Origin of the sequence: Pseudomonas sp. CFBP13528 (assembly GCF_005233615.1) — a bacterium.
Lineage (GTDB): Bacteria > Pseudomonadota > Gammaproteobacteria > Pseudomonadales > Pseudomonadaceae > Aquipseudomonas > Aquipseudomonas fluorescens_AM.
In genome coordinates this window covers 1-57,671 of record NZ_QGAJ01000008.1, presented here as the reverse complement: position 1 = coordinate 57,671, position 57,671 = coordinate 1, and the positions used below count along the sequence as shown (strand labels likewise).

The 57,671-nt window shown below is 61.1% G+C and carries 44 protein-coding genes and 1 pseudogene (1 of these 45 running past the window's edge); 21 read left to right on the top strand and 24 right to left on the bottom strand.

Features of this window, described 5'->3' with window-relative positions:
* The 6 genes in view from PspCFBP13528_RS16440 to pepN are tightly spaced (at most 14 nt apart) and all read left to right on the top strand, a layout consistent with a single transcriptional unit that may run on beyond the window.
* Nucleotides 1-165, top strand: the end of a protein-coding gene (locus tag PspCFBP13528_RS16440; protein ID WP_057725186.1) for an NAD(+) kinase. Its footprint begins 726 nt before the window's first position; only the last 165 of its 891 coding nucleotides appear in the window; its start codon lies beyond the left edge, outside the window; its stop codon occupies nt 163-165.
* Nucleotides 165-1,136: a metallophosphoesterase gene (locus PspCFBP13528_RS16435; protein WP_065949649.1), complete on the top strand. Its 972-nt coding sequence runs from the start codon at nt 165-167 to the stop codon at nt 1,134-1,136. Before PspCFBP13528_RS16440 ends, PspCFBP13528_RS16435 begins: the two co-directional genes overlap by 1 nt.
* Nucleotides 1,133-2,002 (top strand): rhomboid family intramembrane serine protease, encoded by an 870-nt coding sequence (locus PspCFBP13528_RS16430; protein ID WP_101220724.1) that lies wholly within the window; start codon nt 1,133-1,135, stop codon nt 2,000-2,002. Before PspCFBP13528_RS16435 ends, PspCFBP13528_RS16430 begins: the two co-directional genes overlap by 4 nt.
* Nucleotides 2,003-2,016: 14 nt before the next feature.
* Nucleotides 2,017-2,277, top strand: a complete 261-nt coding sequence (locus PspCFBP13528_RS16425; RefSeq protein ID WP_065895393.1) for a DUF1315 family protein — start codon at nt 2,017-2,019, stop codon at nt 2,275-2,277.
* Nucleotides 2,274-3,104 (top strand): DUF2797 domain-containing protein, encoded by an 831-nt coding sequence (locus PspCFBP13528_RS16420; RefSeq protein WP_065949651.1) that lies wholly within the window; start codon nt 2,274-2,276, stop codon nt 3,102-3,104. Before PspCFBP13528_RS16425 ends, PspCFBP13528_RS16420 begins: the two co-directional genes overlap by 4 nt.
* Nucleotides 3,105-3,117: 13 nt before the next feature.
* Complete coding sequence (gene pepN / locus PspCFBP13528_RS16415; protein ID WP_137200717.1) at nt 3,118-5,775, top strand: aminopeptidase N; 2,658 nt, start codon at nt 3,118-3,120, stop codon at nt 5,773-5,775.
* Between the two features lie 191 nt (nt 5,776-5,966).
* Here pepN and PspCFBP13528_RS16410 read toward each other — a convergent pair whose 3' ends face one another.
* From PspCFBP13528_RS16410 to PspCFBP13528_RS16390, 5 genes are all read right to left on the bottom strand, one after another.
* Complete coding sequence (locus PspCFBP13528_RS16410) at nt 5,967-6,368, bottom strand: cupin domain-containing protein (RefSeq protein ID WP_065949653.1); 402 nt, start codon at nt 6,366-6,368, stop codon at nt 5,967-5,969.
* An 82-nt stretch (nt 6,369-6,450) separates the two neighbouring features.
* On the bottom strand, nt 6,451-7,884 hold the full coding sequence (locus PspCFBP13528_RS16405) for a PLP-dependent aminotransferase family protein (RefSeq protein ID WP_137200715.1): 1,434 nt from the start codon (nt 7,882-7,884) through the stop codon (nt 6,451-6,453).
* 69 nt (nt 7,885-7,953) lie between these two features.
* Nucleotides 7,954-8,721: an SDR family oxidoreductase gene (locus tag PspCFBP13528_RS16400; protein WP_065949655.1), complete on the bottom strand. Its 768-nt coding sequence runs from the start codon at nt 8,719-8,721 to the stop codon at nt 7,954-7,956.
* 22 nt (nt 8,722-8,743) lie between these two features.
* On the bottom strand, nt 8,744-9,811 hold the full coding sequence (locus PspCFBP13528_RS16395; RefSeq protein WP_065949656.1) for a phosphotransferase family protein: 1,068 nt from the start codon (nt 9,809-9,811) through the stop codon (nt 8,744-8,746).
* 129 nt (nt 9,812-9,940) lie between these two features.
* Nucleotides 9,941-10,894, bottom strand: a complete 954-nt coding sequence (locus tag PspCFBP13528_RS16390) for a 2-hydroxyacid dehydrogenase (RefSeq protein ID WP_137200713.1) — start codon at nt 10,892-10,894, stop codon at nt 9,941-9,943.
* Nucleotides 10,895-11,135: 241 nt separating this feature from the next.
* Here PspCFBP13528_RS16390 and PspCFBP13528_RS16385 point away from each other — a divergent pair, with 241 nt between their 5' ends.
* Nucleotides 11,136-12,413, top strand: coding sequence for a serine/threonine transporter (locus tag PspCFBP13528_RS16385; RefSeq protein WP_065949659.1), 1,278 nt, complete (start codon nt 11,136-11,138; stop codon nt 12,411-12,413).
* 213 nt (nt 12,414-12,626) lie between these two features.
* Here the strand turns inward: PspCFBP13528_RS16385 and acnB are convergent, their stop codons facing one another.
* Nucleotides 12,627-15,236, bottom strand: coding sequence for a bifunctional aconitate hydratase 2/2-methylisocitrate dehydratase (gene acnB, locus PspCFBP13528_RS16380; protein ID WP_065950188.1), 2,610 nt, complete (start codon nt 15,234-15,236; stop codon nt 12,627-12,629).
* Between the two features lie 395 nt (nt 15,237-15,631).
* On the opposite strand from acnB, the gene PspCFBP13528_RS16375 reads away from it, so the two are divergent.
* Complete coding sequence (locus PspCFBP13528_RS16375; RefSeq protein ID WP_065950187.1) at nt 15,632-16,102, top strand: DUF1289 domain-containing protein; 471 nt, start codon at nt 15,632-15,634, stop codon at nt 16,100-16,102.
* Nucleotides 16,103-16,236: 134 nt separating this feature from the next.
* Here the strand turns inward: PspCFBP13528_RS16375 and PspCFBP13528_RS16370 are convergent, their stop codons facing one another.
* Complete coding sequence (locus PspCFBP13528_RS16370; RefSeq protein WP_137200711.1) at nt 16,237-17,100, bottom strand: universal stress protein; 864 nt, start codon at nt 17,098-17,100, stop codon at nt 16,237-16,239.
* A 146-nt stretch (nt 17,101-17,246) separates the two neighbouring features.
* Here PspCFBP13528_RS16370 and miaE point away from each other — a divergent pair, with 146 nt between their 5' ends.
* Nucleotides 17,247-17,849, top strand: coding sequence for a tRNA isopentenyl-2-thiomethyl-A-37 hydroxylase MiaE (miaE, locus tag PspCFBP13528_RS16365; protein WP_065950359.1), 603 nt, complete (start codon nt 17,247-17,249; stop codon nt 17,847-17,849).
* Here miaE and PspCFBP13528_RS16360 read toward each other — a convergent pair.
* Nucleotides 17,805-19,004, bottom strand: a complete 1,200-nt coding sequence (locus PspCFBP13528_RS16360) for an MFS transporter (protein ID WP_137200709.1) — start codon at nt 19,002-19,004, stop codon at nt 17,805-17,807. The two genes, miaE and PspCFBP13528_RS16360, sit on opposite strands and share 45 nt — an antisense overlap.
* A gap of 157 nt (nt 19,005-19,161) precedes the next feature.
* Between PspCFBP13528_RS16360 and PspCFBP13528_RS16355 the strand changes: the two genes are divergently transcribed.
* Nucleotides 19,162-19,869 (top strand): winged helix-turn-helix domain-containing protein, encoded by a 708-nt coding sequence (locus tag PspCFBP13528_RS16355; protein WP_065950361.1) that lies wholly within the window; start codon nt 19,162-19,164, stop codon nt 19,867-19,869.
* Complete coding sequence (locus PspCFBP13528_RS16350; protein ID WP_137200707.1) at nt 19,870-21,156, top strand: ATP-binding protein; 1,287 nt, start codon at nt 19,870-19,872, stop codon at nt 21,154-21,156.
* A gap of 31 nt (nt 21,157-21,187) precedes the next feature.
* On the opposite strand, the gene PspCFBP13528_RS16345 is transcribed toward PspCFBP13528_RS16350, so the two are convergent.
* Both PspCFBP13528_RS16345 and ampC read right to left on the bottom strand, forming a co-directional pair.
* Nucleotides 21,188-25,090: a hypothetical protein gene (locus tag PspCFBP13528_RS16345; RefSeq protein ID WP_137200705.1), complete on the bottom strand. Its 3,903-nt coding sequence runs from the start codon at nt 25,088-25,090 to the stop codon at nt 21,188-21,190.
* Nucleotides 25,091-25,399: 309 nt separating this feature from the next.
* Entirely contained in the window at nt 25,400-26,554 is a 1,155-nt protein-coding gene (ampC, locus tag PspCFBP13528_RS16340; RefSeq protein WP_101221258.1) for a class C beta-lactamase, read from the bottom strand.
* 127 nt (nt 26,555-26,681) lie between these two features.
* On the opposite strand from ampC, the gene PspCFBP13528_RS16335 reads away from it, so the two are divergent.
* The gene (locus PspCFBP13528_RS16335) at nt 26,682-27,554 is read left to right on the top strand and encodes a LysR family transcriptional regulator (protein WP_065950365.1); all 873 of its coding nucleotides are present in this window, start codon (nt 26,682-26,684) and stop codon (nt 27,552-27,554) included.
* A 39-nt stretch (nt 27,555-27,593) separates the two neighbouring features.
* Here the strand turns inward: PspCFBP13528_RS16335 and yghX are convergent, their stop codons facing one another.
* A complete protein-coding gene (gene yghX, locus PspCFBP13528_RS16330) occupies nt 27,594-28,481 on the bottom strand; it encodes a YghX family hydrolase (RefSeq protein WP_137200703.1) in 888 nt (295 codons plus the stop codon).
* A 69-nt stretch (nt 28,482-28,550) separates the two neighbouring features.
* Nucleotides 28,551-29,441, bottom strand: a complete 891-nt coding sequence (locus PspCFBP13528_RS16325) for a DMT family transporter (protein WP_065950367.1) — start codon at nt 29,439-29,441, stop codon at nt 28,551-28,553.
* A gap of 88 nt (nt 29,442-29,529) precedes the next feature.
* Between PspCFBP13528_RS16325 and PspCFBP13528_RS16320 the strand changes: the two genes are divergently transcribed.
* The gene (locus tag PspCFBP13528_RS16320) at nt 29,530-30,855 is read left to right on the top strand and encodes a PLP-dependent aminotransferase family protein (RefSeq protein ID WP_137200701.1); all 1,326 of its coding nucleotides are present in this window, start codon (nt 29,530-29,532) and stop codon (nt 30,853-30,855) included.
* 29 nt (nt 30,856-30,884) lie between these two features.
* On the opposite strand, the gene PspCFBP13528_RS16315 is transcribed toward PspCFBP13528_RS16320, so the two are convergent.
* Complete coding sequence (locus tag PspCFBP13528_RS16315) at nt 30,885-31,316, bottom strand: nuclear transport factor 2 family protein (protein WP_065950369.1); 432 nt, start codon at nt 31,314-31,316, stop codon at nt 30,885-30,887.
* 156 nt (nt 31,317-31,472) lie between these two features.
* Between PspCFBP13528_RS16315 and PspCFBP13528_RS16310 the strand changes: the two genes are divergently transcribed.
* Entirely contained in the window at nt 31,473-31,679 is a 207-nt protein-coding gene (locus PspCFBP13528_RS16310; RefSeq protein ID WP_065950370.1) for a DUF6434 domain-containing protein, read from the top strand.
* Nucleotides 31,680-32,008: 329 nt separating this feature from the next.
* Here the strand turns inward: PspCFBP13528_RS16310 and PspCFBP13528_RS16300 are convergent, their stop codons facing one another.
* Nucleotides 32,009-33,715, bottom strand: a complete 1,707-nt coding sequence (locus tag PspCFBP13528_RS16300; RefSeq protein WP_162515431.1) for an amidase — start codon at nt 33,713-33,715, stop codon at nt 32,009-32,011.
* Nucleotides 33,716-33,967: 252 nt separating this feature from the next.
* Nucleotides 33,968-35,179, bottom strand: a complete 1,212-nt coding sequence (locus tag PspCFBP13528_RS16295) for an MFS transporter (protein ID WP_137200697.1) — start codon at nt 35,177-35,179, stop codon at nt 33,968-33,970.
* A gap of 97 nt (nt 35,180-35,276) precedes the next feature.
* Here PspCFBP13528_RS16295 and PspCFBP13528_RS16290 point away from each other — a divergent pair, with 97 nt between their 5' ends.
* Complete coding sequence (locus tag PspCFBP13528_RS16290; RefSeq protein WP_065950373.1) at nt 35,277-36,098, top strand: helix-turn-helix transcriptional regulator; 822 nt, start codon at nt 35,277-35,279, stop codon at nt 36,096-36,098.
* Here PspCFBP13528_RS16290 and PspCFBP13528_RS16285 read toward each other — a convergent pair.
* Together PspCFBP13528_RS16285 and PspCFBP13528_RS16280 are read right to left on the bottom strand one after the other, a co-directional pair.
* The gene (locus PspCFBP13528_RS16285; RefSeq protein ID WP_137200695.1) at nt 36,091-37,281 is read right to left on the bottom strand and encodes an MFS transporter; all 1,191 of its coding nucleotides are present in this window, start codon (nt 37,279-37,281) and stop codon (nt 36,091-36,093) included. The two genes, PspCFBP13528_RS16290 and PspCFBP13528_RS16285, sit on opposite strands and share 8 nt — an antisense overlap.
* A pseudogene (locus PspCFBP13528_RS16280) lies at nt 37,278-37,747 on the bottom strand (alpha/beta hydrolase). Before PspCFBP13528_RS16280 ends, PspCFBP13528_RS16285 begins: the two are co-directional and overlap by 4 nt.
* A gap of 176 nt (nt 37,748-37,923) precedes the next feature.
* Between PspCFBP13528_RS16280 and PspCFBP13528_RS16275 the strand changes: the two are divergent.
* Complete coding sequence (locus PspCFBP13528_RS16275; protein ID WP_137200693.1) at nt 37,924-38,847, top strand: AraC family transcriptional regulator; 924 nt, start codon at nt 37,924-37,926, stop codon at nt 38,845-38,847.
* On the opposite strand, the gene PspCFBP13528_RS16270 is transcribed toward PspCFBP13528_RS16275, so the two are convergent.
* Together PspCFBP13528_RS16270 and proP are read right to left on the bottom strand one after the other, a co-directional pair.
* Complete coding sequence (locus tag PspCFBP13528_RS16270) at nt 38,822-39,328, bottom strand: GAF domain-containing protein (protein WP_065950378.1); 507 nt, start codon at nt 39,326-39,328, stop codon at nt 38,822-38,824. The genes PspCFBP13528_RS16275 and PspCFBP13528_RS16270 overlap by 26 nt on opposite strands.
* 52 nt (nt 39,329-39,380) lie before the next feature.
* Complete coding sequence (gene proP, locus PspCFBP13528_RS16265; RefSeq protein ID WP_137200691.1) at nt 39,381-40,883, bottom strand: glycine betaine/L-proline transporter ProP; 1,503 nt, start codon at nt 40,881-40,883, stop codon at nt 39,381-39,383.
* Nucleotides 40,884-41,206: 323 nt separating this feature from the next.
* Here proP and PspCFBP13528_RS16260 point away from each other — a divergent pair, with 323 nt between their 5' ends.
* Nucleotides 41,207-43,312: an EAL domain-containing protein gene (locus PspCFBP13528_RS16260; protein ID WP_137200689.1), complete on the top strand. Its 2,106-nt coding sequence runs from the start codon at nt 41,207-41,209 to the stop codon at nt 43,310-43,312.
* Between the two features lie 25 nt (nt 43,313-43,337).
* Here PspCFBP13528_RS16260 and PspCFBP13528_RS16255 read toward each other — a convergent pair whose 3' ends face one another.
* The 4 genes from PspCFBP13528_RS16255 to PspCFBP13528_RS16240 form a co-directional block, all read right to left on the bottom strand.
* Nucleotides 43,338-45,179, bottom strand: a complete 1,842-nt coding sequence (locus tag PspCFBP13528_RS16255; RefSeq protein WP_161594765.1) for an AAA family ATPase — start codon at nt 45,177-45,179, stop codon at nt 43,338-43,340.
* A gap of 113 nt (nt 45,180-45,292) precedes the next feature.
* Nucleotides 45,293-46,702, bottom strand: coding sequence for a GntR family transcriptional regulator MpaR (gene mapR, locus PspCFBP13528_RS16250; protein WP_065950381.1), 1,410 nt, complete (start codon nt 46,700-46,702; stop codon nt 45,293-45,295).
* 95 nt (nt 46,703-46,797) lie between these two features.
* Entirely contained in the window at nt 46,798-48,207 is a 1,410-nt protein-coding gene (ccoG, locus tag PspCFBP13528_RS16245) for a cytochrome c oxidase accessory protein CcoG (protein WP_137200685.1), read from the bottom strand.
* Nucleotides 48,208-48,455: 248 nt separating this feature from the next.
* Nucleotides 48,456-48,695 (bottom strand): DUF3203 family protein, encoded by a 240-nt coding sequence (locus PspCFBP13528_RS16240; RefSeq protein ID WP_065950383.1) that lies wholly within the window; start codon nt 48,693-48,695, stop codon nt 48,456-48,458.
* A 121-nt stretch (nt 48,696-48,816) separates the two neighbouring features.
* Between PspCFBP13528_RS16240 and PspCFBP13528_RS16235 the strand changes: the two genes are divergently transcribed.
* Entirely contained in the window at nt 48,817-49,308 is a 492-nt protein-coding gene (locus PspCFBP13528_RS16235) for an MgtC/SapB family protein (RefSeq protein ID WP_101221240.1), read from the top strand.
* On the opposite strand, the gene PspCFBP13528_RS27605 is transcribed toward PspCFBP13528_RS16235, so the two are convergent.
* Nucleotides 49,286-49,462 carry a hypothetical protein gene (locus PspCFBP13528_RS27605; protein ID WP_163001629.1) on the bottom strand — a complete coding sequence of 59 codons (177 nt, stop codon included), beginning with the start codon at nt 49,460-49,462 and terminating at the stop codon, nt 49,286-49,288. The genes PspCFBP13528_RS16235 and PspCFBP13528_RS27605 overlap by 23 nt on opposite strands.
* 205 nt (nt 49,463-49,667) lie before the next feature.
* On the opposite strand from PspCFBP13528_RS27605, the gene PspCFBP13528_RS16230 reads away from it, so the two are divergent.
* From PspCFBP13528_RS16230 to glgB, 3 genes are all read left to right on the top strand, one after another.
* Nucleotides 49,668-51,656 carry an alpha-1,4-glucan--maltose-1-phosphate maltosyltransferase gene (locus PspCFBP13528_RS16230; protein WP_065950385.1) on the top strand — a complete coding sequence of 663 codons (1,989 nt, stop codon included), beginning with the start codon at nt 49,668-49,670 and terminating at the stop codon, nt 51,654-51,656.
* A gap of 84 nt (nt 51,657-51,740) precedes the next feature.
* Nucleotides 51,741-55,088, top strand: a complete 3,348-nt coding sequence (gene treS, locus PspCFBP13528_RS16225) for a maltose alpha-D-glucosyltransferase (RefSeq protein WP_137200683.1) — start codon at nt 51,741-51,743, stop codon at nt 55,086-55,088.
* The gene (gene glgB, locus PspCFBP13528_RS16220) at nt 55,085-57,322 is read left to right on the top strand and encodes a 1,4-alpha-glucan branching protein GlgB (RefSeq protein ID WP_137200681.1); all 2,238 of its coding nucleotides are present in this window, start codon (nt 55,085-55,087) and stop codon (nt 57,320-57,322) included. Before treS ends, glgB begins: the two co-directional genes overlap by 4 nt.
* Nucleotides 57,323-57,671 lie beyond the last annotated feature (349 nt).

The following is a 57,671-nucleotide window of genomic DNA, read 5'->3' as shown; positions in this document are numbered from 1 at the left end:
TCCTGCGACGGGCAGAACCATTTCACCTGCGCCCCCGGTGACACCATCACCGTGAGCAAAAAGGCACAGAAGTTGCGCTTGATCCATCCGCTGGACCACAACTACTACGAAGTGTGCCGCACCAAGCTGGGCTGGGGCAGCCGCTTGGGGGGTGGAGGCGACTGATGCTCGATCCCGCGCGCAGCTACGACCTGATTGGTGACGTGCACGGTTGCGCCCACACGCTGGAGCACTTGCTCGACCGGATGGGTTACCACAAGCAGGGCGGCACCTGGCGCCATCCGTCGCGCATGGCGGTGTTTCTCGGCGATATCATCGACCGTGGGCCACGCATCCGCGAAGCGCTGCACATCGTCCACGACATGACCGAGGCCGGCCAGGCGCTGTGCATCATGGGCAACCATGAGTTCAATGCGCTGGGTTGGACCACGCCGGCACCGCCGGGCAGCGGCAAGCAGTTCGTGCGCGAGCACAACCCGCGTCATGCGCGGTTGATCCAGGAGACACTGACGCAGTTCGAACAGCACCCGGCCGACTGGCACGACTTCCTCGGCTGGTTCTATGACATGCCGCTGTTTGTCGACGCCGGGCGTTTCCGTGTGGTGCATGCGTGCTGGGACGAGGGCTTTATCCAACCGCTGCGCGCGACCTTCCCGGATGGCTGCATCGATCAGCACTTCCTGCAGGCCGCCGCCGTACCGGGCAGTTTTGCCTGCAACGCATTCGATCGCCTGTTGCGCGGCACCGACATGCGCCTGCCGCACGGCCTCACCCTGACCGGTGGCGATGGCCTGACGCGTTCGTTTTTCCGCACCAAATTCTGGGAAGACGACCCGAAAACCTACGGCGACATCGTGTTCCAGCCCGACGCCTTGCCCGAGCCCGTGGCGCGCACGCCGTTGTCCTCCACGGAAAAGAACACCCTGCTGCGCTATGGCGTCGACGAGCCGTTGTTGTTCGTCGGTCATTACTGGCGCAGCGGCAATCCGGCGCCGATCCGCCCGAACCTGGCCTGCCTGGACTACAGCGCGGTGCTGTACGGCAAGCTGGTGGCGTATCGCCTGGACCAGGAAACCCGACTGGATCCGCATAAATTCGTCTGGGTCGACGTTGAGCGACCTGAGGTTATTCAATGAGTACCGTGGCTGTATTGCGCCTGCCCCTGAGTGTCGATCTGGGCGGTTTCGTCAAATTGCTGCACCGCATGCAGGTGCCCCATCGCGTCAGCGAGGAAGCGGGCGAGCAAGTGCTGTGGGTGCCCGAGAGCATCAGTGACGACGTGCGCGTGTTGTACCAACGCTTTCCCGCCGGCGACCCGGACCAGCAACTGGATATTCCCGAGCAGGCACCGGTTGCGCGCGCCAGCTTTATCCAGCAGGTCCGGCACAGTCCGGTCACGGCACTGGTGCTGCTGGCAAGCCTGATCGTTGGCGCGGTGACGCTGCTCGGCGAAAACCTGCAGACCATGGCCTGGCTGACGTTCCTGCCGTTCCGGGTGCTGGGCGAGTACATCCAGTTCACGCCGTTGGCCGACAGCCTGGCGTCCGGGCAATGGTGGCGGTTGGTCACGCCGATGCTGATTCACTTCGGCATCCTGCACCTGGCCATGAACGGCATGTGGTACTGGGAGCTGGGCCGACGTATTGAAGCGCGCCAGGGCGGCATCAATCTGCTGGGCCTGACTCTGTTGTTCAGCCTGGTTTCCAATTACGCGCAGTACGCTTACGGCGGCCCGGGCCTGTTTGGCGGTTTGTCCGGCGTGTTGTATGGCCTGCTCGGGCATTGCTGGATCTTTCAGTTACTCGCGCCCAACCCGGCGTATCGCCTGCCCCGTGGGGTGCTGGTGATGATGCTGGTGTGGCTGGTGCTCTGCCTGTCGGGGCTGGTCTCGATGATCGGCTTCGGTGAAATCGCCAACGCGGCCCATGTGGGCGGCCTGGTTATCGGTTGCCTGACCGGCTTGCTGGGCGGGTTGTACAACCGCCGCAAATCGCCTATTTGATAAGGAAGAGCCTCATGTCCTCTTTTGCTGAAATGATCGAAAACATCACCCCGGACATCTACGAGAGCCTCAAGCTCGCCGTGGAAATCGGCAAGTGGTCCGACGGCCGCAAGCTCACCGCCGAACAGCGCGAGCTGTCGTTGCAGGCGATGATCGCCTGGGAACTGCAGAACCTGCCCGAAGACCAGCGCACCGGCTACATGGGCCCGCAGGAATGCGCGTCGAAATCGGCACCGGTGCCGAACATCCTGTTCAAGTCGGATGCGATCCATTGATTGAAATCGGTCGCGGTGCAGTCAGCAAAATGTCGGTAAAACTCGGTGAGCCGACCGTTCAGTACGCGTTTCGCCTTGGCGACACCGAGGTGCCGGTCAACCCGTTGATCGGCACCCATATTCGCCTGGAATACCTCGGTGCCATTCATTGCAGCCATTGCGGCCGCAAGACCAAAAACAGCTTCAGCCAGGGGTATTGCTACCCGTGCATGACCAAGCTGGCCCAGTGTGACCTGTGCATCATGAGCCCCGAGCGCTGCCATTACGACGCCGGCACCTGCCGCGATCCGGGCTGGGGTGAAACATTCTGCATGACCGACCATGTGGTGTACCTGGCCAATTCGTCGGGGATCAAGGTCGGCATCACCCGTGCCACGCAGTTGCCGACCCGCTGGCTCGACCAGGGCGCCAGCCAGGCGCTGCCGATCATGCGTGTGGCCACGCGCCAGCAGTCCGGCTTTGTCGAAGATCTGTTTCGCAGCCAGGTGGCCGACAAGACCAACTGGCGTGCGCTGCTCAAGGGCGACGCGCAGTCCGTCGACCTCAAGCAGGTACGCGATGAGCTGTTTGCCGCCTGCGCCGAAGGCTTGCTCGGTTTGCAGGAACGCTTTGGCCTGCAGGCCATCCAAACCATTGCCGACGTCGAGCCGATCGAGATCCGCTACCCGGTGGAGCAGTATCCGGCCAAGATCGTCAGCTTCAACCTGGACAAGAATCCGATTGCCGAAGGCACGCTGCTGGGAATCAAGGGCCAATACCTGATCTTCGACACCGGCGTGATCAATATTCGTAAATACACGGCCTACCAGCTCGCCGTGCATCAGTAGAAGGATGCCACCCATGCGCACCGAACAACCGAAGATGATTTACCTGAAGGACTATCAGGCGCCGGACTACCTGATCGACGAGACGCACCTGACCTTCGAGTTGTTCGAGGACCACAGCCTGGTCCACGCGCAACTGGTGATGCGCCGCAATCCCGAGCGCGGCGTCGGTTTGCCGCCGCTGGTGCTGGATGGTCAGCAACTGGAGCTGCTGAGCGTGAACCTCGCCGATCAGGCGCTGACGGCGGCTGACTACCAGTTGACCGACAGCCACCTGACCGTGCAGCCCAGGAGTGAAACCTTCACCCTCGACACCACGGTCAAGATTCACCCGGAAACCAACACCGCCCTGGAAGGCCTGTACAAGTCCGGCGGCATGTTCTGCACCCAGTGCGAGGCCGAGGGTTTTCGCAAGATCACTTACTACCTTGACCGCCCCGACGTGATGAGTGTGTTCACCACCACGGTGATCGCCGAACAGCACCGCTACCCGGTGCTGTTGTCCAACGGCAACCCGATTGCCAGCGGCCCCGGCGAAGACGGTCGGCACTGGGCGACCTGGGAAGACCCGTTCAAGAAACCCGCCTACCTGTTCGCCCTGGTGGCCGGTGACCTGTGGTGCGTCGAAGACAGCTTCACCACCATGACCGACCGCGAAGTCGCGCTGCGCATCTACGTCGAGCCGGAAAATATCGACAAGTGCCAGCACGCCATGACCAGCCTGAAAAAATCCATGCGCTGGGATGAACAAACCTACGGCCGCGAGTACGACCTCGACATTTTCATGATCGTGGCGGTGAACGACTTCAACATGGGCGCCATGGAGAACAAGGGCCTCAATATCTTCAACTCCAGCGCTGTGCTGGCCCGCGCCGAAACCGCCACCGACGCCGCACACCAGCGCGTCGAGGCCATCGTCGCCCACGAATATTTCCACAACTGGTCGGGTAACCGCGTGACCTGCCGCGACTGGTTCCAGTTGTCGCTCAAGGAAGGTTTCACCGTGTTCCGCGACTCGGGCTTCTCCGCCGACATGAACTCGGCCACGGTCAAGCGCATCCAGGACGTGGCGTACCTGCGTACCCACCAGTTCGCCGAAGACGCCGGCCCCATGGCCCATGCGGTACGCCCGGAGAGCTTTATCGAGATCTCCAACTTCTACACCCTGACGGTTTACGAAAAGGGCTCGGAAGTGGTCGGCATGATCCACACCTTGCTCGGCGCCGAGGGCTTTCGCAAAGGCAGCGACCTGTATTTCGAGCGCCATGACGGCCAAGCCGTGACCTGCGACGACTTCATCAAGGCCATGGAAGATGCCAACGGCGTCGACCTCAGCCAGTTCAAGCGCTGGTACAGTCAGGCCGGCACGCCGCGTTTGGCGGTGAGCGAGTCCTACGATGCGGCGGCCAGGACCTACAGCCTGACCTTCCGCCAGAGCTGCCCGCCAACCCCGGACAAGGTGGAAAAACTGCCCTTCGTGATCCCGGTCGAGCTGGGCCTGCTGGACGGGCAGGGCGCCGCCATCCCCCTGCGCCTGGCCGATGAGCCGACGGTTGGCGCTCCCTCACGAGTGATCTCGGTGACGCAAGCCGAGCAGACGTTCACCTTCGTCGATGTCGCTGAAAAACCGTTGCCTTCCCTGCTGCGCGGTTTCTCGGCGCCGGTGAAACTGAGCTTCGCCTACACCCGCGACCAACTGATGTTCCTGATGCAGCACGACAGCGACGGGTTCAACCGCTGGGATGCCGGCCAGCAACTGTCGGTACAGGTATTGCAGGAACTGATCGGCCAGCATCAGGCAGGGCAACCGCTCAAGCTCGATCAGCGCCTGATCGACGCGTTGCGCACGGTATTGAGCGACGAAAGCCTGGACCAGGCCATGGTCGCCGAAATGCTCTCGTTGCCGAGCGAAGCCTACCTGAGCGAAATCAGCGACGTGGCGGATGTGGAGGCCATTCACGCCGCCCGTGAATACGCCCGCAAGCAACTGGCCGAGAACCTGTTCGAAGGCCTGTGGCTGCGCTACCAGGCCAACCGTGAGCTGTCCAGGCAAACGCCGTACGTGGCCGAGGCCGAGCACTTTGCCCGGCGTGCCCTGCAGAACATCGCGTTGTCGTACTTGATGCTCAGCGGCAAGCCAGAAGTATTGACGGCCACCCTGGATCAGTTCGACACCAGTGATAACATGACCGAGCGCCTGACGGCCCTGGCCGTGCTGGTGAACTCGCCGTTCGAAGCGGAAAAAGCCCAGGCACTGGCGGTGTTCGCCGAGAACTTCAAGGACAACCCGCTGGTCATGGACCAATGGTTCAGCGTGCAGGCCGGCAGCACCCTGCCGGGCGGGCTGGCGCGGGTCAAGGCGCTGATGGAGCACCCGGCGTTCACGATCAAGAACCCGAACAAGGTGCGCGCACTGATCGGCGCATTTGCCGGGCAGAACCTGATCAACTTCCATGCCGCGGATGGTTCGGGCTACCGTTTCCTGGCGGACCTGGTGATCCAGCTCAATACGCTGAACCCGCAGATTGCTTCACGCCAATTGGCACCCTTGACGCGCTGGCGTAAATACGACGCCGCCCGGCAGGCGCTGATGAAGGCGGAGCTGGAGCGCATTCGTGGCTCGGGCGAGCTGTCCAGCGATGTGTTCGAGGTGGTCAGCAAGAGCCTTGCCTGACCATGTGGGAGGGGGCTTGCCCTGATACCAGTCTGTAGGAGCGAGCTTGCTCGCGAAAAACTCACAGTCACCGCGTTCATTCAGAAAGCACGCGTTATCGTTGACGTTTTTCGCGAGCAAGCTCGCTCCTACAAAAAGCCAGGGCAAGCCCCCCTCCCACAGTGATCAGAACGGGATTACTGACGTGCCGCTTATTGGGCAAGCGGCGTGAGCACCTCGGCCTTGTCATCCAGCACCATTACCACCAGCAGTTTGGCGGGCCGGGTCTGGCTGGCGTTGCTCGACTCGAAGTGCCGCGAACCGGCGGGCTCGTAGAACGAATCGCCGGCCTTGTAGGTAATGGCTTTCTCATCGTTGACCCGTGAGGTTATTTCGCCTTCCAGTACATAAGCCACGGCGGTGCCGGTGTGGCTGTGGGGCACGGTGGCCTGGCCGGGAGCGTAGTCCACGGTGAGCATGATGGTTTTCTTGCCGGGCACGTTGGCCAAGGCGTGTTCCTGCAGCACCTTGAGCGTTTCCTGGTGGTACACCGGTTCGTGGGCGTAAGCGTTGAGCGAGGCCAGTATCGCGGCGGTGGCGAGCAATCGTTTCATGAGGCGTTCCATGGAGTTCGAGACCTGTTCACCCTACGCTCTGGAGCTGGGTCGACCAATGACCAATCCTGCGCAAAAGCGCCTAGCCAATCTGCCGCAGAATGTCGCGGACCTTGTCCAGCGCCGGGTCGATATCGAGGGTTTCGATGGCGCCGAAGCCGAGAATCAGCCCGGCGCGTGGCGCAGTCTCGTGAAAAAACACATCCAGGGGGTACAGCCCCACCTGCGCCTTGCGCGCCAGTTGCATCAGCAACGGGATATCCACCGGCACCTTGCACAGCGCGGCCAGATGGAACCCGGCCACCGTCGGCACCGCCTCGAACCAGGGCGACAGGTCTCCCGCCAGGCGTTGCAGAATCCGTTCGCGGCGCCCCGCGTACACGCTGTGACAGCGGCGAATATGTTTGAGCAGGTAGCCCTCGCTGATGAACTTGGCCAGCGCCCATTGCGGCAGGGTAGAGCTGTGCTGGTCGGTCAATTGCTTGGCCTTGAGTACCGCGCCATGGATCGCCGGCGGCAGTACCGCGTAGCCCAGGCGCAACTCGGGCAACAGGGTTTTGGAAAAGGTCCCGACGTAGGTCACCACGCCTCGCGTGTCCATGCTTTGCAGGGAGTCGGTGGGGCGGCCTTCGTAGCGGAACTCACTGTCGTAGTCGTCTTCGATGATGATTGCGCCGAGCGCGATGGCGCGGTCGAGCAGGGCTTCACGCCGCGCCGGGCTCATGGGCATGCCGAGGGGGAACTGGTGCGACGGCGTCACATAGATCAGGCGGGTGCCATCAGGGATCCGGTCGACCTGTATGCCCTGTGCATCGACCGGCACGCTGGCGACCCTGGCCCCCATCGCCACGAACAACTGGCGCGCGGGGCTGTAGCCGGGGTCTTCCATGGCGACGATGCTGCCTGGCTCCAGTACCACGCGGGCGATCAGGTCCAGCGCCTGTTGCGCGCCATTGGTCACCACGATGTCCCCGGCGCGACCTTTCACCCCGCGGGAAAAGGCGATATGCCCGGCGATGGCCTCGCGCAGCGCCGGCAAGCCTTCCGGTTGACTGTAGAAACCACTGTTCTGGGCGATCTTGCGCAAGGCATCGAGCGTGCAGCGTCGCCATTCTTCCTGGGGAAATTGATTGCGCGTGGTTGCCCCGCCGATGAATTCGTAGCGCAGGATCTCGTCGCTGGCGGGATGATGCATGGGCGAGGCCAGTGCGGCCCATCTGCCCAGGTTGGCGGCGCAGGCCAGGTCGGTGGCGGTCTGCACGCGGTCAGGCTGAGGTGCCCACGCATTGACGAAGGTGCCCCGGCCAATCCTGCCGACCAGCAGGCCTTCGTAGGTCAAGGTGGCGTAGGTGTCCGACACGGTTTTGCGCGAGACGCCCAGTTGCTCGGCGAGCAGTCGGCTGGGCGGCAATTGCGCGCCGGCTGAAAGGCGCCCGCAGGTGATGGCTTCGCGCAGTTGCTGGTAAAGCTGGGCAGCCAGGTCCTTGCGGCCGTTGATGACGAGGTGCAGTTCCATGTTTCATCCCGGGACAGATCGATCTGCGCCAAGGTTACGCGCAAATCGATCTGAAGAAACCAGGCGGGGTCAGGACAGGAAACCGCCGTCCACATTCAGCGACACCCCGGTGGTGTAGCTGGACGCATCGCTGGCCAGGAACAACACGGCGCCGGCCATTTCGCTGGGGTCGGCCACGCGCTTGAGCGGGATCTGCGCCAGGGCCATCTTCAGGATCGCGTCGTTCTTGACCAGCGCCGAGGCGAACTTGGTGTCGGTCAGGCCCGGCAGCAACGCGTTGCAACGGATGCCGAACGCGGCGCATTCCTTGGCGAACACCTTGGTCATGTTGATCACGGCGGCCTTGGTCACCGAATAGATGCCCTGGAATACACCTGGGGAAATGCCGTTGATCGAGGCCACGTTGATGATGCTGCCGCCGCCGTTGTCGCGCATCAGCTTGCCGGCTTCCACTGACATGAAGAAGTAGCCGCGGATGTTCACGTCGACGGTCTTCTGGAACGCCCCGAGGTCGGTGTCCAGCACGTTGCAGAACTGGGGGTTGGTCGCGGCGTTGTTGACCAGGATGTCCAGGCGGCCGAACTGTTCACGGATGCCGGCGAACACCTGGGCGATCTGTTCCATTTCACCGATATGGCAGGCAATCGCAGTGGCCTTGCCGCCGTCGGCGATGATCGCGTCGGCAACGTGCTGGCAACCTTCCAGTTTGCGGCTCGAGACAATCACGTGGGCGCCTTGCTGGGCCAGCAACTTGGCGATGGCCTCGCCGATGCCGCGGCTGGCGCCGGAAACGAAAGCAATCTTGCCGTCGAGGTCGAACAGGTGGGTCTTGGACATGAGCGGTTCCTTGTGATTGTTGTCAGAGGGCGGATTTGCCGATGACCGCCAGGCTCATCTGCTCCAGCAGCGTGTTCATGTGGATGAACTGGGCAAAGCGTTTGTCCTGGGTCTGACCGTGGAAGAAACGGTAATAGATCTGCTGCACGATGCCGGCCAGGCGAAACAGCCCGTAGGTGTAGTAGAAGTCGAAATTGTCGATGCGGATGCCCGAACGTTCGGCGTAGTAGTCGACGAACTGGCGGCGGGTGAGCATGCCGGGCGCATTGCTCGGCTGGCGCCGCATGAGTTGCACGGGCGCAGGGTCGGCGGCTTCGATCCAGTAGGCCAGGGTGTTGCCCAGGTCCATCAACGGGTCGCCGAGGGTGGTCAGTTCCCAGTCCAGCACACCGATGATCTGCATCGGGTTGTGCGGGTCGAGGATCACGTTGTCGAAACGATAGTCGTTGTGCACGATGCTGGAGGTCGGGTGGTCGCCCGGCATCTTGTCGTTGAGCCAGGCGCGCACGGCTTCCCAGCGCGGGGCATCGGGGGTCAGGGCTTTTTCGTAGCGCTCGCTCCAGCCACGGATCTGACGCTCCACATAGCCATGCGGTTTGCCCAGGTCGGCCAGGCCGCAGGCGTTGTAATCGACCTGATGCAGTTCGACGAACTTGTCGATAAAGCTTTTGCACAGGGCTTGGGTGCGCGTCGCGTCCAGGCCCAGCTCGGCGGGCAGGTCTGAACGCAGGATGATGCCGTTGACCCGCTCCATCACGTAGAACTCGGCGCCGATCACCGACTCATCGGTGCAATGCACGTAGGCCTTGGGGCAATAGGGAAAGCCGTCTTTGAGCTGATTGAGAATGCGGTATTCGCGGCCCATGTCATGGGCGGATTTGGCCTTGTGGCCGAACGGTGGGCGACGCAACACGAATTCCTGGTCCGGGTATTCCAGCAGATACGTCAGGTTAGAGGCGCCGCCTGGGAACTGGCTGATCTTGACCGTGCCGTGCAGGCCGGGAATATGGGCCTTGAGGTAGGGATCGATCAGGCTGGCATCAAGTTCTTCGCCGGGGCGAATCTGGGTCGATTGGTCATTAAGCGCCATGCTTATCCCTTCTGCTTATTCTTAAGGCCTTGGACTATTGGCTAATCTAATGTGGGTCGCCGCCCAGCGACAAGGTCGGGACGGCTTAATAGGTCTGCGTGTTGAAGCAGGATCAGCGTGCCTGATCGGTCATTTATCGGGCGCCGGCAAGGCTACCGGCGTAAGTACCGGGCGACCGGCAAAGTATTCCACCAGATTGTCCGCGACCCGTTGCACGGTATCGTGGGTCGCTTCCGGCGACAGGCCGGCCACATGGGAGGTCAGCACGGTGTTGCTCAGGCGCTTGAGCGCGTCAGGTACCTTGGGTTCGTCGTCAAATACATCCAGCGCGGCGCCGCCGATGCGCCGCTGTTCCAGCGCAGCTACCAGGTCGGCGGTAACCACGACGCTGCCGCGGCCGATGTTGACCAAAAAGCCATGCGGCCCCAGGGCGTCGAGGGCGTGACGATCAATCAGGTGCCGAGTGCTGGCGCCGCCGGGCGTGGCCAGGATCAGGAAATCCGAGGTGCGCGCCAGTTCCACGGCGGTTGCACAATAGGTGTAGTCCACGTCATCGCGAGGTTGGCGATTGTGGTAACTCACTTCCATGCCAAAGCCCAGCGCCGCGCGCTTGGCGATCTCCAGGCCGACCGCGCCCAGCCCGAGAATGCCCAGCTGCTTGCCGCCCAGGGATGGGCGCATCACCTTCGGCCATTCGTGGCGGCGCACGGCGGCGTCAGTCTGGGTGATACCGCGCACCAGCGACAGCAGCAGCGCCATGGCGTGGTCGGCCACCGACGGCGCGTTCACGCCTGCACCGTTAGTCACCACAATTCCACGGTTGGCCGCTGCCTGCAGGTCAACATGCTCGTAGCCTGCGCCGATCACGCAGATGATCTCCAGCAGCGGCAGCGCGGCGATTTCTTCGGCATACAGCCCCAGTGGCCCACGGGTCAAAACAGCCTTGATCTGCCCGCCGTGAGCCTTGATCGCCTGCGCGCGTTCAGCGGGCGTGGGCGCCAGGATTACATGGAAATCATTGCTCTCGATGATTTGCAGGTATTCGTTGATGGTTTCAACCAGGACCAGAACGGTGTTAGGCATCGCAAGGTTCTTCCCTAAATACTTGAGCGCATGAGTATGCGGGATTTGTCGGAAGGAGCGTAGGGCGCCGTAGGAGCGAGCAAGCTCGCTCCTGGAGCATTCAAAAACCGGCACCATTGCTCAGCCAAGTCTTTGCTTATTCTCAATAATCCCGGACAATCGCGCCCCTGTTGAGGTCGGGGCGCTGCCTGTCAGGTTTTTCTGACTCGTCCCGGCCGTGTGAATGCGGAGATCCGACCGGATGAATGATCAGGCCAATAGCGTCAACGATCGCTATGCAACGACACCTGCAACGCTCACTAGCTGGAGCCGCCAGGACACCACCTGGATGCTTGGGCTGTTCGGCACCGCCATCGGCGCCGGCACTTTGTTCTTGCCGATCAACGCGGGCCTGGGGGGCTTCTGGCCGCTGGTGATCCTGGCGCTGCTGGCCTTCCCGATGACATTCTTTGCCCACCGTGGGCTGACCCGTTTCGTCCTGTCCGGCCGTGAAGGCTCCGACATTACCGACGTGGTCGAAGAACATTTCGGCCTCAAGGCCGGCGCCCTGATCACCTTGCTGTACTTCTTTGCGATCTTCCCGATCCTGCTGATCTACAGCGTGGCCCTGACCAACACCGTCAGCAGTTTCATGGAACATCAATTGCACATCATGCCGCCGCCGCGGGCAGTCCTGGCGTTCGTACTGATCCTGGGCCTGCTGGCGGTGGTGCGTTGCGGTGAACAGGTGATCGTCAAGGCCATGAGCCTGATGGTGTATCCGTTTATCGTTGCCTTGCTGTTCCTCGCCGTTTACCTGGTGCCGCATTGGAATGGCGGCATCCTCAGCACCGCCAGTCAGATCCCGGCGCCGTCGGCGCTGCTCAATACCTTGTGGCTGGCAATTCCGGTGATGGTGTTTTCGTTCAACCATTCGCCAATCATCTCGGCCTTTGCGGTGGACCAGAAGCGCCAGTACGGCGCACATGCCGACGAGCGCAGTTCACAGATCCTGTGCCGCGCGCACCTGTTGATGGTGGCGATGGTGCTGTTCTTTGTGTTCAGTTGCGTGCTGACCCTGTCCCCGGCGCAGTTGGCCGAGGCGAAGGCGCAGAACCTGTCGATCCTGTCGTACCTGGCCAACCATTTCGATAACCCGACCATTGCCTTCGCCGCGCCGTTGATTGCGTTCGTGGCGATTGCCAAGTCGTTCCTGGGCCACTACATCGGGGCCAGCGAGGGCCTCAAGGGTCTGGTGCTCAAGACCGGTCGCCGTCCGGCAGCCAAGTCGCTGGACCGCATGACCGCCGCCTTCATGCTGGTGGTGTGCTGGATCGTCGCCACGCTGAACCCGAGCATTCTCGGCATGATCGAGACCCTGGGTGGGCCGGTGATTGCGTCGATCCTGTTCCTGATGCCGATGTACGCCATCCGCAAGGTGCCGGCCATGGCCAAGTACCGTGGGCAGGCGTCGAATGTGTTTGTCACGGCGGTGGGGTTGGTGGCGATTACGGCGCTGGTGTATTCGCTGATTGCTTAAGGTCTGACACAGTCTTCAAGCACTACAGAGATTCAAATGTGGGAGGGGGCTTGCCCCCGATGCGGTGGTTCAGTCAATTCATAGGTGACTGACATACCGCCATCGGGGGCAAGCCCCCTCCCACATGTGTTTTGCGGTGTTGCTGATACTTTGTTCCAGGCATAAAAAAACGCCGCGTACCTTGCGATACGCGGCGTTTCCTACATCAACATCTTAGGCTTGAATCACCGGGATGTTGGCGCTTGCTGCGATCTTGCGGAACTCGGCGATCTGGTCGAAGTTCAGGTAGCGGTAGACGTCACTGGCCATGGTGTCCAGTTTCGCTGCGTAGCCCATGTACTCTTCGACAGTCGGCAGGCGACCCAGGGTAGAAGCTACTGCCGCCAGCTCAGCCGAAGCCAGGTAGACGTTCGCGCCATCGCCCAGACGGTTCGGGAAGTTACGGGTCGAGGTCGACACTACGGTCGAATTCGGTTCTACGCGTGCCTGGTTACCCATGCACAGCGAGCAGCCCGGCATTTCCATGCGTGCGCCAGCCTTGCCGTAGATGCCGTAGTAGCCTTCTTCGGTCAGCTGGTGAGCGTCCATCTTGGTCGGCGGTGACAGCCACAGACGGGTTGGCAGCTGGCCCTTGACCTGCTCCAGCAGCTTGCCGGCTGCGCGGAAGTGACCGATGTTGGTCATGCACGAGCCGATGAACACTTCGTCGATCTTCTCACCGGCAACGCTGGACAGCAGACGGGCGTCGTCCGGGTCGTTCGGTGCGCAGAGGATCGGCTCGTTGATTTGCGCCAGGTCGATCTCGATGATTTCGGCGTATTCGGCGTCGGCATCGGCTTCCATCAGCTCCGGATTGGCGACCCAGGCTTCCATCGCTTGGGCGCGACGTTCCAGGGTGCGAGCATCGCCGTAGCCTTCGCCGATCATCCAGCGCAGCAGGGTGATGTTGGAGTTCAGGTACTCGGTGACGGAGTCTTTGGACAGCTTGATGGTGCAACCGGCAGCCGAACGTTCAGCCGAAGCGTCGGACAGCTCGAACGCCTGCTCCAGCGTCAGGTCGTTCAGGCCTTCGATTTCCAGGATGCGGCCGGAGAAGGCGTTTTTCTTGCCTTTCTTCTCTACGGTCAGCAGGCCAGCCTGGATCGCGTAGTAAGGAATGGCGTGCACCAGGTCACGCAGGGTGATGCCAGGCTTCATCTTGCCTTTGAAGCGCACCAGGATCGATTCCGGCATGTCCAGTGGCATTACGCCAGTGGCTGCGGCGAACGCCACCAGGCCCGAACCGGCCGGGAACGAGATGCCCATCGGGAAGCGGGTGTGGGAGTCACCACCAGTACCGACAGTGTCCGGCAGCAGCATGCGGTTCAGCCAGCTGTGGATGATGCCGTCGCCTGGACGCAGCGATACACCGCCACGGGTCATGATGAAGTCAGGCAGGGTGTGGTGGGTGGTCACGTCGATCGGCTTTGGATAGGCCGCGGTGTGGCAGAACGACTGCATTACCAGGTCGGTCGAGAAGCCCAGGCACGCCAGGTCCTTGAGTTCATCACGGGTCATTGGACCGGTGGTGTCCTGGGAACCGACGGTGGTCATCTTCGGTTCGCAGTAAGTACCTGGACGAACGCCTTTGCCTTCCGGCAGGCCGCACGCCTTGCCGACCATTTTCTGTGCCAGGGTGAAGCCTTTGCCGGTGTCGACAGGCGCTTCAGGCAGCTTGAACAGGTCGGTAGGGCCCAGGCCCAGTTCGGCACGGGCCTTGTCGGTCAGGCCGCGCCCGATGATCAGCGGGATACGGCCGCCGGCGCGCACTTCGTCCAGCAGCACCGGGGTCTTCATTTCGAAGGTGGTGATGACTTCGTCGGTGCCGTGTTTGCAGACTTTGCCAGCATGCGGGTACAGGTCGATCACGTCGCCCATGTTCATGTTGGTGACGTCGAACTCGATAGGCAGTGCGCCCGCATCTTCCATGGTGTTGTAGAAGATCGGAGCGATCTTGCTGCCAAAGCAGAAGCCGCCGGCGCGCTTGTTCGGCACGTAAGGCACGTCGTCGCCGAAGAACCACAGTACGGAGTTGGTTGCCGATTTACGCGACGAACCGGTACCGACCACGTCACCGACGTAGGCGATCGGGAAGCCCTGGCCGCGCATTTCTTCGATCTGCTTCATCGGGCCGGTCTTGCCTTGCTCGTCCGGCACGATGCCTTCACGGGCCATTTTCAGCATGGCCAGGGCGTGCAGCGGGATGTCAGGGCGGGACCAGGCGTCCGGGGCAGGGGACAGGTCGTCGGTGTTGGTTTCGCCGGTGACCTTGAACACGCGCAGGCTGATCTTGTCGGCCAGGGTTGGGCGGTTGCGGAACCACTCGCCGTCAGCCCAGGACTGGATCACGCCCTTGGCGTGTTCGTTGCCGTTGCGGGCTTTTTCCGCCACGTCGTGGAACGCATCGAACATCAGCAGGGTGTGCTTGAGCTGGGCGGCCGCGACAGGCGCCAATTCGGCGTCGTCCAGCAGCTCGACCAGCGTCACGATGTTGTAGCCGCCTTGCATGGTGCCAAGCAGTTCAACCGCGCGCTTTTTGTCGATCAGGGGGGAGGTGGCTTCGCCTTTGGCCAGGGCGGACAGGAAACCGGCCTTGACATAGGCAGCTTCGTCAACGCCTGGTGGAATGCGGTTGGTGATCAGGTCAACGAGGAATTCTTCTTCGCCAGCCGGAGGATTTTTCAGCAGCTCGACCAGGCCTGCGGTTTGTTCGGCGTTAAGCGGCTGGGGAACGATACCCAGGGCGGCACGCTCTTCGATATGTTTGCGGTAGGCTTCAAGCACAGTTATTACCCTCATCAGTGGTCCCACGGGACGCTCATCCAGGAATGACCGGCACGCGTGCGCTCGGGGGCTTTTTGGGCCGCAAAGCCAGCGCTGCCGGCATTCCTTACAGAAGCTGCTTTCAAAGTTTTACGCCTGCAGAACGGAGCTGATGAGGGTTGGCGCAAGCGTTGACCTACCGGGTCAAACCTGCGCCAACACCGTTCTGAAGGAACGACTGTGCTCGTGACGCTTTGAAAACAGCTTCCAGCGGATTATTGGCGCCTTACAAGGCCGGGTGATTCTACGGCAAAAAAAATCTAAAGGTAAGTTGCGTTGCCAAGTTTGCAGGGTGATCAACCTTAGACAAAGGGCTAACATGGCGCACTGTTTTCACTGATTTGCGTGTTTCGCCCATGCCCAACCAAACCATCAAGACCCCCTGCGTCGGCCTGTGCTCCACGGTCTACGGCGATCTCGTGTGCCGCGGCTGCAAGCGCTTTCACCACGAGGTGATCCAGTGGAATGGCTATAACGAAGAAGAAAAGCGCGCGGTCTGGCTCAGGCTCGAACAGTTGCTGGTGCAGGTGATGGCCGGCAAAGTCGAAGTTTTCGCTCCCAAGACCCTGCGCGGGCAACTGGAACAGCGCAAGATTCGCTTTGTGCCGCACCAGTCCGAATATTGCTGGGCCTACCAATTGATTGCGCGTGGGGCGCGCGTGATCAATAACCTGGAGGCCTACGGCATGGTGCTGCTACCGGAGTTTCGCGATTGGACGCTGCCGCAGTTGCGCGATGCCATTGACCGGGAGTTCTTTATCCTTTCCGAGGCGCATTACCAGCGCTATATCGCGCCGGGCTTCCTGAAGGACGCATTCGCTGACTGATAATACAAATCCAAAGTGTGGGAGGGGGCTTGCCCCCGATGGCGGTGTATCAGCATCACCTAGAGTGACTGACACACTGCAATCGGGGGCAAGCCCCCTCCCACATTGTGTCCTCTGTGCCTGAAGGGTCGATGTCAGGACTTGATGGCGAGTTCTTCCAGGTGATCCATCAGTGCTTGCGGCTTGAGCACCAGCACGTCGCTTTCCACCGCATCGAGCACCACCTCCGCCGTATTGCCGATCAACGCCCCGGACATCCCGGTACGCGCCACGGTGCCGATGATGGTCACGGCCGCTTGCCATTTATGCGCCGCGAAGGGAATCAGCACATCCGCCGGCCCTTCCTCGATATGCAGGTGTGCATCATCCACGTCGAATTCGGCCTGGAAGGCTTTGCATTGCTCGCGATAACGCGCCTCGATGGTTTCCCTGAGCTGGAAGGTGGGGTCCGCCGCCGACAGCATCGGCGATGGATGCGCGCTGATGACGTGCAACTGCGCCTTGGCCAGGGTGGCGATATCGAAACCGTGGTCGATGATGGCGTTATGCAGCGAGCGGTGTTCGCCGTCGGTATTGCCCACGTCGATGGCTGCCAGAATCACTCGTTCGGCCCATGGCGTAGCGGTCTTGACCAGCAGCACGGGCGTTGGGCAGTAGCGCAGCAGTTTCCAGTCCGCCGGGGTCAGCAGGGCTTTTTTCAACGGGCTGTCGGGAAAGTGCTGCTTGATCACCAGCCCGCAGCCTTCGGCCTGCTGCACCTCGATGATGGTTTCATGCAGGCTGTCGTTCCACGCTTGTTCGGTGGTGACGCTGTAGCCGTCGTTCTTTAAACCTTCCTTGAGCACGCTCAACAGCGCCGAATGCTCATGTTTCTTGTCGCATACCAGCAAGTGCAGGTGTGCGTCAGTTACCCCGGCGATCAGCTTGGCGCGCTTGAGGGCCAGGCTTTCGGAATGCTCGGGCTCGATGACCACCAGGATGCTGCGGATGGCTTGCATGGTCGGATCTCCAGGAAGGGGGCTCAAACAACTATAGTTGCTGCTGGCCTGGCGTCATCTTGATGTACATCAAGGCCCATGGCTGGCGGTCTGCGGCGGGGTCGGTATAATCGGCGCCCTTTTGTGATCCTTTGCCCGTGAGCCCGATGATCCTGCCCGAAATCCACGAATTCCTCGGCTGCCGCACCCCTGATGCCTGGGTGCAGGCCGCGTTGGCCGATCAGGACACCCTGCTGATTGATCACAAGAACTGTGAATTCAAAGCCGCCAGCACCGCCCTGAGCCTGATCGCCAAATACCATGGCCACGTCGACCTGATCAATATGATGTCGCGCCTGGCCCGTGAAGAGCTGGTGCATCACGAACAGGTCATGCGCCTGATCAAGAAACGCAAGGTCGAGCTGCGTCAGTTGTCCGCCGGCCGTTACGCTTCGGGTCTGCGCAAGGTGGTGCGCAACCATGAGCCGGTCAAACTGGTGGACACACTTGTGGTGGGAGCCTTCATCGAAGCGCGCAGTTGCGAGCGTTTCGAAGCGCTGGTGCCACATTTGGACGAAGAACTCGGCAAGTTCTACTTCGGTTTGCTCAAAAGCGAAGCACGGCACTTCCAGGGTTACCTGAAATTGGCGTACCAGTACGGTGACGCCAAGGACATCGCCCAGGTGATCGAGCGGGTGAGGGCGGCCGAGCAGGCGCTGATCGAGTCACCCGACATCGAGTTCCGCTTTCACAGTGGCGTGCCAGCCTGAGGCCACGGCCACGCCGATCAAGGCGCTGATTGCGCTCAGCAGCAGGATCACCGTTTGCGTGCCGACGGGCGCGGCCAGCACGGCAATCATCAGGCCTGCCAAGGGCTGGGCCAGATTGTTGAGCAAGGTGATCACGCCCACTGTCTTGCCGAAATCCTGCACCGGAATGACCCGTTGACGCAGGCTGCGCATGTACACGTTGAACATCTTGTCGAAACCGGTCACCAGCAGAAAGCCCACGGCGTATGCCCACAGGCCGGGGCTGATGGCGGTGATCAGCGCGCCGACGGCAATCATCGAATACGACAGCCCGCCGAGCAGCTTCAGCGCCAGGGTCGAACGCGCCAGGTAAAACAGAATCACGAGGGTGGCCACTGCGCCGGCGGCTTGCAGCAGGGCGTAGGCGTCTTTGTCGGCCGCGTATTGCCCGGTGACCATCGCCGCCGATGTAGCCAGCGTGACCCCGACAATCAGGTTCACACCGACCGCCAGGGTAATGATGCGTTTCAACTCCGTCCGGTTGCGGATGTGGCCGAAGGCGGTCCGCAAGGGTTGCAGCCAGATACCTGCGCGTTGTTCGTGCAGCGGCAGGTCCACCGTGGTGTGGCGCTGCCAGACCAGCATCGCCACGTCCGCCAGCACAAACAGCGCAGCGATTCCCAGCACCACCCAAGGCCACTGCCAGACTTGCAGCATCAGCGCCGCCACCAAAGGCCCGAGTACCAGGCCGCTCTGGTCGGCGATCTGAGAATAGGACAAGGTCTTGGCGTAGGTGTAATGCTGGAAGATATGCGGCATCACCACTTCCCGCGCCATGATGCCCTGGGTGGTCAATATCCCGCATACCGCGGACAGGATCACCAGCCACTGGATACCGTCGAACAGCCCGTACAGCGCTACCGCCATTGCGCAGGCCAAGGCCCGATACACCTGGCTGATGTGCAGGATGCGCACGGGGGAAAACCGGTCGCACAAGGCCCCGCATATGGGAAATGCCAGGTAGCGCGGCAGTGATTCGACAAAGAATGCCAGGCCTGCCCACGACACACTCTGGGTCGTCTGGAACACCACCAGCGGCACGATGAACAGCAGGATCTGGTCCGCCAGCCGCGACAGGAACAGCGAAACGAAGAACGCCAGGTAATCCCTGCGCATATGACTCCCTGTGAATGGCGTAAAAGATTGCAGCCTATTTGTTAAAAACTCTTAAAAGCATGAAGCTTCCTGGCACGGTACACGGACGCTGCTCTCCTCGACCAGCTTGCCACCTATAATGCCGGCCTTTCAATCTGCATTCGCACACAGAGAACTTATGGAAAACCTGGGTCTGGGCAAGGTCCTGCTCGTTGAGGACGACGAGAAGCTGGCAGGGCTGATCGCGCATTTTCTGTCGCAGCATGGTTTCGACGTGCGCGTGGTGCACCGGGGCGATCAGGCCTTGACCGCGTTTCTGGCGTTCAAGCCGAAAATGGTCGTGCTGGACCTGATGCTACCGGGCCAGAGCGGGTTGCATGTGTGCCGCGAGATTCGCAATGTGTCGGACACGCCCATCGTGATCCTGACGGCCAAGGAAGATGATCTGGACCACATCCTCGGCCTTGAGTCCGGCGCTGACGATTACGTGATCAAGCCGATCAAGCCGCCGGTGCTGCTCGCCCGTTTGCGCGCGTTGCAACGGCGCCAGGCGCCCGAGCCCGTGGTGCGCGGCGCCCTGGCGTTTGGCCGGTTGTCGATCGATCGCAGTTGTCGGGTGGTCAGGCTGGGCGATGAACAGATCGACCTCACCACCATGGAGTTCGAGTTGCTGTGGCTGCTGGCGAGCAACGCCGGAACCATCCTTTCGCGCGACGACATTCTCAACCGAATGCGCGGTATTGCCTTCGATGGCCTGAACCGCAGCGTCGACGTGTATATCAGCAAGCTGCGCGGCAAGCTCAATGACAACCCGCGTGAGCCGGTGTGCATCAAGACCATCTGGGGCAAGGGCTACCTGTTCAATCCGTTCGCGTGGGAGGTTTAGGTGCTGCGCCTGTATCTGCGCCTCTATGTGATCCTCGCGCTCGGCCTGGCCGGGTCGATCTGGCTGGTCAACTACGGCCTGGACGCGTACATGCCCGAGTCCAACGAGACCTATAACCGAGAGGCCTTGCGCGGTCCGGCGTGGGCCCTGGTGGAGCAACTGCGGCCGGTACAGGGCGCGGCGCGCCAGGCGCGCCTGGATGAACTGCAACCGCATTATGGCCTGCGCCTGAAACTGGTGCAGCGCGGCGCCCAGCACCTGAGCGAGCGCGAACACACGCTCCTGGCCAATGATCAGGTGGTGGTGCGCGAGGACTTCATGAAGTTTCTCGCGCCTATCGACGACGGCGCGCAATTGCTTGAGATCCAACTGCCGGAAGAGCCCAAGTGGCTGTACCTGTGGGCCTATGGCTTCCTCGGCGTAAGCCTGGCCATCGTCCTGTATTTCTGGGTGCGCCCGCACTGGCGCGACCTGGAGCACATCCGCCTGGCGGCGCAGCGCTTCGGCGACAACGACCTCGGCTCGCGCATCCTGCTTCCGCGCCGCTCCACCGTGCGCGCACTGGCCGGGCACTTCAACCAGATGGCCGAGCGCATCGAAAGCCTGATCGCCAACCAGCGCGAACTGACCAACGCGGTGTCCCACGAACTGCGCACCCCGATTGCACGCTTGTCCTTTGAACTGGATCAGCTCAAGCAGCAGTCCGATCCGCGCCAGAGCCGCCAGTTGATCGCCGATATGTACGGCGACCTTGGCGAGCTCGAAGACATGGTCTCCGAACTGCTGACCTACGCCAGCCTGGAGCGCGGCGCGACCCAGGTTACCCGCGAAACTATCGAGGCCCATAGCTGGCTGGACAGCGTGATCGGCAGCGTAGCGCTGGAGGCCGAGGCCGCAGGCGTGCACTTGTCGCTGCGCGCCTGTGAAGTCGATTTTATCCAGATCGAACCGCGCTTCATGGCGCGGGCGGTGATCAACCTGCTGCGCAATGCGATCCGCTATGCCGATCACCGCGTGGAAGTGTCGCTGGTGACGTTCGGCAGCGGCTATGAAGTGCGGGTCAATGACGACGGCCCGGGCGTGCCGTTGGAGGGGCGCACCAAGATCTTCGAACCCTTCCTGCGCCTGGATACCAGCCGCGACCGTCGCACAGGCGGCTTTGGCTTGGGCCTGGCGCTGGTCAAACGGGTCAGCCAATGGCATGGCGGGCAGGTGCAAGTGCTGGATTCGGAGTGGGGCGGGGCGTCGTTCAGGATGACGTGGGCGTATGCCGAACAGGAGAAATAGACATGCCAGCCTCTAAAGGACTGGCATTGGCTTAGCGTTTGAACTGGCGTGGCTGGTAAGTGATGACCGTGTCCCGCCAGACTTCCGGAGCATCCATAGGGGCTATGTTGACGCGAATTGTGCTCCCATGAGCTTTTTCTATATGGGGAGTGACCTGACCCTTGCCGAACATGGCGTCCATCAGCTTGTCGGCTTCTCTATTCACCGCGTGCGGGCCCAGGTGCGGCGAGTTTCGCGTCACTATCTCTTGGGCCTTTTTATGAAAGTTCGCCATGGGCGTCGAGCCGTGACTCATGAACACCGGTCCCTCAAAAGCTTTGACCGGCCGTTTTATTTCTTTTTGAAATAGACGTGCGAAGGGCCTGTGGCGTCCATTTGCCGAGTAGCAAATCAAAAGACGTACACTTTTGTACTTGGCCGGATCGACCCCTTTGCTCCGCAGCAATTTGACCAACCCAGGGGCGTCATAAGGAACATTATCCACATAAGCACGTGTACCCGTACCGAATCCCTGGTCCATCGCACTGGGCTTACGGCCGTGTGCGACGATGTTGAGTCGCGTCTTGCCTTTATCGGAGAACGTGTGCATTTCATGGCCCAGCATTTTCAAATCCTCCATCGGGCCCCCCATCTGAATCACGTTATCGCGCCCCAATGCGGTATCCAGCGCACGCTCCCTGCCCGTAAGGCTACTGCGACTGGTGCCGGGGAGTGCATTATCAACGTGCGCATGGGGCGTGAAGTTCTCCAGCGGTTTTCCATAGGTGCGGTTTTTCACCGGGTCGAATGCGTGGATTTTCCCGGTTTTTTTGTCAAGCTTCGCCTGCACTGAGAAAGTCGCACCGTTTTTCCTGTAAGTACCCTCTGCGACATCGGGGCGGGTGGCGAATTTCGAGAGATCGTTGCGCCCCGTACGCCCGCGCAATAGCCGGTCGACGTCAGTCGCTGGTGTCGATGACGTCAATGCCCGCGTGCGATTGAAGAAGCGGTTGCCGAAGGTCTGAGGTGTACGCTTTGTGGCGGCCCCCAGGGTTTTAACCCCCTTGAGCCCACCTCCCAGGCCGGCGGTGGTGGCATACATCACCCCATCAAATATAAGCCCGGATGTCACGGCCAGCCAGTCTCCCTTGACCACGTTCCTGACCAGGTTCACGCCAGGTATCGATCCCAGCAACAGCTCCTTGCTATGTTCGAAGTCTTGATCTTCTTCACTGAAACGCGTGGTGTGACCGGTTGCGCTCACCCACCCGTCGAGCGGGCGATTGCCAAAGGTGTGCCGGGCCAGAAGCTCACCGAGAAACTGGCTGCGGGCGCTGGTATACGAGGCCGGGACAGCCCCGTCGCCAGGTGGGGTGGCGTCGAGGCTGCCGGACACGCCCGCCGGCACGTCAAAGGGCTCGATGGCGGTGTTGGAGAATTTGTCGCCGCCGATAATGCCGGCTGGCTGGCGGGCCCAGTCGCCTTGCAGGCCGGGCTTGAAGTCGCTCAGTGGTTTCAACGTGTTCTGTTGCGGGCAGAATTCATAGGCCTTGACGCTGTCGCCATGGGTGGCCCTGACGATCAATGAGCGCTTGTCGCTCGCCTGTTTCGGGAATGGCTGGTCGTGATTGATATCGCCCGCCCGGGTGTAGCTGGTATGTTTGATGACGGTGCCCTCGATAAAGAGGTCGAGTTTGCCGAACTCAAGGTGCTGACGGTCCTCTATCGGCAGTTGCGCGATCAGGTGTTTGGTCAGGTTGACCAGGCCGCTGGCCCGGCTTTGCTGAAAGTTGGCCACCGCGTCGCGATGCCGGGACTTGATGTCAGGCAGATCGCCCAGCAGTTTGATCGCGGCGTCCGGCACCTTTGAGGGGTCGAGTGAATACCAGGTGTTATCGTCCTTGAGGTTAGGTGCATGCTCGGAGAGGTACATGTCCAACAACGAATAAGGGCCGGTATTGACGTGCAAAAGCCCGTCGTTGAGTGCGTTATTGGTTCTTGACTGGGGGTTTGTAATGACCGCTGCTTCAAGCGGGACATTTTTTATGTGCTGTCCCAGTACCTCCAGTGCCATCGACTTTTGCAGGGGCACAGGTGCGTTCACATCCTGCTTGATCTTCTTCAGCCCGGTCATGACTTCAGTGAACGTCGTGTGCGCAGCGTTCAGCTGTTCGGCCGAATACTCACCCGTCGCCGAGGGTTTGAGTACGCCATAGGCCAAGGCCCAGTCAATGACTGCAGCCTGCTTGACCTCATTGAGCAAGGTTTGGTCAGCGTCGCTGATCGGGTTGACGTTGCCGTACTTGACCACTTCGGCAAAGCTCATCAATGAACTGCTTCCCGGGTGCTTCGCTTCGATGTAGGCCACCGTGGCTTTCAGGCTGAACCAGGCCGGTGAGCCATAGGTCACGTCTTTGGGGATGTCCTTGACCTGAAGCTCCGGCGCCGCGCTCGCCAGCAGCAGATGCGCGGCCACGGGCGCCATCTCTTGCGAGGCGCGCCGGGTCTGCACCAGATGCTCGACCAGCGCATGTTTGATGGTGTCGAGCGGTTTTCCGTGAAAGGCTTTGTCGGCCAGGTCGAAGCCTGCGGTTTGATTGGCTTTTTTAGGCGTGCGCAGCCAGGTTGGCGCGTCCAGCCCCAATAGCATGGCGGCCAGTACCCAGTCGCAGCTGTCGGGGTTTTCGGCGGCGCCCATTTTTTTCTGCAGCGAGGCTTCCAATTCCCTGGCCTTTGGCGATGCAAGTATCTCCCGCAGCACATGGGCAGGGTTGCGCAGCTCGGTGCTTGTCCAGTGTCGATTTTTGGTCAGGTAATTGAAAGCATCTGTTTTTTTTCCCGTGCTGAGACCTGGCAATTGCAGGTTGTTGTACGCAATGTGGGAATAAAGCTCCCGTTGCTCGGACGCGCTGACGGGCGCTTCCCACCCCAAGGCTCCGGTGTAATTGCCATGGGGGGGCGTCGCGGGTTCCGTTTGTTTGAGAAGGCCTATCAGGTTGAGGATTTCTGCTCTTGTCTCGGGAATCTTACCGAACTTGTCATGGATGAATTGCTCCAGCGTCACGTTGTCTTCGGGCATGAGTTGCTCATCCTGGAAGTACCAGGACGAAGGATCTATTTCAAGGTGAGTGCCTTTGAGCAGGTCTTTGATCTTGGCTTTTTCAGCCCGTTCGATCGCTTCGGGTGTAGGCAGTGTGGTGATGGAGTAAGGGCGGGTTTCGTCTGGCTCGGTGTCGGCGTCGATCAGGTGCAGAACATTGCTCAACTGTTGGAACAATCGGTTGTCATTACGTATGTCGCCCAGGGTTTTCTGTTGGTGCTCAAGCCGATCCCCGGTGCGCGTGTCGAGCTGCGCCGTCGAAAGTGAGCTATCACCGGCGGGAAACGAATCTGCCTGTTTGAGCTGAGTGGCTCGTTGCGCGGCGGTTTGCACGGTGGAGGGCAGCACCTCGCCATAAAAGCTGGCGATCTCTCTGATTGAGGCGGGGCGTTCGGCGTGCACGCTGGACGATGCCCGACCGACCGCAGGCACCTCAAGTGAATGACCGTTGGGTGACAAGGTACTGGCGGCCTGCATGATGAGTGGCCACGTGTGCGGCAGCGTCTTGCCCTGGCCGGCCGCGAATAACACCAAGGGCGCCTTCTCGCGGGGTGAGGCTGCCTTGAGCGAGGCGACGATATGCGCCTGTGAGGTGCCATTGGCAGGGGCGATACGGATGGGTTTGGATTGATCGATATGCTGGGCGTCGGCCCACTGTCCAAAGTCGTGGCTCGCCAGCAGGGCGTCGAGTTGCTGGCGCCATTGCCCGAACGTCGAGTCTGGAGAAACGGGCAAGTGCGGCGTGTCATAGGCATTGGTATCTGTGCCGGTCGCAGCCTCCACCAGCGCATCGGCATAAGCGGCCGAGAGCGCCATGTCAGCTTTGTAATCCGGGTTTTTCTTGATCAGGTTCACCCACGCAGGCACATCGGCGCTGGGAACTGGTGCAGGGGCGGGTACCGTCACAGCGGTTACCGGCGGGGACTGGGGGGGCGCTTGTACGGCGGGGCTGGGAATCAGAGCGGGAGAAACTGCCGGCATAAATGAACTCCAGGAAGACGACGATCGCTTCTGCACGCTTCGTACGTGCAGCAGCGAGATTCGTTGCAGGAGTCGAGCGCGACGTTCCAGGCTCAGTTATTTCAGCTTGCTTCCCCGGCGACGCCGGCTCGTGCGGGCTGGTTAGACATTCAGCGAGTCGAGGCCTTGCTCAGCCACTCGGTTTCAGTGGTCCATGGCACGCAGGATTGAATGGGCCACTTTCACGCGTTCTTCATTCGGGTAATTTTTATTGGCCAGGATCACTACGCCTATTTTCCTGCTCGGTACGTATGCCACATAGGCACCGAAACCACGGGTCGAACCGGTTTTGTTGAACAGCACATTGGCCGGTTGTACCTGCGGCGTCGGCAACCAGGTGACTGGGTGCGGCTCCATGGCCATCGGCGTGGAGTTTGCGTCGATCAGGGTTTGCAGCTTGACCGGGTACGCGTAGTACTCCCAGCCCAGTGCCTGGGTGGTGGCGCCGACTTGGTAGTAGCCGGTCTGGACGTTCGCGATGGCCTGTTGCACCGGTTTTTCCAGGCCAGCCGGGTTGAGGTTCGCTTCAACGTAGTGGAGCAGGTCCGCGGCACTGGTCTTAATACCGTAGGCTTCGCTGTCCAGGGCGCCCGGACTGACCCGCACCGGTTTGCCGTCAGAGCTGTAGCCCTGTGCGTACAGGCCGCGCTGCTCGGCGGGCACATGGAGGAAGGTGTGGTTGAGTCCGAGCTTGGGCAGCAGTGTGTCCTGCATCAGCGTGTCGAACGGTTGCCCGAGACTTTGTGCGGCCAGGTAGCCGAACAGCCCGAGGCTTGGGTTGGAATACAAACGCCGGGCACCTGGCGCGAAGTCGGGTTTCCACTGCTGGTAGTAACCGATCATGCGCTGCGCAGTGTCCGCCTCAGCGGGAAATTGCAGCGGCAAGCCGCCGGCGGTGTAAGTGCCCAGGTTGAGTACGCTGATGCGATCGAATGGGGTTCCACGCAATGCTGCCAGGTAGTGGCTGGCAGGGTCTGCCAGCTTGAGCTTGCCCTGCGCCACGGCGTACCCGGCCAGCGTGGCGGTAAACGTCTTGCTGACCGAACCCACCTCGAACAGGGTGTTTTCGGTCACGGCGCGTTGGGCATCCTTGTCGGCCATGCCGTAACTAAAGTATTGCGCCTTGCCATCTTGCACCACGGCGACCACCAGGCCGGGGATGGACTGCTGCTGCATCAAGGGCTTGACCCCGGCATCCACCACGGCACGCAAGTCGGTGGCGGCGAGGCAGTCGCCGGTGGCGATAAATAACGCAAGGGCGGTGAATTTACGCACTGCGGACAGGTTGTGTTGGGGCATCATAGCGCTTCCATGAATGTGATCGAATCAATGAGCAGCCTGCGCAGGCGGGGCAAATCTATACAGTTTGTCGATATTGGACAAAGGATCATATCTCGCGTCAGCCATTAGAAAATTTGGGGTCACGATGTTGCGTTCTCATTTGCCTCTCAACGCGTTAAGAGCGTTCGAGGCATCCGCCCGGCACTTGAGCTTTACCCGGGCAGCTATTGAGTTATGCGTTACTCAGGCGGCGGTCAGCCACCAGGTCAAAAGCCTGGAAGCGCAACTCAACGTCACACTGTTCAAACGCTTGCCGCGCGGGCTGATGCTCACGCGCGAAGGCGAAACCCTGTTGCCGGTGCTGCGTGAATCGTTCGATCGCATTGCCCATACGCTAGGCCAGTTCGAGGCCGGGCATTACCGTGAGGTGCTGGCGGTCGGCGCCGTCGGTACCTTCGCGGTGGGCTGGCTGTTGCCGCGCCTGCCGGAGTTCCAGAGTCGCTACCCGTTTATCGACCTGCGCCTGTCCACGCACAACAACCGTGTCGATGTCGCCGCTGAAGGCCTGGACTACGCGATCCGTTTCGGCGCCGGCGCCTGGCACGGTACCGAGGCCTGCCAACTGCTGGAAGCACCGCTGAGCGTGCTCTGCGTGCCGCACCTTGCCGAACAGCTGCACACGCCGGCCGACCTGTTGAAACATACGTTGCTGCGCTCTTACCGCGCCGATGAATGGAGTCTGTGGTTCCGGGCCGCCGGCCTGCCGTCAGACACGCTGGTGCCGCGCAGCATCGTGTTCGATTCGTCGTTGGCGATGATGGACGCGGCGCTGCAGGGCATCGGCGTGGCATTGGCGCCGGCACGGATGTTTTCGCGGCAGTTGGAGAACGACAGGATTCGCCAGCCCTTCGAGGTGCAGATCAGCACCGGCAGTTACTGGCTGACGCGCTTGCAGTCACGGTCCGAAACGCCGGCAATGCTGGCGTTCAAAGGCTGGTTGCAGACGAGTGCTGGCTGATGCGGAAGGGGCAGTTGCCCTTCCACAGTTTGATTGTGTCTAAGCGAGGTACTTGCGAAACCATCCCAGGGTGCGTTCCCAGGCCAGGTTCGCCGCCGCATCGTCATAACGTGGCGTCGAATCATTATGGAAACCGTGATTGGCGCCCTTGTAGATATACGCCTCGTACGTCGTGCCCGCGGCCTTCAGCGCCTGCTCGTAGGCCGGCCAACCCTCATTGATGCGCGCATCCAATTCACCGTAGTGCAGCATGATCGGCGCCTTGATGCGCGGCACGTCCCCCGCCTCAGGCTGGCGTCCGTAGAACGACACGGCTGCGCCAAGCTCGGGGTAGGCCACCGCCGCAGCGTTGGTTACGCCGCCGCCATAACAGAAACCGGTGATGCCGACTTTGCCGGTGCTGCTGTCGTGGTGCATCAGCCACTCGATGGCGGCGAAGAAGTCGTTCATCAGCTTGGTCGGGTCGACGGTCTGCTGCAGGGCCACGCCTTTTTCATCGTTGCCGGGGTAGCCGCCCACCGAGGTCAGGCCGTCCGGCGCCAGGGCGATAAAGCCGGCCTTGGCCAGGCGCCGCGCGACGTCTTCGATATAGGGGTTCAGACCACGGTTTTCATGCACCACCACCACTGCAGGTAACTTGCCGACGGCCTTGGCCGGCCGCACCAGGTAGCCGCGTACCGTGCCGTTGCCCTTGGGTGATGGGTAAGTGATGTAGTCGGCGACGATATCCGGATCGGTGAATTTCACCTGTTCGGCCAGTGCATAGTCGGGGCTCAGGGCTGCGAGCAGGGCCGAGGCGGTCAGGCCGCCCAAGGTAAACAGTGCGGCGCGGTCGAGAAATTCGCGGCGGTTAAGCGTGCCGTGGGCGTAGCCGTCGTAGAGTTCCAGCAGTTCGGGCGCAAAGTCTTTGGCGGTGAGACGCGTCATCGGTGCAGTCCTCGATTGGCAATAGGGCGGGGGACGACACTTCTGTTTAGCAGGCCTTGGGCCGTCGCGCTAGCGTGCGAACCTTTTGGCCCCGGCCACGCAACCGATTACCGCCACCGTGACCAGCAGCATCCCCAGGCTCACCTGCTCACGCAGCAGGCCCGCCGCCAGGGCCAGGCCAAAGAACGGTTGCAGCAGCTGCAACTGGCCGACTGCGGCGATGCCACCCTGGGCCAGGCCGCGATACCAGAACACGAAGCCGACCAACATGCTGAACACTGCTACGTAACCCAGGCTCAGCCAGGCCGGCAGGCTGATGCCTGCGAACGAGGCGGGCGCCAGCAGCAGGCTCAACGGCGCGACGATGGGCAGCGCCACCACCAGGGCCCAGCAAATCACCTGCCAGCCGCCGAGGCTACGTGACAGCGTGGCGCCTTCGGCATAGCCCAGGCCGCAGACCAGCACCGCCAACAGCATCAGCACATCCCCGGCGGGCGCGGCGCTCAGGCCCTGGGCAAAGGCGTATCCCATCACCAGCGCGCTGCCCAGCACCGAAAACAACCAGAACACCCGCCTTGGCCGCTCACCGCCGCGCAGTACGGCGAAAATCGCCGTTGCCAGTGGCAGCAGGCCGATAAACACAATGGAGTGCGCCGAGGTCACGTATTGCAGCGCGAGCGCGGTCAGCAGTGGGAACCCGATCACCACCCCGAGTGCGACGATGGCCAAGGGCGCCCATTGTTGGCGGGTGGGGCGTTTTTCCTTGAACAGCCGCAGCAGGCACAACCCCAGGATGGCCGCGAGCGTCGCGCGGATCATGGTCAGGAACACCGGGTCGAACGCCATCACCGCCAGGCGCGTGGCCGGCAACGACCCGCTGAAAATCAGCACGCCGATAAAACCGTTGATCCAGCCCTGGGTGCGGGTGTCCAGAGTGCCGAGAAACGAGCTGCGTGCCATGGGGCGGTCCAGAAAAGGGAAGTTGCGTAGGCGCCATCCTAGGGCTGAAGATTGGGGCAATCAAAAAATTGTCATGGATACATCCACTATGCCGCGCGCTCGTTACAAATCGCTGGTCGATACGTTCGCCGAAGGCATTCGCTCGGGCGACATGCCGCCCGGCACACGCCTGCCTACGCACCGCCAGCTCGCCGCCGACCATGGGCTGGCGCTGGCTACGGCGAGCCGGGTGTACAGCGAGTTGGAGGCGATGGGGCTGGTCAGTGGTGAGACCGGGCGTGGCACCTTCGTGCGCGAGATAGCGTTGCCGCCGGGGCAGGGCAGCGGGCAGATGCCTGTGGCGGCGGGCATGCTCGACCTGAATTTCAACTACCCGTCCTTGCCCGGCCAGACAGACCTGTTACGTACCGCACTGCGCCAGCTGGCGTTGTCGGGCGACCTCGAAGCGCTGTTGCGTTATCAACCCCATGCCGGCCGCCTGCATGAGCGTGCGGTGGTCGCGCGGCACCTGTTGCATCGCGGGCTGGCGGTGCAGGCCGAACAGGTGTTGCTGGTCAGCGGCGCCCAGCACGGCTTGGCTGTCACGATGATGGCGCTGCTCAAACCCGGCGACGTGATTGCCGTGGACGCGTTGACCTATTCGGGCTTGAAAGTGCTGGCTGAAACCCTGCACCTGGAAATCGTCGCAATCCCCGCCAGCGCCATCGGCCCGGACCTGGATCACCTGCAGGCCCTGTGCCGCAAGCGCCCGGTACGCGCGGTCTACAGCATGCCGACCGTGCATAACCCGCTGGGCTGGGTGATGAGCCTGGCGCAACGCGAGCACTTGGTGGCGATTGCCCGACAGCATCAGCTGATGATCATCGAGGACGCCGCCTACGCGTTTCTCGCCGAACACGCACCGCCGCCGCTGGCGACGCTGGCGCCTGAGCGCACGGTGTACGTCGGCGGGTTTTCCAAGAGTGTCGCCACTGGCTTGCGCGTGGGTTTTGTCGCGACGCCCCTGGCTTGGGTCAAGCGTTTGGAGCGCACCTTGATGGCAACCACCTGGAATGTACCGGGGGTGATGAGTGCGATCGCCGTGGCCTGGATCGAAGATGGCACCGTTGCGCGGCTGGAGGCGCAAAAACGCGAAGATGCCCAGGCGCGGCAACGTTTGGCGGCGCAAGTGCTGGCGGGGCTGAGCTATATCAGTCACCCCTCATCGTATTTCTTGTGGCTACCGCTGACCGAAGACGCCCGCGCCGATCAGGTGGCCATGAGCTTGCAGCGCGAGGGTATTTGCGTCTCCACCGCCGAACCGTTTGCCGTCTGCGCACAGGTGCCCCATGCCCTGCGCCTGGCCCTGGGGTCGGTGTCGATGACGGCGTTACACCAGGCGTTGATCACGGTGCGCAAGGTGGTGCAATGGTGAGCCGCGGCTGAACGGCTCACCGGCGAGGATCAGTATTTATAAGCCTGGCGACCGATCAGCAGCCATTTGCCTTGCTGCTTCTGCCAGACCTGGAAGTTGTCGATATCGGTCGGCACCTCCACGCCACTGTTCACCGCCAGGGCGTGAAAGTGGTTGCGCACCAGCGCGGTGTCGCCGTTCAGGGTGATGGTCTGGTTTTGCATTTCCAGGGTCTTGAACGCGCTGGTATGGCTTTCCAGATCAGCGATGAACTGCGCCTTGTTCTGCACCTTACCGCTGGAGTGGCCGTAGGTGAGGGTGTCCGAGGTCAGCGCTTGCAGTTGCTTGAGATCCAGGTGCAACATGGCCTGGGTCAGTTGATCGACCGCCTGGGCCACATCCTTCTCGGCGGGAGCCGGCGCGGCTGTGACGTAACCGCAGAACAGGCACAGGAAAGCGATCAGCACTTTGAAGTTGGGCATGGGTGTTTCCTTGTTTTTGTGGGTGTAAATACGACGAGGTATGTCGTCGTACAACCATGCATTAAGTGCGAGGGAGAAGGAAAGTGAAATTTTGCAGAGATCTGATCGCCTTTGCGGTTATGTGGGTGACCAGCATCCCCACTCGCGAGGCATAAAATGGATTTTGACTGGCACAGTGGCGTTATCACCCGGGCTACACCCGTAACCCCAAGCTACAGGAATACCCAGAACGTGCGCCGCTTCATGCTTGAGCACTGCGGCCCGGCGTTCAAGTTCAACCGTCCATTCATGGCCTGGATACGCAATGGCGTGCCCAAGACGCTGGGCGATGTGGTGGACGAGTGGCAGCGTCGCGCTGCTTGAGGTGAATACAGCACCCGTGTGGGAGGGGGCCTGCCCTGGTACCACTCGATTAACGTACAGCGCCCACTGCAGGAGCGAGCTTGCTCGCGAAAAACGTCAACAATAACGCGTGCTTCCTGAATGAACGCGGTGCCTGTGAATTTTTCGCGAGCAAGCTCGCTCCTACACAACGCTGCAGCGCCCACCCGTAACCACGATGCGAAGCGAGTCGCTGTTGATCTCAGGCGCCCCGTCAAACCACGCTGGCCGCAGAGAGGGCACACCGCCATCGGGGGCAAGCCCCCTCCCACATTTGGACCTCGGAGCATCAGCTGGATACACGTTGGCTGTTAGGCTTGCAGCGGCGGTGTGCGCGGCGGGATTACGCGTTTGTTGCCAGTGGCTTCAAACGCCGCGGCAAAGCGCAGCAGCGCCGAATCGTCATAGGCCCGCCCGGCAAACGTCAGCCCGACCGGCATGCCGATGTCCGCCATCACGCCCATCGGTACAGTGACCGTAGGCACGCCGAGGTGGCGGATGGCAAGGTTACCGTTGGCCACCCATACGCCATTGCTCCAGGCAATATCGGCAGAGGCTTCGTTGACATCCGCATCGGCGGGGCCGACATCAGCCACCGTCGGGAACAGCACTGCGTCGAGGCCCAGGGTCTCCATCCAGTCTTCCAGGTCCAGGCGACGGGTTTGCTCAAGACCGCGCAAGCCATCGGGTAAGGTGCCGATCTCGTTCCACGGCGTGATGCCGCGCTGGGCCATGCGCACGTATTCGTCCATGCCGGCGGCCAGGTCGTCTTCGCGGTTGGGCAGGGTGCCGGGGTCGTGGGGGAAAATTTTCGCGCCATCGACATCCGCCAGGCGGTTCAGGGCCGGGTCGCCGTTGGCGCGCAGGAAATCATCAAAAGCCCAGGCCGAGAGTTCCCATAACTCATCGTGCAGAAATTGCCTGGACACCAGGCCTCGGGTGAACACCGTGGGCGCGCCGGGGCGGTCGCCTTCGCAATTGGACACCAAGGGGAAATCCACCTCGATGACTTCGGCGCCGGCGGCTTCCAGGGCCTGGCGCGCGGCCTGCCACAGCTCGATCACCGAGGCGCGGGTGTGGATCTTTTGGCCGGTCGGCCCACCGATTCCCGGTTTTTCGCTGGTGCCGGCCTCGGGATCGGCGTTGATGTACATGCGCGGCACGCCGAAGCGTTTGCCGGCGAGGGCCGTACTGCCCTCTGCGAGTTCGGCATAAGACGCCGGGCGTACCGAGCTGACGCTGGGGATCGGCACCCAGGGCTGCAGGCGCCACAGGTCGCCGCGGGTGTCGGGGTCGTCGGCGACCACCACGTCGAGCACTTCCAACAAGTCGGCCATGGTTCGCGCATAGGGCACCACCACGTCCATGGTCGGGGTCAGCGGCCAGTTGCCGCGCACCGAAATCACCCCACGCGAAGGCGTGTACGCACACAAACCGTTATTGGAGGCCGGGCCGCGACCGCTCGACCAGGTTTCTTCGGCCAGGCCAAACGCGGCGAAGCTTGCCGCTGTCGCCGTGCCGGCGCCGTTGGACGACCCCGAGGCGAACGGTGCGGTGAGGTAAGCGGCGTTGTACGGGCTTTCGGCACGGCCATATACACCCCGTTGCATGCCGCCGTTGGCCATGGGCGGCATATTGGTCTTGCCCAGGCAGATGGCACCGCCGGCGCGCAAGCGCTCAATGGTGAAGGCATCGCGCTGGGCGATCAGCCTGGCGAATGCCGGGCTGCCGGACGCGGCGGTGAGGCCCTTGACCAGGTAACTGTCCTTGGCGGTATAGGGAATGCCATCCAGCGGCCCCAGCGTCTGGCCTTGTGCCCGGCGTGCATCGGACGCTTGGGCTTCCTTCAAGGCTTCGCGATTGCGCACCACCACGGCGTTCAGCGCAGTAGCGGTCTGCGGGCCGTCATAGGCCTCGATCCGCGCCAGGTAGGCGCGGACCAGTTCAACGGCAGTGGTGTGGCCGGATTCAAGCGCAGCGCGCAATTGGGCAATGGAGACTTCGGTAACTTGCATCACTTTTTTTCGCCGCCTTCAAATGGGGGTATGGCGGCAGTCTACGTACAGATATTTGCCAGTGCCAGCTTACCGCTAAGGTAAGCGGCCTGATCATCCACATTGCGCTCCAAAGAGGAGAAACATACCAATGTGGGAGGGGGCTTGCCCCCGATGGCGGTGTTTCAGTCAAGTAGATGTCGACTGACACATCGCTATCGGGGGCAAGCCCCCTCCCACATTGTTCAAGTGTGCACCCACTGGTCAGCGGCAGGCTCAGACGCCTTTGGTCGAGGGCAAAAAGATCGTCAGGATACCCGCCAACGGCAGGAACGAGCAGAGCTTGTAGACGTATTCGATACCGTGGTGATCCGCGAGCAAGCCCAGCAACGCCGCGCCGATTCCGCTGAAACCGAACATCAGGCCGAAGAATATCCCGGCGATCATGCCGACATTACCCGGCACCAGCTCCTGGGCGAATACCACGATGGCCGAGAACGCCGAAGCGATGATAAAACCGATGATCACGCTGAGCACGGCGGTCCAGAACAGGTCGACGTAGGGCAGGGCGAGGGTGAACGGCGCGGCGCCGAGAATCGAAAACCAGATGACTTTCTTGCGGCCGATCCTGTCGCCGATCGGCCCGCCAGCGAAGGTGCCCACGGCCACCGCGCCGAGGAACAGGAACAGGTACATCTGGGAGCTGGCGACCGACAGCTGGAATTTTTCGATCAGGTAGAACGTAAAGTAGCTGGTCAGGCTGGTCATGTACCAGTATTTGGAGAACACCAACAGCGCCAGTACCACCAGCGCAAAGGTCACGCGGCCTTTGGACAAACCGTGGGTCGGCTGACTGCCTTGCTTGAGCTTGAACAGGTTGAGGTGGTGACGGTACCAGCGGCTCAAACCGTACAGCACCCCGATTGCGAACACCGCGAACAGGCCGAACCAGGCGATATGGGACTGGCCGTAGGGAATGATGATGGCCGCCGCCAGCAACGGGCCGAAGGCGCTGCCGGTGTTGCCGCCGACCTGGAACGTCGATTGCGCCAAACCGTAGCGGCCGCCGGAGGCCAAGCGTGCCACGCGGGATGTTTCCGGGTGAAACGTCGATGAGCCGACACCCACCAGCGCCGCCGCCAGCAGGATCGCCGGGAAGCTGCCGACAAATGCCAGCATCAGGATGCCGATCAAGGTGCAGACCATACCCGCCGGCAACAGCCAGGGCTTGGGGTGACGGTCGGTGTGGTAGCCGATCCACGGTTGCAGCAGGGATGCGGTCAGTTGGAAGGTCAGGGTGATCAGGCCGACCTGGGTAAACGTCAGGCCATAGTTGGCCTTGAGCATCGGGTAGATCGACGGCAGCACGGCCTGGATCAAGTCATTGATCAGGTGCGCCAGGGCACAGGCGCCGAGCACGCGCATGACCAGCGGGCTTATCTGGGGCGTAGTGGTTGCAGCGGCGGGTGTCGCGGTGAGGGTCGACATTCATGCATTCCATACAAGGCAGCTAACAGAGGCAGACAGTACTTGAGCTGACAGCCCATTTCTAATTGTTTCGGGCACTATGCTAGAGTCGACAAAAATGCCTGTCTCGCGAAATTCGGGCAGAAAACATCGCAAAAAGGGCGAAACCATCAAATCCCTCGACGAATTCCTAAACGAGATCGATGAAGGCGATTGGGCCGTCATCAGCTCGGCCACTGATTATCCGCAAAACTGGGTGATTCCCGAACACAGTCACAACAAACATCAGCTGCTCTACGCTATCGAGGGCGTGATGGTGGTGCATTCGGCGCTGAACCAATGGACGGTGCCACCCAACCGTGGCTTCTGGATGCCCTGTGGGCATGTGCATGCGCTGCGCTGTGTGGGCACGTTGAAAATGCGCAGCGTCTTCGTGCGCCCGGACAGCTTTGCGAACCTGCCGACCGAGCCGAAGACGGTGACGGTTTCGCCGTTGCTCGGGGAATTGATCAAAGCCTCGGTCAGCTTGAAACCGCCCTATGCCGAGAACTCGCGCGACGCCAGGATCATGCGCCTGATGCTGGATGAGCTGGCGATCCTGCCCGCGCTGCCATTATCCCTGCCGCAGCCCGCCGACCCGCGTATCAACCGCATCTGCCTGACCTTGCAGCAAGACCCGGGTGATGCGTCCACGGTCGCCGATTGGAGCGCGCGCCTGGACCTGGATCAAACGACCATCCAGCGCCTGTTTCGTCGCGAAACCGGCATGACCTTCGGCCAGTGGCGCCAACAGGCACGCTTGCTGTTGGCGCTGGAGCGCATCGCAGTGGGCGAGAAGATTATCGATGTGGCCCTTGAGTTGGGCTATGACAGCCCGAGCGCCTTTACCAGCATGTTCAAGAAACAGTTTGGCAAGACGCCGAGTCATTTCTTCAAGTAGCGCTGTTGACAACTCGAGCATGCAGTGGGCGACGTGATGCCAGGTAGGCCAGCAACGTGGCGGCCACCAGCAATCCTGCGCTGAGCTCAAAGGTTGCCCGGTAGCCGCTCAGGTCGAAGGCCGCGCCGCCGACCGTGGCGCCCGCGGCAATCGCCAATTGGATAATGGCAACCATCAACCCGCCGCCGGCCTCGGCGTCATCCGGCAAGGTTCTCGACAACCATGTCCACCAGCCCACCGGTGCGGCGGTCGCCACCAGGCCCCAACTGCCCAGCAATACAGCGGTCATGTGGGTTGATTCGCCGAACTCCAGCAATCCGAGCGCGATGCCTGCCATGATCAGCGGGATGGCAATCAGCGTCGGGTACAGGTTGTGCTTGAGCAAGCGTTCAATCAGGAACGTCCCCGCCAGACCCGCCAGGCCGAGCACCAGCAGCATCAACGAGAGTGTGGACACCTCGACCCTGGTGACACTTTCCAGGAACGGGCGCAGATAGGTGAACAGCATGAACTGGCCCATGAAGAACAGGCTGATGGCCGCCATGCCCAATGCCAGCGTTGGGTTTTTCATCAAGCGCAGTGCATTGCCGGTTTTTGCCTCGGCCCGGTTTTTCAGGGTGGGCAGGCTCATCAGCAGCCATAGCCATGCGATCACGGCCACTGGCACTACACAGAAAAACGCGCCGCGCCAGCCGATGATCCCGCCGAGAAAGCTGCCCAGCGGCGCCGCAATCACCGTTGCCAGCGCATTGCCGCCGTTGACGATGGCCAAGGCACGTGGCACCTGAGGCTCTGGTACCAGGCGCATCGCCGTGGCCGCCGAGAGTGACCAGAAGCCGCCAATCGCCACGCCAATCAACGCGCGCCCAAGCATGAACACCAGGTAATTGGGGGCGAATGCCACCACGCTGCCTGAGACGATCATCAGCAGCGTCAGCGCCATCAGCAGGCGTTTGCGATCCACACGCGCGGCAATCGAGGCGATCACCAGGCTGGTGAGCAGGGCAAACAACCCGGACACCGAAATCCCCTGGCCGGCCTGGCCTTGGGTGATATGCAGGTCAGCGGCCAGTGGGGTCAGCAGGCTGACCGGCATGAACTCGGACGCGACCAGGGCGAATGCCGCCAGCGACATGGCCAGTACGGCGCCCCAGCGTTGGGGGTGAGGGGAGGCCGGGATCATTTCAAATGGCTCTGGAAGAAGGTGGTGAGTGTGGCGAATGGGATCACGTCGATCCGGTCATAGAGATCGACGTGCCCCGCATTCGGGATGATCAGCAATTGCTTGCGCTCGGCAGCGCGCTCAAAGGCGTCTTCGCTGAATTCACGGGAATGCGCGTCGGCCCCGGCAATCAACAACAGTGGACGTGGTGTTCGGCCATTTTGGTGGCGTAGAGGTTAGCGCTTTGTTGCCTGACGGCGCCCATTGGATGACCGACGACAATGGCCGGGTTCTTTGAACCAGCAACCCGATTTTTTGGCGCAAACAACGTGCCCGCGACCTGCATCCCATATTGGTTATTGAAGGTGACGTTCTCGGCGGTCACCTTATCGCTTGTGTAGAAGTTATCAGCACCGTTGGACATATCGGCTCCTGATGAGGACAGGGAGGTCACCAGCAAACCCAGAGCAAGCAGAAGGCGTTTCATCGGGAAGTTCCTTGCGAAGTGTCCGAGCATTTTCCCGGTGCCAGCAGAGCTTCTGTAGTGCATTTGAACGGATTACTTGCCTGATTCTCTGAGTTTCATGCTGTGGCGCAGACGTCGGTATCCGGTGCGGGTACAGTCCTGTCAAGACATTCATTGATGCATTGGAAGAGCCCGCCATGACGATCAATCCACCGGCGCTGGACACGCTGATCCAGTCCATTGACTTGCACATCCAGGCGCCAGGGGATTGCCCAATGCCGATACCCGGCCTGGGCTTCTATCGGCGTGAACGGCCGGCCGCACCGGTGGTGTGCATGGTCGAACCGAGCATCGTGCTGGTGGTGCAGGGCAAGAAACAGTTGTGGGTCGGCGGTGAGGGCTATCCCTACGACACGTCACGATTTCTGGTGACTTCGCTGGACATCCCGGCCAACTCCGAAGTGCTGGCCGCCAGCGCCGAGCAGCCGTGCCTGGGGCTGACGTTCAAACTCGACCTGCGCATGCTGGCCGAGCTGATCGCCCAGGGCGACCTGCCGCCCACGCGTGAGCGCGCGATGATGAAGGGCGTTGGCATCGGCTCGGTGACGGGTGGCATGCTGGCGGCCTTCGCGCGCCTGGTGGCGCTGCTCGATGAGCCCGAAGCGATAGCGGTATTGGCGCCGTTGATCCAGCGCGAGATTCACTACCGGTTATTGCAGAGCGACCAGGCCGGCCGGCTGCGCCAGATCTGCTCGGTGGACGGGCAGGGCTATCGGATCGCCAAGGCCATCGATTGGCTGAAACTGAATTTCGATAGCCCATTGCGCGTGGAAGAACTGGCGGCGCGCGTGCAAATGAGCGCGGCAACCTTTCATCATCACTTTCGGCAACTGACCTCGATGAGCCCGTTGCAGTATCAGAAATGGCTGCGCTTGAACGAGGCTCGACGATTGATGTTGAACGAGCACCAGGACGTGTCCAGTGCCGCGTTCAAGGTTGGCTATGAAAGCCCGTCGCAGTTCAGCCGTGAGTACAGTCGGCTGTTTGGCGTGCCACCCAGGCGCGACATCGCTGCGCTGCGGGGCGGGGTAGCTGTCACTGATCTGCCGGGGCCAGGTTAGCGTAGAAGATGCACCCGATCAGTCGGGCAAACAGGCTCAGGGTTTCCGGCAGGTTGGGATCGTCGAACAGCGTGGCGCGTGAATCGAGCGCACACAGCGCACCGAACAGGCGCCCGTCGGGCAGGAAAATCGGCGCACCGGCATAGCTTTCGATCGCGTATTGCTTGACCACCGGGCGCGAGGCAAAGCGGCCGTCGACGCTGATTTGCGGCACGAACAGGGTTTGGGGATTGACGCAGAATTCACTGCACAGGGTGGTTTCCAGGTCGAGTACGTCGTCCACGTGGATGCCCATTTGCATAGGGTCGTAGGCCGAGCAGACCACCCACTCCAGGTCGGTGAATTTGGCGATGCCGGCAAAGCGCATGCCGGTCAGGCGGGTGACCAGCTTGAGAATATTGGTGCTCGCTTCGATTTCGGCGATGGCCGCGCGTTCATCGGCGCTCAGCAGCGATTGTGCGTAGTTGACGCTTGGAACCATGTGATCACTCCAATGTGCGTGGCCGCGGGCCGCGACCACGCACAGTCAGGTCTTAATTAATCCGCGGGTGCTGCTGCACCAGGTTTTCGCGCTTGGCCTGGAGGGCTGCAATTTCGGCATCGATGTCCTCGATCTTCTGCTCGATATCGTCATGATGCTCCTGCAGCAATTCCTTGGCTTCTTCCATATCGGAAGCTGCCGGGGCCGCGCCGCGCAGTGGCTTATTGGCGGTTTCCTTCATGGTCAGGCCGGTAACCAGGCCCACCAGGGCGAATACCATCAAGTAATAAGCCGGCATGTACAGGTCGTTGGTGCTTTCCACCAGCCACGCCACTGCGGTGGGCGTGACGCCGGCAATCAGCACCGAGACGTTGAACGCGCTGGCCAATGCACTGTAGCGCAGATGTGTCGGAAACATAGCGGGCAGCGTGGAGGCCATCACGCCGATAAAGAAGTTCAGCACGATCGCCAGGATCAGCAGGCCGCTGAAGATCAGCCCGGTCTTGCCGCTGGTAATCAGCATGAACGCCGGGATGGACAGGCACAGCAGGCCGATGCTGCCGGCGATGATGAACGGCTTGCGCCCGATCTTGTCGCTGACAAAACCGATGAACGGTTGCACGAACAGCATGCCGACCATGATCGCGATGATGATCAGCACGCCGCTGTTTTCGGCGTAATGCAGGTTGTGCGACAGGTAGCTGGGCATGTACGTGAGCAGCATGTAGTAGGTCACGTTGGTGGCCGCGACGATACCGATGCAGGTCAGCAGGCTGCGCCAGTGCTTGGTGGCGATCTCTTTGAACGACACCTTGGGGCCATGGCTGAGACCTTCGCGGTCACCCTGTTCGAGCTTGTCGACATGCTGCTGGAACGCCGGGGTTTCTTCCAGGGCGTGGCGCAGGTACAGGCCGATAATGCCCAGCGGCAGCGCCAGGAAGAACGGCAGGCGCCAGCCCCAGGCCTCGAATTCCGCCTCGCCGAGCACCGTGGAAATCAAAACCACCACGCCCGCACCCAGTACGAAGCCGGCAATCGAGCCGAAATCCAACCAACTGCCCAAAAAGCCGCGCTTGCGGTCCGGGGCATATTCGGCGACGAAAATCGACGCGCCGGTGTATTCGCCGCCCACCGAGAAGCCCTGGGCCATTTTGCACAGCAGCAACAGGATCGGCGCCCAGATACCAATGGACGCGTAGCCGGGAATCAGGCCGATGGCGAAGGTGCTCAGGGACATGATCACGATAGTGGCGGCGAGGACTTTCTGCCGCCCGTATTTGTCACCCAGGGCGCCGAAGAACAAGCCACCCAGTGGGCGGATCAGGAAGGGGACGGAGAACGTGGCCAGTGCAGCGATCATTTGTACGCTGGGGGACGCGTCCGGGAAGAACACCTTGCCCAGCACATAGGCGACAAACCCATAGACGCCAAAGTCGAACCATTCCATGGCGTTGCCCAATGCGGCGGCGGTGATCGCCTTGCGCATCTTGTTATCGTCGACAATGGTGATGTCGTTCAATCCGATCGGACTGACGCGTTTCTTACGTAATTTCATGCGGGCCACTCTAGAAGCTGAACGGGGAGGTGCCATCGTGGCGATGGCACCGCTCTGTCACTTCAGATACAAGCGGACACGAAATAATTCACCCTTCGGCAGATTTTTTCTCACGGCGGGCACCGCATGCGTCAGCAGCGCCGCGAAAATGTGCGCGCTGTGCTGGGCAATCCAGCGTTGCACAGCACCTGGCAAAGCCACTTATTTTGACCCTGCAAACCCGCCCGTATCCACCAAGCAATTAATCACCTGTCCAGAAATATTCTCGCTACAATCCGCCGCTTTGCCACCCCGGCCCGGGCTGTCAAACCGCGAGAAACCCCATGCTCACTGGTAGCTACACCACCTCCCTTGTCGTGATGTCCCTGTGTGTCGCCATCCTGGCGTCCTACACCGCGCTGGACCTGGCGGGCCGGATCGCCACCGCCCAGGGACGTACGGTTTATCTATGGATCACCGGGGGTGCCGTGGCGATGGGCGTAGGGGTGTGGTCGATGCACTTTATCGGCATGCTGGCCCTGCGCCTGCCGTTCGCCCTCGGTTTCGACTTGGACCTTACCGCGCTGTCATTGCTGATTGCCGTGTTATCCAGCGGGTTTGCGTTATGGCTGGTCAGCCAGCCGCGCCTGCCGGCCTGGCAACTGGCATTCGGCGCGTTGGTCATGGGCGCGGGCATCGCCAGCATGCACTACACCGGTATGGCCGCGATGCGCATGACGCCGGGCATTGATTACGATCCCGCATTGTTCGGCGCATCGTTATTGATCGCGGTGCTGGCTTGCGGCGCGGCGCTGTGGATCGCCTTCAACCTGCGCCGCAATACGCCTTATGTGCGCCTGGCGCGCAGTGGCGCGGCGGTGGTGATGGGCGTGGCTATCGTCGGCATGCATTACACCGGCATGGCCGCCGCGCGTTTTGCCGACGACAGCTTCTGCACCGCCGCACAGACCGGCTTGAGCGGCAAGGGCCTGGATAACCTGGTGCTGGTGACTTCGTTGGCGGTGCTGGTCATCGCCCTGTTGACCTCGCTGCTCGACGCCCGGCTGGAAGCGCGTACCGCCGTGCTGGCTGACTCCCTGACCCTGGCCAACCAGGAACTGACCCACCTGGCCCTGCACGACATGCTCACCGGCCTGCCCAATCGCACGCTGCTGGCAGACCGAATTCAACAAGGTATCCAGGCGGTGAAGGAGCAGGGCGGTTGCTTTGCGCTGATGTTTATCGACCTGGATGGCTTCAAGCCGGTCAACGATGCCTTTGGTCACCACATGGGTGACCAGTTGCTGCGCGAGGTCGGCCTGCGCCTGCGCGAGGACCTGCGCAGCCAGGACACCTTGGCGCGCATCGGCGGTGACGAGTTTGTATTGATGGTGCAACTGACCCAGCCGGACGACGCCATGGGCCTGGCCGAACGCCAGGTCGGCCTGATCAACCGTGCATTCACGGTCGCCGAACACGAGCTGAAAATCTCCGCCAGCATCGGCATTGCCATCTTCCCGGGCAACGGTAGCAACCCCCAGGAGCTGTTGATGAATGCCGATGCGGCGATGTACCACGCCAAGGGCATGGGCAAGAACGGCTACCGGTTCTTCGATGTGTCGATGAACACCAACGCGCGCAAACAGCTGCAGTTATTGCAGGACCTGCGCAACGCTCTGGACAACGCGCAATTTCGTTTGTACTACCAGCCCAAGTTCGACGCGATCAGCGGGATTGCGGTAGGGGCAGAGGCGCTGTTGCGCTGGGAGCATCCACAGCAAGGCCTGTTGCTGCCGGCCACGTTCATTGAACTGGCGGAAAAAACCGGGCTGATCATTCCCATCGGCGAGTGGGTACTCGATGAAGCCTGTCGCCAGATGCGCCTGTGGTACGCCCAGGGCTACGAAGACTGGCGCATTGCGGTGAACCTGTCGGCGTTGCAGTTCTGCCACGCCGGGCTGGTCGCCAGCGTGGCCGCCGCCCTTGAGCGGCACCAATTGCCGGCCAACAGCCTGACCCTGGAGATCACCGAAACCACCGCCATGAGCGATGCAGACGCGAGCATGACGGTGTTGCAACGGCTCTCGGACATGGGCGTCGACCTGTCCATCGATGACTTTGGCACCGGCTATTCCAGCCTGATGTACCTCAAGCGCCTGCCGGCCAATGAGCTGAAGATCGACCGTGGTTTCGTGCGCGACCTGGAGCACGACAGCGACGACGCCGCCATCGTGTCGGCCATCGTTGCGCTGGGCCAGGCCCTGGGTTTGCGGATCGTCGCCGAAGGCGTGGAAACCGATGCGCAGCAGCGCTTCCTGACCCGCCTGGGCTGTAACTCGCTGCAAGGCTATCTGCTGGGCCATCCGCTGCCGGCCGACGGGTTCATGGCCGACATCCAGCGCGCCCAGCGCGCCCAGGGCGCGCAGGCGCCTGACAAGGGCCGTGCGTAACGAGTCATAGGGAAAAAGCGCGCACCTAGTGATGCTTGGTTAGCGTGATTCTGTCCACCAGCTCAGTTATTCTTTCTCGCAAATCAAGGATGTCGAGGTTGGCATCCTTGGCGCATATATAGTTGGCAATTTTAACTTTGTCGGCTTTTTTGAATAAGACGTCATCTGTTCGCGTGAAATACAGCGGATGGACAAAAGCGTTGGACGCTGGCCGGTCTTTGAATGTTGAGGCGTAGGTGCTCTTCAAGGCATCCAGTACGCTCTCCGGGTCCAAGTAGTTTTCAATTTCTCTACCGGCGGTGATCCAGCATAAGTCGCTATGGGTTTCGTACTGATTATTCTCGAGCGTCTGTTGAATCCTGGTTTTGGTGAGGTTGATGGGGTCGTCTGCCGTTTTTTTGTCGCTGTCGATAACAAAGGCCAAGTGGCGATTGAGTTTTTTAACATCGATCAGGGCTTTGATATCTTCGCTTGCGTCCTCTGCTTCATCTGCGCTGAGGTGGCTTAAAAGTCTTCCGCCATAAAACATGATGGAGTAGTCAATGCCTTCCTTGATCTCGATGTTGTGTTCGGCGGTGTAGTGTTTTATCCAGTGTTTCAAGTAGATTCGGTCCGACGGGCCTTCTACCCATATCACAAAATTTGACTGAAGTATGTCAGATGCTTTATAGCCGAGGTTCTGAATGGCGCTGAATTTTGATGAGGCGCAGAACGCATGGGAAATAGAGGTCTCGTCAGTCGCGGAGTACGAGCCGTCTTGATGCATTGTCTTCTGTGTCCTGACATGAAAGACCGAGGCGTTACTCATGTCCATAATCGAGGCGGAGTGAGTCGCGATAAAGTATTGATTTGTCGTTTCGTCGAGGAGGTATTGCATTAGCCTGCGCTGCAATGTGGGGTGCAAATGAAGCTCGGGCTCTTCAATACAGATGATTTGATGCTCCATTAAAGTGCAGGAGGCGGCGATGATGATAATCTCGTGCAAGCCCGTCCCTAGCAGATGCAAGGGAAGCATTTTGCCATCGATTTTCACCGATATATTCAGCTTGTGTGAGATATGGATCTGCGCCGAGTCGTTGCGAAGCACAGATTTTAAAAGCTTGTTTAGTTTGTTGAAGTCGGCGTGGGTTTCCAGTCCATGCGTGTCGGGAAGCTGAAGCTCAAATATTTTATTTATAAGGCCTGCGCCGGAGTGTTGGTCGGTGACGCTTTCGTCTTTGGTTATCTTTCGCAGCGCGGGAATAAGTATGGGTTGTTTTTTTATTTTTACATTGACGCCTTCAAGCAGACGTTCCATCCAACGCTCAACCGTATTGTACGGGCCGGGAGTGTAGTCTTTCCCGTAAGGTGCCTTCACGATGTCATGGATGCGCTGCGCGACAGTTACTGGAATGCTGGCGGCCGCGGTATTGATATTGGTTTGCAAGGGCCGTCGTGTGTTGTTGTCAGTTTTATAGGGACTGACCCACACCCATTCGTTGTCACTCAAGGGCGCGAGGAGCTGCTTGCAGGTGGCGATAAAGTCTGGGTGGCTGGAGTGTTCTGAAAGGCTGGAACTGGAGGTTGATGTAAACTCCAGGAGTTCACGCACGGAACAGCCGACACCCAGTGAAGGGTGCGCGTGGTTGGTGTTGATATTAATGTCCAGACCCGACAACTTCAGGAAGGGATCTTTGTCGCTATGTCTCGAGGGCGGGTCAAGGTGCCTGCCATGTTCCGATATGAAGTTGAGAATTATAGATTTGCCTGAGTTGTTCTCACCCACAAAGAAATTGAATCTGCCAAAGGGTGCCATCTTTTGCAGGGTGTTGCCCACGCCTCTGTAGTTAGACAGTGCCAATCCTTTTAGAATAATCGGGTCGTTCATCCTTACCTCCATGTTAGCGACGATAGCTGGCATGCCGCGCGGGCACGCGGGCAGTAGAAGAAGCCAGGGTTTCGACTTTATTAGGGGTAAGGGCGAAAAGCCACTATTCGTTATCAAAACGAGCGCACAATCCGCCCCAGCGTCTCCATCGCCTTCTCCGATGCTTCGGTCCACGGGCTACCGTAGTTCAAGCGGATGCAGTTGCGAAAGCGTCGGGTCGCCGAAAAGATCGGCCCCGGTGCGATGCTGATGCCTTGCGCCAGGGCCATCTGGAACAGCTTCAATGAATCGGTTTGCTCCGGCAGTTCCAGCCACAGGAAATACCCGCCGGCCGGCTGGCTGACGCGGGTCTGCGCCGGGAAGTAACGGGCGATGGCGGCGAGCATCGCGCTTTGCTGTTCTTCCAGGGCGTAGCGCAGTTTGCGCAGGTGCCGATCGTAGCCGCCGTGTTGCAGGTAGTCGGCAATCGCGGCCTGGGCCGGCATCGACGGGCACAGCGATGTCATCAGTTTCAGGCGCTCGACCTTCTGCGCGAAGCGACCGGCCGCCACCCAGCCAACGCGGTAACCTGGCGCCAGGCTCTTGGCAAAGGAGCCGCAGTGCATCACCAGCCCCTCGGTGTCGAAGGCCTTGGCTGGTTTCGGCGCGTGTTGCCCGTAGTACAGCTCGGCATACACATCGTCTTCGATCAGCGGTACCTGGTGGCCGCGCAGCAGTTCCACCAGTGCCTGTTTTTTTTCTTCCGGTACCGTCGCGCCCATCGGGTTCTGGAAGCTGGTCATGGTCCAGCAGGCTTTGATCGGGTAACGCGATAGGCTTTGCGCCAGGGCGTTGAGGTCGATGCCATCGCGCGGATGCACGGGGATTTCCACAGCCTTGAGTTTCAAGCGCTCGAGCACTTGCAGGCAGGCATAAAACGCCGGGGCCTCGATCGCCACCAGGTCGCCGGGCTCGGTCACGGCTTGCAGGCACAGGTTCAGCGCTTCGAGGGCGCCATTGGTGATCAGCAGTTCTTCCATGGGCAGCATCAGGCCGCCGACCATGTAGCGCAGCGCAATCTGGCGGCGCAGTTGCGGGTTGCCGGGAGACATGTCGGTGACCACCAGGCGCGGGTCCATCTCGCGGCTGGCACTGGCCAGGGAGCGGGCCAGGCGCGGCAGCGGGAACAGCATCGGGCTGGGGAAGGCCGAACCGAAGGGCACGGTGTTCGGGTCCTTGATCGAATCCAGCACTGAGAACACCAGCTCACTCACATCGACTTCGGTGGACTCGTGCACCTGCTCGCTCACCACCGGCTCGGAAAACGGGCTGGGCGCGTGGGCATTGACGAAGTAGCCGGAGCGCGGCCGCGCGCGGATCAGGCCGCGTCGCTCCAGCAGGTAGTAGGCCTGGAATACCGTGGACGGGCTGACGCCGTAAGTCTGGCTGGCGTAGCGCACCGAGGGCACGCGCTGGCCGGGGCCAAGCACGCCCGAGCGGATCAGTTCTGCGATGTCATCGGCGAATTTTTCGTAGCGTTTCATGGGGAGCCTTGAACAGTTTTCAGTGTATGCGCCGGGCCAATGTGGGAGGGGGCTTGCCCCCTCCCACATTGGCACTCTATACATTCAGGGGATTATCAGCGGTTCAGTGGTGCGACGAAACGGCTGTCGGCAACGCTGTAAATCCACGGCTCATCCACATCCATCACCTTGAAGCGCAAGGTCTGTGAGCTGCTCGCCGGTGTGTCCGCCAGCAGGGCTACCGAGACCGGCACATTCACGATTTCCCCCGGCGCCAGGCTGATTCGGGTTTCGCCCTGCAACCGGAAACCTTCGGCGTCCACCAGCGCCAGGCGATAATCCTGGTGCTGCTGAGTCTTGTTGATGACCTTGAGGCTGTAGATGTTTTCGATCAAGCCCTCGCTGTTCTCGCGGAACAGGCCCCGGTCCTTGGTCACGTCCAGCGACACCATCGGCCGTTCGACCAGGGCCAGCATCAACGCGGCGATCATGACCAGCAGCACGGCACTGTAGCCGATCAGGCGCGGCCGTAGCAGCCGGGTCTTGCCACCTTGCAGTTGATGTTCGCTGGTATAGCTCACCAGGCCACGGGCATAACCCATTTTGTCCATGATCGAATCGCACGCGTCGATGCACGCCGCGCAACCGATGCATGCCATTTGCAGGCCGTCGCGGATATCGATGCCGGTGGGGCACACTTGCACGCACAGCTGGCAGTCGATGCAATCGCCGAGGCCGACATCCGCCGATTTGACCTCGCGTCTACGCGGGCCACGGCGCTCGCCACGGGCGGCGTCATAGGCAACGGCCAGGGTATCCTTATCGAACATCACGCTTTGGAAGCGCGCGTACGGGCACATGTGCATGCACACCGCTTCGCGCAGCCAGCCGGCGTTGAGGTAGGTGGCGGCGGTAAAGAACAGCACCCAGAACAGACTGACGCCGCCCAGTTGCCAGGTCAGCAGTTCAGCGGCCAACGGGCGGATGGGCGTGAAATAGCCGACAAAGGTCAGCCCGGTCAGCACGCTGATGCCCAGCCACAGTGTGTGTTTGGCCGAACGCCGTGCCAGCTTGTTCAGGCCCCACGGCGCGGCGTGCAATTTGATGCGTTGGTTACGCTCGCCTTCGCTGATTTTTTCGCACCACATGAACAGCCAGGTGAACACGCTTTGCGGGCAGGTGTAACCACACCACACACGGCCGGCGAACACCGTGACCGCAAACAGGCCAAAGGCGCAGATGATCAGCAGTGCCGACAACAGGATGAAGTCCTGGGGCCAGAACGTTGCGCCGAAAATATGGAATTTGCTCTCGGCCAGATCCCACAGTACTGCCTGGCGCCCGCCCCAGTTCAGCCACACGGTGCCGAAAAAAGCGAGGAACAGCAAAGCGCCACCGCTCATGCGCAAGGTGCGGTAAAGGCCGGTGAAGCTGCGGGTATGGATCAGGTTGTCGCGGGATGCGGCCTTCACCTTCTTCGGATGAATGGGCTCAAAAGTTTCCACGGTGGGGATTCGTTCGCTCATGGTCATTCGCTCATCAGCCTCCATCAGGCGGATGAACTATGCGCGGCGTGCTGTTTGCGTAACAGACTCAGGTTGGCGGTTAAAAAGCGGATCAGATGGGCAATCCGAGCCTTGATGCGAGACCTTGCAGGCGCGAACTTGCTCGCGAAAAACTCACAGGCACCGCGTTCATTCACAAAGCACGCGTTATCGTTGACGTTTTCGCGAGCAAGCTCGCTCCTACAGAGGCATCAGGGCATACAGATCAATTAAATGACCGAACCCGGTTCGTCGGCCTTCACATGCTGACGCCCGTCATGGGCGCCCGCGACGGTCAGTGCATCGGCCTCGGCCTCGGTGATGTAGATCCGTTCAGCCGCCAGTTCCACGTACGACATGGACTTCTCGGTATCGGTCACGACAGTGACGCGGGTCGCGGGCACACTCTGTTCCTGGCCATTGTCATTAAGCGTGAAATAGCACAGTTGGTTGTCGATACGGATAGGCATACCGGTCTCCTTTTCATGGGCTCTGATCATTTAGGAGCCCACCAGGCGTGAGGGTTCCACGCAACTGACTGACGGTCGCCGCTGTCCATCCTTTATCAATAATCACAAAAGGGCAGCATCCATGGACGCTTGGCTAGAGGAAGCGTGGCAAACCCTGCAGGCTGAGTTTGCCGATATCGGCGACGCCAGGCAGCTCACTCAGATTACGGTGCGCCTGCTGATGGCCGCGATCCTCGGGGGCATCCTGGGGTTTGAACGCGAGAGCAAGGGCAAAGCCGCTGGCGTGCGCACCCATATGCTGGTGGCGCTGGGCGCCGCACTGTTCGTGATGGTGCCGCAGATGTCCGGCAATCAGGCTGATGCGATGAGCCGGGTGGTGCAAGGCGTGATTGCCGGGATCGGCTTCCTGGGGGCCGGCACCATTATCAAGGGCAAGGATGAGGACGCCGGCCACGTCAAAGGCCTGACCACCGCCGCCGGACTGTGGATGACCGCTGCGATTGGGGTCTCGGCCGGTTTGGGTCGGGAATCGACAGCGGTCCTGAGTACGTTGCTGGCCTTGGTGGTGTTCAGTGTGATGCCGAAGATCGTCAGGCGTTTCGAGAAGGACTGACGATGACAGGCGGCATGGTGGTGGGTGGTTCCTGCACCGGTGGCGGCTCGTTCTCCGGCGGCTCCTGTTCCGGAATCGGCGCAGGCTCGGTGGGTGGCAGGGTCGGGTTGTCGATATTCGGATCGGGCGTCTCTGCCGGGATCGGGATAGTCATGGGTGTGGCCTCCTTTGTGCTTTGCTCTATCGGTGGACAGCCCCGGGAGGGAATTGATTCCCCGCCCGGTGGCGACATATCCGCCTGAACTTTTGCCCGCAGCCCAGGCTCGGACCTAATACGGGCCTGCTCAGGGAGTGCGCCGCCATCTTACGAATTCGGATCAAGCACAGAGCGTCCACTGGGCGTAAGGGGAATATGCTCGATGACTGCTGAAACACTGGTTCCAGAACATTCTTTGTTGCCGTTGTCCCAGGCACTGCTGTTACCCAGAATCGCCATTGAAAGCACCATGCCGGTGATCGACGGTGGTGAATTTGCCGTCAAGGCGGTGGTGGGCCAGCAGGTCAATGTCACCAGTAAAGTATTCGCCGACGGTCATGACAAGCTGGCGGTGTTGGTGCGCTGGCGCCCGCTCGGGCAGGAAAACTGGCACAGCGTGGTCATGAATGATGTGGGCAACAACGGCTGGGAAGGTGCATTTACCGTCACCACCCAAGGGCCCCACGAGTTTTGCATTGAGGCCTGGATCGATACCTTCGCCAGCTTCTGCTATGAGCTGCGTAAAAAGCATGAAGCCGGGGTGCCGGTCAGCCTGGAGCTGCAGGAAGGCCGCAGCCTGGTGTTGCAGGCCGCCGAGCGCAGTGACAACGAGTTGCGCGACCGCTTGATGCTGCTGCACCACGAACTCTCCGGCCTGCTGGAAACCGAGCAGGTTGCGCAGTTCCTGCACGAAGACAGTGCACACCTGATGACCCAGGCCGACCACCGCGCCTATTTGAGCATCAGCACGGTCTACCCGATCGACGTGGAGCGCGAGCGTGCCCAGTTCGCCAGCTGGTACGAGCTGTTTCCCCGCTCGATCACCGATGATCCGGCCCGTCATGGCACGTTCAACGATGTGCATTCACGCCTGTCGATGATCCACGACATGGGGTTTGACGTGTTGTATTTCCCGCCGATCCACCCCATCGGCCGCAGTCATCGCAAGGGCAAGAACAACTCCCTCACCGCCGGTCCCGATGATCCTGGCAGCCCTTATGCAATCGGCAGCGAGGAGGGCGGGCACGAGGCGATTCACCCGCAGTTGGGCAGCCGCGAGGATTTCCGCCGCCTGGTCAAGGCCGCCGCCGACCACGGCCTGGAAATCGCCCTGGATTTCGCCATCCAGTGCTCCCAGGACCATCCGTGGCTCAAACAGCATCCGGGTTGGTTCAACTGGCGCCCGGACGGCACGATCAAATACGCGGAAAACCCACCGAAGAAGTACCAGGACATCGTCAACGTCGACTTCTATGCGGCGGATGCGATTCCCGGCTTGTGGACCGAACTGCGCGACATCGTGGTGGGCTGGGTGGAAGAGGGCGTGAAGACCTTTCGCGTGGACAACCCGCACACCAAGCCGCTGCCGTTCTGGCAGTGGCTGATCAGCGATGTGCGTCGCCAATACCCGGAGGTTATCTTCCTGGCCGAAGCCTTTACCACCCCGGCCATGATGGCGCGCCTGGGCAAGGTCGGTTATTCCCAGAGCTACACCTATTTCACCTGGCGCAATACCAAGGCCGAACTGAGTGAGTATTTCACCCAGTTGAACCAGTCGCCGTGGCGCGAGTGCTACCGCCCCAATTTCTTCGTCAATACGCCGGACATCAACCCGGGCTTCCTGCATGAGTGTGGCCGGGCGGGCTTCTTGATCCGCGCCGCGCTGGCCACCATGGGCTCGGGCCTGTGGGGCATGTACTCCGGGTTCGAACTGTGCGAGTCCGCACCGGTGCCGGGCAAGGAGGAGTACCTGGATTCGGAGAAATACGAGATCCGCCCTCGCGACTTCACCGCGCCCGGCAACATCATTGCCGAGATCGCCCAGCTCAACCGTATCCGTCGTCAGAACCCGGCGTTGCAGACGCACCTGGGGCTCAAGCTCTACAACGCCTGGAACGACAACATCCTGTACTTCGGCAAGCGCAGCGAGGACGGCAGCAATTTCGTGCTGGTGGCCGTCAACCTCGACCCGCATAACGCCCAGGAGGCGCACTTCGAGTTGCCGCTGTGGGAGATGGGCTTGCCGGACGATGCCCAGACCCAGGGTGAAGACTTGATGAACGGCCATCGCTGGACCTGGTACGGCAAGGACCAGTGGACCCGGCTGGAGCCGCAGATGCCGTTCGGGATCTGGCGCATCACTGCTTCCTAAACGACTGGAGAACAGAGTGTGGGAGGGGACAAGCCCCCTCCCGCATTGATCGCATTTGCGTCTGCAGCATTTCAGGAGTTTCCAATGGCGAAGAAACCCAAGGCAGCCACCTTTATCCAAGACCCGCTCTGGTACAAGGACGCGGTGATCTATCAGGTGCACGTCAAATCCTATTTTGACTCCAACAATGATGGCATTGGTGACTTTCCCGGGCTGATCGCCAAGCTCGACTACATTGCCGACCTGGGCGTCAACACCATCTGGCTGTTGCCGTTCTACCCCTCGCCACGTCGCGATGACGGCTACGACATCGCCGAATACCGTGGCGTCCACAGCGACTACGGGACCATGGCCGATGCCAGGCGCTTCATCGCCGAGGCCCACAAACGCGGACTGCGCGTGATTACCGAACTGGTGATCAACCACACCTCCGACCAGCACCCGTGGTTCCAGCGCGCCCGCAAGGCCAAACCGGGCTCGGCGGCGCGGGACTTCTACGTCTGGTCCGATGACGACCAGAAATACGACGGTACGCGGATCATTTTCCTCGACACCGAGAAGTCCAACTGGACCTGGGACCCGGTGGCCGGCCAGTACTTCTGGCACCGTTTCTATTCGCATCAGCCGGACCTGAACTTCGACAACCCGCAGGTCATGAAGGCCGTGCTGTCGGTGATGCGCTATTGGCTCGACCTGGGCATCGACGGCCTGCGCCTCGACGCGATTCCGTACCTGATCGAGCGTGACGGCACCAACAATGAGAACCTGCCCGAGACCCACGGGGTGCTCAAGCAGATCCGCGCTGAAATCGACGCGAATTATCCTGATCGCATGCTGCTGGCCGAAGCCAACCAGTGGCCGGAAGACACGCAACTCTACTTCGGTGACCGCAAAGGCGACGACGGCGATGAATGCCACATGGCCTTCCACTTCCCGTTGATGCCGCGCATGTACATGGCCCTGGCCCAGGAAGATCGCTTTCCCATCACCGACATCCTGCGCCAGACCCCGGAAATTCCGGCCAATTGCCAGTGGGCAATCTTCCTGCGCAACCACGATGAACTGACCCTGGAAATGGTCACCGACAAAGAGCGCGACTACCTGTGGAACTACTACGCCGCAGATCGCCGTGCGCGCATCAACCTCGGCATCCGCCGGCGCCTCGCGCCGTTGGTGGAGCGTGACCGGCGCCGCGTGGAACTGCTCAACAGCCTGTTGCTGTCGATGCCTGGCACGCCGACCCTCTATTACGGCGACGAAATCGGCATGGGCGACAACATTTATCTGGGCGACCGCGATGGCGTGCGTACGCCGATGCAATGGTCCATCGACCGCAATGGCGGCTTCTCCCGCGCCGACCCGGCCAGCCTGGTATTGCCGCCGATCATGGACGCGCAGTACGGCTACCAGTCGGTCAACGTCGAAACCCAGGCCCAGGACCCGCATTCATTGCTGAACTGGACGCGGCGCATGCTGGCTGTGCGCAAGCAGTCCAAGGCGTTTGGTCGCGGCAGCCTGAAAATGCTGTCGCCGAGCAATCGCCGCATCCTGGCGTATACCCGTGAGTACACCGGGGAGGACGGTCGCAGCGAAATCATCCTGTGCGTGGCCAACGTCTCGCGCAGCGCCCAGGCAGCGGAACTGGACCTGTCGGCATTCGCCGGGATGGTGCCGGTGGAGATGCTGGGCGGTAACGCATTCCCGCCCATCGGCCAATTGAATTTCCTGCTGACCCTGGCGCCCTATGGCTTTTATTGGTTCGTGCTGGCGGCGGAAAACCAGATGCCCAGTTGGCATGTGGAACCGGCCCAGAGCATTCCCGACTTCACGACATTGGTGTTGAAAAAACGTATGGAAGAGTTGCTCGAAGAACCCTGTCGCACCACCCTGGAACACACTTCGTTGCCGGCCTGGCTGCCCAAGCGCCGCTGGTTCGCCGGCAAGGACGCCACCATCGACAGCGTGCACATTGCCTACGGCGTGCGCTTCGGCGATGCGCAGCACCCGGTGCTGCTCAGCGAGATCGACGTCACCAGCGCGGGGCAGACCAGCCGCTATCAGTTGCCGTTCGGTTTCCTCGGCGAAGACCAGCTCACCAGCGCCTTGCCGCAGCAACTGGCATTGGCGCGGGTAAGGCGTAGCCGCCAGGTGGGGCTGGTTACCGACGCGTTCAGCCTCGAGCATTTTGTCCGCAGTGTGATTCAAGGCATGCAGGCCGCTACCGTGCTCAATTGCAGCGAGGGTGACCTGCGCTTCGAAGCGACCCCGCACCTGGCCGCCTTGCAACTGACCGATGAATCAGCGGTGCGCTACCTGTCTGCCGAGCAGTCCAACAGTTCGGTGGTGGTCGGCGAGAGCCTGGTGCTCAAGCTGATCCGCAAAGTCAGCGCCGGGGTCCACCCGGAACTGGAAATGAGCGCCTACCTGACCGAAGCCGCCTACCCGAACATTTCGCCGCTGATGGGCTCGATGAGCCGGCGCGACGCACAGGGCCAGGACAGCCTGCTGATGATTGCCCAGGGCTATCTGAGCAACCAGGGCGATGCCTGGAGCTGGACCCAGAACAACCTCGAGCGGGCCATTCGCGACGAGTTGGCCGAAGCGATTTCCGAACAGGAGCAGCACTACAACGCCCTCGGCGAGCTGGCGGATTTCGCCGGCCTGTTGGGGCAGCGACTGGGTGAGATGCACGTGGTGCTGGGCGCCCCCACCCAGAACAAGGACTTCAAGCCCGAAGTCACCTCGGCCAGGGACACCCAGGCCTGGGCCAAGGACGTGGGCGCGCAGATCGAGCGTGCCTTGCACCTGCTCAAACTAAATCAAAGCCAGTTGAACCCCGCCGATCAGGCACTGGTCAGTGAATTACTGGCGCAGAAAAAAGCCATCGGCAGCCACGTCCAGGCATTGGCGAAAGCCACGCTGGGCGGATTACGGATTCGCGTCCACGGTGACTTGCACCTGGGCCAGGTATTGGTCGTCAAGGGCGACGCTTATCTGATCGACTTTGAAGGCGAGCCGGCGCGACCGCTGCATGAACGGCGTGGCAAGCACAGCCCGTACAAGGATGTCAGCGGGGTGTTGCGCTCCTTCGATTACGCGGCGGCCATGGCCCTGAATGTGCAGGGGGTTGATCATTCGCCGCAAGCGCAGGCCTCGCGGCGACGCGTGACCGAGCGCTACCTGAGTGAAGCGCGCCAGGCATTTACCCAGGCTTATCAGGCCGCGACGGCTACACTGGCGCATGACTGGCAGGATGCCAACGGCCAGGACGCCGCGCTGACCTTGTTCAGCCTGGAGAAGGCCGCGTATGAAGTGGCCTACGAAGCGGAAAATCGCCCGAGCTGGTTGCCGGTGCCCTTGCAAGGGTTGCACGGTTTGCTCAGCGGGCTTATACCTGAATCGACAACTGCACGCGGTGGGGAGACGTCATGAGTTTTACGCATAGAGAACCGCTGCAGCCCAAGTTGACTGCAATGCCGGCGTCCAAGGACGTCGAAGCGCTGGTGCGTGCCGAGCACCACGATCCATTCTCGATCCTTGGGCCGCACGATGATGAACAGGGCGGGCAATTTATCCGCGCATTCCTGCCTGAAGCCCTGAGTGTCCAGGTCCTGGCGCGTGACAGTGGCGAGCCAATCGGCAGCCTTGACGCGACCCAGGTGCCGGGCCTGTTCGTCGGGCACTTCGGCACGCGCCAGGATTACCTGCTGAAAATCCAGTGGGCCGGCGGCGAGCAAATCACCGAAGACCCGTATAGCTTCAGTCAATTGCTGCTGGGTGAAATGGACCTGTACCTGTTTGCCGAAGGCAACCACCGTGACCTGGGCAACTGCCTGGGCGCCCAGGTCACCACGGTGGACGGTGTGCAGGGCGTACGGTTTGCCGTGTGGGCGCCGAACGCCCGACGCGTTTCGGTGGTCGGCGACTTCAACATCTGGGACGGTCGCCGTCACCCGATGCGCCTGCGCCATCCCTCAGGCGTATGGGAAATCTTCATCCCGCGCCTGCAACCGGGCGCGGCCTACAAATATGAAATTCTTGGCGCTCACGGCATCCTGCCGCTCAAGGCCGACCCGATGGCCCTGGCCACCCAACTGCCGCCGGATACTGCCTCGAAAGTCGCCGCGCCGTTGCAAGTGGACTGGCGGGACCATGAGTGGATGCAGGCGCGTGGCGACAAACAGAAATCCACCGCGCCGCTGTCGATCTATGAGTTGCACGTCGGGTCCTGGCAGTGCGAGCTGGACGAGGCCGGCGAAGTGTCACGCCAATACGGCTGGCGCGAACTGGTCGAGCGGCTGATTCCCTACGTGCAGCAACTGGGCTTCACGCACATCGAACTGATGCCGATCATGGAGCATCCTTTCGGCGGTTCCTGGGGCTATCAGGCCTTGTCCCAGTTCGCGCCGAGCGCACGCTTTGGCTCGCCGGAAGATTTCGCCTACTTCGTCGACGCCTGCCACCTTGCGGATATCGGCGTGATCCTCGACTGGGTGCCGGCGCACTTTCCTACCGACACCCACGGCCTGGCGCAATTCGACGGCACTGCGTTGTACGAATACGCCAACCCGCTGGAGGGATTTCACCAGGACTGGGACACGCTGATCTACAACCTGGGCCGCACCGAAGTGCACGGTTTCATGCTGGCGTCGGCGCTGCACTGGCTCAAGCACTTCCATATCGACGGCCTGCGCGTGGACGCGGTGGCCTCGATGCTGTATCGCGACTATTCACGCAAAGCCGGTGAATGGGTGCCCAACCGCCACGGCGGCCGGGAAAACCTGGAAGCCATCGATTTCCTGCGCCATCTGAACGACGTGGTCGCGCTGGAAGCGCCGGGCGCGCTGGTGATTGCCGAGGAATCCACTGCGTGGCCAGGCGTGAGTCAAAGCACCCAGCAAGGTGGCCTGGGCTTCAACTACAAATGGAACATGGGCTGGATGCATGACTCACTGCATTACATCCAGCAAGACCCGGTCTACCGTGCCCATCATCACAACGAACTGAGTTTTGGCCTGGTGTATGCCTGGTCCGAGCGGTTTATCCTGCCGATTTCCCATGATGAGGTGGTGCACGGCAAGCACTCGCTGATCGACAAGATGCCTGGCGACCGCTGGCAGAAATTCGCCAACTTGCGCGCCTACTTGAGTTTCATGTGGATGCATCCGGGCAAGAAACTGCTGTTCATGGGCTGCGAGTTCGGCCAGTGGCGCGAGTGGAATCACGACCAGCAACTGGACTGGTACCTGCTGCAATACCCGGAACACCGTGGGGTGCAAAAGCTGGTGGGCGACCTGAACCGCTTGTACCGCGAGGAACCGGCGCTGCACGAGCAGGACGACGCGCCCCAGGGCTTTCAGTGGCTGATTGGCGATGACGCCATCAACAGCGTCTACGCCTGGCTGCGCTGGAGCAAGGACGGCAAGCCGGTGCTGGTGGTCGCCAATTTCACCCCGGTGCCGCGTGAGGCCTACGCCGTCGGCGTACCGTTTGCCGGGCGCTGGAGCGAAGTGATCAACAGTGATGCCGACATGTATGCCGGGTCCAACTACGGTAATGGCGGTGCGGTACAGACCGTGGATGAACCTCGTCACGGCCAACCTGCGTCGCTGTCGTTGAACCTGCCTCCCTTGGGCGTGCTGATTCTGCGACCACAAGAGTCATAGGTATCTACAAAACGCTGCAACGCCAAAACGTAACCACGATGCGAAGCGAGCCGCTCTTGATCTTGATCTTGATCTGCTTTTGATCCTAGGCGCCCCGTTAAACCACGCTGGCCGAACGCAGGCTTGAATCCGTGGGTAACCCGGCAGGACGCCGGGTTAGCCGCACTGGGCCAGGGATGGCCCATTGCGGCGGCCCACGGATTCAAGCCTGCGTTCGGGCACACCGAGCCTGAGCGAGGTGCCGAGTGGTGGGGCCATGTACGGGTCAACCACATGGGTTACAAAAAAGTGCACTCACATAGGTGACACTTTGATTGAGACATAACCGTTCTTTGCATCTCTCGCATTC

Bases quoted from the DNA above. Each gene is read 5' to 3' on its own strand.
- PspCFBP13528_RS16370 (WP_137200711.1), bottom strand. From the start codon at position 17,100: ATGCAAGCCATCCGCAGCATCCTGGTGGTCATCGAGCCCGAGCATTCC.
- PspCFBP13528_RS16285 (WP_137200695.1), bottom strand. From the start codon at position 37,281: ATGATCCCGGCCTCCCCTCACCCCCAACGCTGGGGCGCCGTACTGGCC.
- yghX (WP_137200703.1), bottom strand. From the start codon at position 28,481: ATGACGCGTCTCACCGCCAAAGACTTTGCGCCCGAACTGCTGGAACTC.
- PspCFBP13528_RS16430 (WP_101220724.1), top strand. From the start codon at position 1,133: ATGAGTACCGTGGCTGTATTGCGCCTGCCCCTGAGTGTCGATCTGGGC.
- PspCFBP13528_RS16325 (WP_065950367.1), bottom strand. From the start codon at position 29,441: ATGGCACGCAGCTCGTTTCTCGGCACTCTGGACACCCGCACCCAGGGC.
- treS (WP_137200683.1), top strand. From the start codon at position 51,741: ATGGCGAAGAAACCCAAGGCAGCCACCTTTATCCAAGACCCGCTCTGG.
- miaE (WP_065950359.1), top strand. From the start codon at position 17,247: ATGATCCTGCCCGAAATCCACGAATTCCTCGGCTGCCGCACCCCTGAT.
- ampC (WP_101221258.1), bottom strand. From the start codon at position 26,554: ATGCCCCAACACAACCTGTCCGCAGTGCGTAAATTCACCGCCCTTGCG.
- PspCFBP13528_RS16260 (WP_137200689.1), top strand. From the start codon at position 41,207: ATGCTCACTGGTAGCTACACCACCTCCCTTGTCGTGATGTCCCTGTGT.
- PspCFBP13528_RS16405 (WP_137200715.1), bottom strand. From the start codon at position 7,884: ATGGAACTGCACCTCGTCATCAACGGCCGCAAGGACCTGGCTGCCCAG.
- pepN (WP_137200717.1), top strand. From the start codon at position 3,118: ATGCGCACCGAACAACCGAAGATGATTTACCTGAAGGACTATCAGGCG.
- PspCFBP13528_RS16315 (WP_065950369.1), bottom strand. From the start codon at position 31,316: ATGCCCAACTTCAAAGTGCTGATCGCTTTCCTGTGCCTGTTCTGCGGT.
- PspCFBP13528_RS16335 (WP_065950365.1), top strand. From the start codon at position 26,682: ATGTTGCGTTCTCATTTGCCTCTCAACGCGTTAAGAGCGTTCGAGGCA.
- PspCFBP13528_RS16375 (WP_065950187.1), top strand. From the start codon at position 15,632: ATGCCCAACCAAACCATCAAGACCCCCTGCGTCGGCCTGTGCTCCACG.
- PspCFBP13528_RS16295 (WP_137200697.1), bottom strand. From the start codon at position 35,179: ATGTCGACCCTCACCGCGACACCCGCCGCTGCAACCACTACGCCCCAG.
- PspCFBP13528_RS16400 (WP_065949655.1), bottom strand. From the start codon at position 8,721: ATGTCCAAGACCCACCTGTTCGACCTCGACGGCAAGATTGCTTTCGTT.
- PspCFBP13528_RS16355 (WP_065950361.1), top strand. From the start codon at position 19,162: ATGGAAAACCTGGGTCTGGGCAAGGTCCTGCTCGTTGAGGACGACGAG.
- PspCFBP13528_RS16230 (WP_065950385.1), top strand. From the start codon at position 49,668: ATGACTGCTGAAACACTGGTTCCAGAACATTCTTTGTTGCCGTTGTCC.
- PspCFBP13528_RS16390 (WP_137200713.1), bottom strand. From the start codon at position 10,894: ATGCCTAACACCGTTCTGGTCCTGGTTGAAACCATCAACGAATACCTG.
- ccoG (WP_137200685.1), bottom strand. From the start codon at position 48,207: ATGAGCGAACGAATCCCCACCGTGGAAACTTTTGAGCCCATTCATCCG.
- PspCFBP13528_RS16290 (WP_065950373.1), top strand. From the start codon at position 35,277: ATGCCTGTCTCGCGAAATTCGGGCAGAAAACATCGCAAAAAGGGCGAA.
- proP (WP_137200691.1), bottom strand. From the start codon at position 40,883: ATGAAATTACGTAAGAAACGCGTCAGTCCGATCGGATTGAACGACATC.
- PspCFBP13528_RS16360 (WP_137200709.1), bottom strand. From the start codon at position 19,004: ATGCGCAGGGATTACCTGGCGTTCTTCGTTTCGCTGTTCCTGTCGCGG.
- PspCFBP13528_RS16395 (WP_065949656.1), bottom strand. From the start codon at position 9,811: ATGGCGCTTAATGACCAATCGACCCAGATTCGCCCCGGCGAAGAACTT.
- PspCFBP13528_RS27605 (WP_163001629.1), bottom strand. From the start codon at position 49,462: ATGACTATCCCGATCCCGGCAGAGACGCCCGATCCGAATATCGACAAC.
- PspCFBP13528_RS16435 (WP_065949649.1), top strand. From the start codon at position 165: ATGCTCGATCCCGCGCGCAGCTACGACCTGATTGGTGACGTGCACGGT.
- PspCFBP13528_RS16275 (WP_137200693.1), top strand. From the start codon at position 37,924: ATGACGATCAATCCACCGGCGCTGGACACGCTGATCCAGTCCATTGAC.
- PspCFBP13528_RS16410 (WP_065949653.1), bottom strand. From the start codon at position 6,368: ATGAAACGATTGCTCGCCACCGCCGCGATACTGGCCTCGCTCAACGCT.
- glgB (WP_137200681.1), top strand. From the start codon at position 55,085: ATGAGTTTTACGCATAGAGAACCGCTGCAGCCCAAGTTGACTGCAATG.
- PspCFBP13528_RS16270 (WP_065950378.1), bottom strand. From the start codon at position 39,328: ATGGTTCCAAGCGTCAACTACGCACAATCGCTGCTGAGCGCCGATGAA.
- PspCFBP13528_RS16425 (WP_065895393.1), top strand. From the start codon at position 2,017: ATGTCCTCTTTTGCTGAAATGATCGAAAACATCACCCCGGACATCTAC.
- PspCFBP13528_RS16255 (WP_161594765.1), bottom strand. From the start codon at position 45,179: ATGAACGACCCGATTATTCTAAAAGGATTGGCACTGTCTAACTACAGA.
- PspCFBP13528_RS16385 (WP_065949659.1), top strand. From the start codon at position 11,136: ATGAATGATCAGGCCAATAGCGTCAACGATCGCTATGCAACGACACCT.
- mapR (WP_065950381.1), bottom strand. From the start codon at position 46,702: ATGAAACGCTACGAAAAATTCGCCGATGACATCGCAGAACTGATCCGC.
- PspCFBP13528_RS16240 (WP_065950383.1), bottom strand. From the start codon at position 48,695: ATGCCTATCCGTATCGACAACCAACTGTGCTATTTCACGCTTAATGAC.
- PspCFBP13528_RS16235 (WP_101221240.1), top strand. From the start codon at position 48,817: ATGGACGCTTGGCTAGAGGAAGCGTGGCAAACCCTGCAGGCTGAGTTT.
- PspCFBP13528_RS16320 (WP_137200701.1), top strand. From the start codon at position 29,530: ATGCCGCGCGCTCGTTACAAATCGCTGGTCGATACGTTCGCCGAAGGC.
- PspCFBP13528_RS16310 (WP_065950370.1), top strand. From the start codon at position 31,473: ATGGATTTTGACTGGCACAGTGGCGTTATCACCCGGGCTACACCCGTA.